Source organism: Pararhodobacter sp. SW119, from assembly GCF_017811755.1.
In the GTDB taxonomy this organism is placed as follows: Bacteria; Pseudomonadota; Alphaproteobacteria; order Rhodobacterales; family Rhodobacteraceae; genus Pararhodobacter.
In genome coordinates this window covers 1-56,534 of the sequence record NZ_JADDJF010000002.1, presented here as the reverse complement: position 1 = coordinate 56,534, position 56,534 = coordinate 1, and the positions used below count along the sequence as shown (strand labels likewise).

The following is a 56,534-nucleotide window of genomic DNA, read 5'->3' as shown; positions in this document are numbered from 1 at the left end:
CTGGCCGGTCGCGGCCAGCCAGTCCAGCAACCGGCAGAGGTGGTGGTCGAGTTCCGCGACCAGCCCCAGGTAGAGCGCCCGCAGGGTCTGGACGTCCTGCGGCGCCAGCGCGGCGCAGTCGCCGTCGAACCCCCAATGCAGATCAAAGGCCGAGGGCGCCGAGAACCAGGCTCGCCGGAACGGATGGTCCGAGGACGGCGGCGGGGCAGGGGGCGGCACATCCGCCGCGGCGACGAGGTGGTTGTAGGGCGCGGGCGCGACCAGCGGCGGATGCGGGCGCAGATAGGTCAGATGCGCGGTCCAGGGGCTGTCGCGCCGCCCCTCCAGCGCGGTCAGGGCCTGGTCGGTCAGCCAGGCCGTGTCGCTGTCCTCTGCCGCGTAGATCGGTGGCGCGCGCAACCCGTCGCCGACCGGGCGGAAAAGCTGCGGCCAGTTCTGCGGCTGGGGGCCGGGCAGGGCGTAGCCGCGCCCGCGCAGATGGCCGATCCAGTCGACCGGCGCCTCCATCGGGAAGGCGGCGAGGGTCGTGAAGCCGGCGGCGGGCAACTCGTAGGTGCGGAAATCCGGATCGGCGGGGTCGCGCCCGGTCGGATCGGCGGCGATGTCGCAATAGCCGAAGAGGAGCGGCTCGCGCCCAAGGTGGCGCAGTTCGGTGGCCAGGGTCGCGTGGTGGCGCGCCATTGGCGTGCCGTTGCGGATGGCGCGGTGGTTGAAGGCGAAAAGCCCGGTCAGCAGCGAGGCGCGCGAGGGGCCGCAGGGAACCGCCGCCGTCCAGCAGTTGACGAATTCCGCCGACCGCGCCCGCAGCCGGTCGAAATTGGGCAGGGCGACCGCGCGGCCCAGCGCGCCGAACAGCACGTCGGCGCGCAACTGGTCCATGGTGATGAAGAGCACGTTGCCGTCGGGCCGACGCTCAACCATCGACGTTGCGCGCAGGACGGCGCCCCCCGGTGTCGACATCCGCCCGCATCTCCGCCCCCGCTGCCCTGTCCTGCGCGGGCAGGTTCGGCCAGCCCGTCGCAAGATTCAAGGGCCGCGGTGGACCGGCTGCCTGCCGCCCGCGCGCCTAGTGGAGTTGCTGCGACTTCTGGGCCGGGGACTTCGACCGCGCGGGGCTGGTCGTGCAGGTGCTGCGCGCCGCGTGCCGGGCGCGGATCTCGCGCATGGCCTCGGCCTCGGCGGCGAGGTCGGCGGCGCTGGGATGCGGCAGGCGTTCGGCCATCGCGCCCCAGAAGCGCATCGAATATTCGATCTGACTTTGCCAGAGTCGAAACCAGTAGGTCATGCCCTGACCCCAGAACTCGACGGGTTGGTTGCGGCGGTCCATGGTTCCTCCTCCTCCTGATTCGTGTTGCAGTCGCTGTGGTGGCTTCGTCATGCAACCAGCGAGTGCTTAGCGATACAATGATCTGGCGCAAGTCGCAGCATGCTTGAGCCGCATAACGACAACGTGACGGCGGCAGAAAGACGCCCATTGCGGCGCGGTGCCGCCGATGCATGCAGTTTGCGGATGCCGCGGGGCGGGCGTTTGCGCGGGTTTACGCCTGCCGGCCGCCGGTTTATGCTGCGCCGCAGAAAATACGGAGCGATAAAATGAGCGAACGCGGCATGAAGCGGATCAATCTGGCCCTCCAGGGCGGGGGTTCGCACGGGGCGTTGACCTGGGGGGTCCTCGACCGGCTGCTGGAAGACCCGCGACTGGAAATCGCCGAGATCAGCGGAACCAGCGCCGGGGCGATGAACGCCGTCGTGCTGGCCGATGGCTACGAACGCGGCGGGCGCGACGGCGCGCGCCAGGCGCTTGCGGCGTTCTGGCGCGCTATCAGCCGCGCGTCGCTGTTTTCGCCGATGCAGCGCAGCCCGGTGGACCGGGCACTGGGCCGCTGGAGCCTGGACAATTCACCCGGCTATCTGCTGGCCGAAAGCATGAGTCGGCTTTTTTCGCCCTACCAGTTGAACCCTATGGGCGTGAACCCGTTGCGCCGCGTGCTGGAAGCGCAGGTCAATTTCGACAACGTGAACCGTTGCCGCCAGATCGCCGTGCATGTGACCGCCACGCATGTGCGGACCGGGCGCGCGCGGGTCTTTTCGCGCGGCGGGGTGACCCTCGATGCGGTGATCGCCTCGGCCTGCCTGCCGCAGCTGTTTCCCGCCGTCGAGATCGAGGGCGAGCATTACTGGGACGGCGGCTTCAGCGCCAATCCGGCCCTGATGCCGCTGGTCACCAGCGACGAGAGCCCGGATATCGTGATCGTGCAGATCAACCCGATCCTGCGCGAGGAATGCCCGATGTCGGCGCGCGAGATCATCAACCGCGTGAACGAGATCAGCTTCAACACCGCGCTGATCAAGGAATTGCGCACCATCGCGCTGATGCAGCAGGTCGTGGCCGAGAAGGGCGTCGATCTGGGGGCGGCCGGAAAGACCCATATCCATCTGATCCACGCCGATACCGAAGTGCAGGATCTGGCCGCCTCCAGCAAGATGAACGCGGAATGGGGCTACCTGGAGATGCTGTTCCAGCGCGGCCGCAGCTGGGCCGATACCTGGCTGGCGGCGCATTTCGACAAGATCGGGCATGAATCCTCGTTCGACCTGGAGAAATTCTTCGACGATTCGGTGCAGGCGCCGGGCGGTCGGCGATGACCGGCATCCTGGTCATCGTCGCCGCGCTGGCGGCGCTGATGTACCTGGCCTATCGCGGGCTCAGCCTGCTGCTGCTGACCCCGGCGCTGGCGGTTCTTGCGGTGCTCGTGGCCGAGGGCGGTCCGCTGCTGGCCAGCTACACGCAGGTCTTCATGCAGGCTACCGGCGGCTTCATCATCCAGTATTTCCCGCTTTTCCTGCTGGGAGCGGTCTTCGGCAAGCTGATGGAGGCGTCGGGCTCGGCGCGGGTGCTGGCCGACGGAATCATCCGCGGGCTGGGGCCGGCGCGCGCGATCCTGGCGGTGATCCTGTCCTGCGCGGTGATGACCTATGGCGGGGTGTCGCTGTTCGTCGTGGCCTTCGCTGTCTGGCCCATCGCCTCGGCGCTGTTCCGCGAGGCGGAACTGCCCAAGGTGCTGATCCCGGCGACCATCGCGCTGGGGGCGTTCACCTTCACGATGACCGCGCTGCCCGGCACGCCGGCGATCCAGAACGCGATCCCGATGCCGTATTTCGGCACCACGCCCTTCGCCGCCCCGGGGCTGGGCATCATCACCGGCGCGATGATGCTGGGCCTGGGCTGGGCCTGGCTGGAACGGCGCGCGCGCGTGTTGGGGCCGGGTTACGGCGAGGTGGGCGAGGGTGCGGCGCGCGCGCCGGCACGGGACACGCCTGGGCTGGCGGTGGCGGCGGCGCCGCTGGTGTTGGTCCTGGGCCTGAACCTGGTCTTCACCTTCGTGCTGATCCCGCGCATGGACACGTCCTATCTGGCCCTGCCGGCCTATGGCGCGACCGATGTGGGATCCTTGCGCGGCGTCTGGTCGATCATCGCGGCGCTGACCTTCGCTTCGCTGGTTCTGGTCGCCCTCAACTGGCGGCGGCTGGTCGAGGGACTGGGCGCGACGCTGGACGAGGGCGCGAAGGACTCGCTCAAGCCGATCTTCAACACCGCCAGCCTCGTCGGGTTTGGCGCGGTCATCGCCTCGCTTTCGGCCTTTGGCGTGATCCGCGACTGGGTTGTGACGGTCGGCGGCGACAACCCGTTGATCTCGCTCGCGGTGGGGACGAGCCTGCTGGCGGGGATGACCGGTTCGGCCTCGGGCGGGATGTCGATCGCGCTGTCGACACTGGGCGAGACCTATCTGGAGATGGGGCAGGCCGCGGGCATCGCGCCGGACCTGCTGCACCGGGTGACGGCGGTGGCGACCGGGGGCTTGGACGCGCTGCCGCACAACGGCGCGGTGATCACGCTCCTGACGATCTGCGGCCTGACCCACCGGGAGGCGTATCGCGACATCGCCATGGTTGCCGTCGTCATCCCGATCCTGGCGCTGGTCGTGCTGGTGACGCTGGGCACGCTTTTCGGCAGTTTCTGACGCCTTGGGGCGTGTGCGGGCGGCGGCCCAAACCTTTCATTGCGGTTAATTTTTAAGAATTATGTATACAAGACAAATGGTTGCGCGAATGCGCGCATGCGCGCAATCTACACCCTTCAGCCGGGCAGGCGCCGCTCCGCCTCGCGCCGGGCGAAGGGCTTGAGCCGCGCGCCATGGTCGGAAAGCCAGTCGCGGACCGCCTGCGGGTCGTGGCGCGAAAGGTCGCGCAGCCACCAGCCCACGGCCTTTTGCATGAACCAATCGCGGTCAGTCGCGTGGTGGGCGCACCAGCCCAGGACGCGCCGGCGCACGGCAAGCTCGGCCGGTTTGGGATGCGTCAGCCGGGTCCAGGGCAGGGTCATGACCAGCGTCGCCCGCCGGGTCAACATGTTGGGGTGGTCCAGCCAGCCCTCGACCCTGTCCAGCCGCGCCGGATCGGCCACCAGCCGCCGACCCCCCGCCGCCGCGGCGTGATCGGCCAGCGCCCAGCTGTCGAACCCCTCGGCCCAGCCCGCGATCAGTTCCCACACCGCGGCATCGTCCGGCCGGATGCGCGCCTGCGTCAGTAGCTTCGCCGCGGCGACCCGCGCCTCATGCACGTCGCTGTCCCACAGCGCCGCGGCCAGCGCGATGCGTTCTGCCAGCGAACAGGCCGCGCGCCAGTCCTTGGCCAGCGCCTCGACGGCAGGAACGGGCACGCCCAAAAAAGGGCGCGCCGTCTTGTGGTACGCAGCCATCTCGGCCGCCTTCACCGGATCGGCGAGGGCCTTCAGTTCACCCATCGCCGCCTCAGGCGGTATCCCGGCACGGACGGACAAATCATTCCACCGTCACGGACTTCGCCAGATTCCGCGGTTGGTCGACATCGGTGCCGCGGGCCAGCGCGGTGTGGTAGGCCAGAAGCTGCGCCGGCACCGCATAGACGAAGGGCGTCAGCAGTTCGGGCACGGTCGGCATGACGATCTGCGCCCAGACCTTTCCGGCCTCGTCCAGGCCCGCCTGGTCGGAGATAAGCAGCACGCGTCCCTGCCTTGCCATGACCTCCTGCATGTTCGAGACGGTCTTTTCGAACAGGCCGTCGCGGGGGGCCAGGACGACCACCGGCATATGCTCGTCGATCAGCGCGATGGGTCCGTGCTTCAGTTCGCCCGACGCGTAGCCTTCGGCGTGGATATAGCTGATTTCTTTCAGCTTGAGCGCGGCTTCCAGCGCCAGCGGATACATCGTTCCCCGGCCCAGGAACAGCACGTCGCGCGACTGTGCCAGCCGGCCGGCGATGCGCTCGATCTCGCCCTCGCGGTCCAGCGCCTGGCGCAGCATCCCGGGGGCCGTGCGCAGGATCGCCAGTTGTTCCGCCGCGTCCTCGGCAGAGAGTTTTCCCCGGTCGATTCCGGCCTTGAGCGCCAGCAGCGCCAGCACCATGAGCTGCGCGGTGAACGCCTTGGTCGAGGCGACGGCAATCTCGGGGCCCGCCATGATCGGCAGCGCCACGTCGCATTCGCGCGCGATCGAAGAGGTTTCGACATTGACCACGCCAATGGTGCGCGCGACCGTATCGACAACATGGCGCAGGGCGGCCAGCGTGTCGGCGGTTTCACCGGACTGGCTGACGAAGATGGCCACCGCCCGGTTCGACAACACCGGCTCCCGATACCGGAATTCCGAGGCGATGTCGATATCGGTGGGGATGCCGGCAAAGCGTTCGAACCAGTATTTCGCGACCTGCGCCGCGTAGAACCCCGTTCCGCAGGCAACAAGGATGACGCGATCGCATTCGGTGAAATCCACCGGCGCCGGGAAATCCAGCGCGTCGCCGCGCGCGGTCGTGTGACGGGCAAGGGCGGCTTCGATGATCGTCGGCTGTTCCACGATCTCCTTGGACATGAAGTGGCGGTGCCCGGCCTTGTCGACCCGGGTCTGATCCATCACGATCCGGCTGACCGGGCGGTTGGCGCGCCGGCCTTCGGCATCGAAGATCTCGGCGCCCTTGCGGGTCAGGACGACCCAGTCGCCCTCTTCCAGATAGGTGATGCGATCGGTCATAGGCGCCAGCGCGATCGCGTCCGAGCCGAGGAACATCTCGTCGTCGCCATGACCCACGGCCAGCGGGGAACCCTTGCGCGCGCCGATCATCAGATCGTCTTCGCCGCTGAAGAGGAAGGCCAGCGCGAAAGCGCCCTCGAGCTTCTTGAGCGTCGCTGCCGCGGCCTCGACCGGCGACATGCCCTGATCGAGGTGGAGGCGGGTCAGCAGGGCGACCGTTTCGGTGTCCGTCTGGGATTCCGGGGTCAGGCCGGCGGCTTCGATTTCGGCGCGCAGTGCCTTGAAATTCTCTATGATCCCATTGTGTACCACCGCGACGCCGCCTGCCCGGTGCGGGTGCGCGTTGACCACCGAGGGCGCGCCATGTGTCGCCCAGCGGGTATGGCCGATCCCGGCCTTTCCCGCCAGCGGATCGTGCACCAAGAGATCGCTGAGGTTGATCAGTTTGCCAACCGCGCGGCGTCGGTCGAGCGTGCCGTCCTGCACCGTCGCGATGCCCGCACTGTCATAGCCGCGATACTCCAGCCGTTTCAGCGCTTCCAGGATCAGGGGGGCAACCTCGTGCTTGCCAAGGACGCCGACAATGCCGCACATGCTCTATCCTTTCCGTGCCTTTATGGCGCGCAACCGTTCCATCAGGCGAAGCGCCAGACCGGATTTGTTGTCCTGCCGCGCGCGGGCGAGCGCGAGCGCGCCGTCGGGCACATCCGCGGTGATCACCGACCCTGACCCGGTCATCGCATCGGCGCCAACGCGCACCGGCGCCACCAGCATCGTGTCTGAGCCGATGAAGGCGCGTGCGCCGATCTCGGTGTGGTGCTTCATCACGCCATCGTAGTTGCAGGTGATCGTCCCTGCGCCGACATTGGCGCGTTCCCCGACATGCGCATCGCCGATGTAGCTGAGGTGGTTGACCTTCGCGCCTTCGTCGAGGATCGCGTTCTTGATCTCCACGAAGTTGCCGACGCGCGTGTCTTCGGCCAGTTCCGCGCCGGGACGCAGGCGGGCGTAGGGCCCGACCACCGCGCCACGACTGACATGACAGCCCTCGAGATGACAGAACGCGCGGATTCGTGCGCCGGATTCGATGGTGACGCCGGGGCCGAAGACGACATTCGGCTCGATCACCGCGTCGCGGCCGATGACGGTGTCGAGCGCGAAGAAGACGGTTTCGGGCGCGGTGAGCGTGACACCGGTTTCCAGCGCTTCGACACGCGCGCGGGCCTGAAAGGCGCCCTCGGCCGCGGCGAGTTCTGTGCGGGTATTGATGCCCAGGGTTTCGGATTCGGGGCAGGTGACGACGCCGGCTGAAAGGCCCCGTTTGCGGGCCAGCGCCACGATGTCCGTCAAGTAGTATTCACCTTTCGCATTGTCGTTTCCGACATTGTCGATCAGATCGAAGAGGGTTGTCGAATCCGCGCAGACCACGCCGGAATTACAGAGGGTTATCAACCGTTCCTCAGCCGACGCATCGTTGAATTCGACGATCCGCTCCAACTGCTCACCCGACATCATGAGCCGACCGTAGCGTCCAGGATCGGCGGCCTCGAAGCCCAGCACGACAACCGCATGGCGCGCCCGGGCCTCGCGCATGGCCTCCAGTGTCTCCACGCAAACAAACGGCGTATCGCCGTAGAGGACGACCACGTCGCCGGAGAAGCCGTCGAGCGCGGTGCGCGCCTGCGCGACGGCATGGGCGGTGCCCAGCTGTCCAGCCTGATGGGCGATGAGGACATCGGGGTTTTCACTGCGCGCAGTTGATGCGACCTGATCGGCCCCGTGCCCCGTAACCACCACGACACGTTCCGGGCCAAGCGCCGCACCGGCCCGCATCGCATGCGCAAGTAGCGGCGCCCCGGCCAGCGTATGCAGAACTTTCGGCAGATCGGAATTCATCCGGCTGCCCAGCCCGGCGGCCAGGATAACGAGCGATACGGGCATCAATACTTCCCTGATTGCGATGCGACCGTTTTATCCGACGCCTGTCCCGTTGCAAGCGCGCAGCCGATCACTGTCGATGACAGGCTGAAACAGGGGCTAACGCGCGCGTCGCCGCCGCCCGGCCCCCTCGCCGCCGCCGGTGTTGTGGCTGACCTGCGGCAGGGTCACGATCTTTGCCAGTTCGGGAAAGGGGTCGATCGCATGCGGCATCGCGGAAGCGTTGACGAAATGCTCCTGAAACCGCGGCTCGATGGCGGTTTCGACTTTATGGATGCGCTTTACCTCACGTTCGATCCCGGCGCGGGCGGCGATGTTGCAAAGCGCGAGGCGCGCGCCGGTTCCCGCGGCGTTTCCGGCGCTGCTGACTTTGTCCAGATGGCAGTCGGGAATCATGCCCAGGACCATCGCGTGTTTGGAGCTGATATGCGCGCCGAACGCCCCCGCCAGCACCACGCGATCCACGCGGTCGACGCCAAGCTCATCCATCAGCAGGCGCGCACCGGCGTAGAGTGCCGATTTCGCCAACTGGATCGCGCGGATGTCGCCCTGCGTCACGGTGATGCGCGGGCCGCCCTGCGCGGTGGCGTCGTGGATCAGATAGGCATGCGTGCGTCCTTCGGGGATGCAGCGCGCGGTGCCGGTCTGTTCCGCCCCGCCGATCAGCCCGGCGCCGTCGACGATACCGGCCATGCGCATTTCGGCCACGGCTTCGATGATGCCCGAGCCGCATATGCCGGTAACGCCCAGCTTTTCCGTGGCTTCCGCGAAGCCCGGATCGTCTGACCAGAGATCGCAACCGATGACCTTGAAGCGCGGCTCTTTCGTTTCGGGGTCGATTTCCAGCCGCTCGATAGCGCCGGGCGCGGCGCGCTGGCCGCTGGATATCTGCGCCCCTTCAAAGGCGGGGCCGGTTGGCGATGAGCAGGCGAGGACGCGATCGCAGTTGCCCAGCAGGATCTCGGCATTGGTGCCGACATCGACCACAAGAACAAGGTCGTCGCTCAGGTGCGGCGCTTCTGAAAGCGCGACGGCCGCGGCATCCGCGCCGACATGCCCGGCGATGCAGGGCAGCGTGTAAAGACGTGCTTCGGGGTTGATCGTGGTAAGCCCCAGATCGCGGGCAGGCAGGGCAAGCGACGAGGAGGTCGCGAGTGCGAACGGCGCCTGCCCCAACTCAACCGGATCGATGCCCAGAAAGAGGTGGTGCATCACTGGATTGCAGACGACCACGACTTCAAGGATCAGGGATGGGTCGATCCCCGCCTCGACTGAAACCGAGTGGGTCAGCGCATCTAGGGCCTGGCGCACGGTGGCGGTCATCTCGGTATCGCCGCCCGGATTCATCATCGCGTAGCTGACGCGGCTCATCAGGTCTTCGCCAAAGCGGATCTGTGGGTTCATGATGCCGCCGGCGGCAATGACCCGGCCATCGGTCAGGTCGGTCAGATGAGCGGCGATGGTGGTCGAACCAAGATCGATTGCCAGACCGTAGAGCCCGCCTTCGTACAGGCCGGGCCAGATGTCGAGCAGACGCCACGGCCCTCCGGTGTGGTCGCGGTAGACGGCTACGGAAACGCCCCAGTTGCCCTTGCGAAGAGCCGGTTGCAGTTTCCGCAAGGCATGCGGGCCGGCGATGAGCGGGTCGACTTGCCACTGATCGCGCAAGGCGTCGGCGAGGCGCTCCAAGTCGCCCGACGGTTCATGCATGTCGGGTTGTGCGACCTCGACGAAGAAAAGCCGCGTCGCCGGGTCCATCGCGATCCGCCGGGCGGATGCGGCCTTGCGCACGACCTGTCGGTGCAACTGGCTTTCAGGCGGCACGTCAATGACCACATCGCCCATGATGCGCGCCTGGCAGCCGAGGCGCCGGCCGTCGAGCATGCCGCGCTTGTCCTTGTAGCGTTGCTCGACCGCGTTCCACGCGCTCAGCGCATCAGGTGCGACCGTCACGCCGTGCTTGGCAAACTCGCCCAGCCCCGGCGAGACCTGACATTTCGAGCAGATGCCGCGTCCGCCGCAGACCGAATCGAGATCGACGCCCAGCTGACGCGCTGCGGTCAGGACCGGCGTGCCGAGGGGCACACGTCCGCGCTTGCCCGATGGCGTAAAGATAACCAGTGCCTCGGACATGTTGCGCCCGCCTACCATGAACGACAGGCGCAACATAAGCGTCGCCGCTCAAGTTGAAAGCGGCTTTGCGACCCAAGCCCGAGAGAAAGCGACGTGGCATCATGCGCAGACGGATCGGGCTTAGGGATGCAGGGGTCAGACCGCCTCGGGCACGGGCAGCAACTGGGCGCGGACCTCGACGGCTTCGGCCATCAGACGGGCCTCGGCCATGAGGGCGATCATCACGTCCACATGGCGCGCCGGCCGCCATGTCTCGCCGGTTTCGTTGCATGGCCTCATGCGCAGCATCTCCTGCTCGGCCTCCAGTGCGATCAGTCGGCGGACGATGGCCGGACCCGGCGCGGGTGTTGAAGGTTGCGACAAGATGCGCCGCAGATCGATTTCGCGGCGATACTCCATCGTGCCCATGCGCGCGGCGCGTAGCAGCAGCTTCGGTCGGTGCGCCCGCGCAAGAGCATCTAGTGTGGAAACAATAGAGTCACGGAAGTGGCAGCTCATCCGGTCATCTCCCTTCGGTTTCATTGTAAATTGTGCACCATTCGATGGCAAAGCCATGAAATCAGAGACTGCGTTTCCGAATGGCGCGCCTTGAGAGCGCTCGATTCAACATCCGTTTAACGAATTGCAGGAATCTTGTGGGCGGGAGCGGTTAACCTGAGTGAAACCAAATGCGACAAAGGGTGTATTGTTTTCGAATCGAGAACAATAGAGTTCTGGCCGCCGAGCGCGCGGTATCCAACCCATAAAGGTCGCCATGTCAGCCAACGCGAAACTCAAGTCACCGCTGCCCGACTGGGTGCCGTCTTCCGCGAGGACTTACCTGACACATACTGAAGACGGGCAATCATTGCGGGCGATTGCACGCGAAAAGGGCGTGCATGCCTCAACCGTCATGCGTCAGGTCCGTCGGTTCGAAAATCGTCGCGACGATCCTTTGATCGACTGCGCCCTGGGGCGACTGCAACAAATCGTCCGAACGCCCGACCTTCGCGAAATCAAGGAAAATCGAGACATGACCCTTCACATCCGCTCTGCCCCGCGCGAACCCGGCGGCCTGCTGGACGAGGACCGACTGAACGCCGAGGCGCTGCGCGTCCTACGCCGCTTGGTAGAGCCGGGGGTGATCATGGCCGTCGCCGCCGACATGGATCGTGCGGTAGTGCTGCGTGACGGCGTGGATGGGGCGATCCGTCTTTGCGTTCTCGACCGTCCGGTGGCCGAGGCCTTCGCGCTGCGCGAATGGATTTCGTGCAGTAAACCCGGCAGGGTCGCCCGCTACACCATCACCGCGCAGGGGCGCGCAGCCTATCGACGCCTCGTTGATGGGATCGAACGCGACGATGATGACGATGAAGATCGCGCGCGGGGGCGCTACTGCCAGATCGAATCGCCGGTCGCCGTGCTGGCGCGGCGCCGCGACAAGGACGGCAAGCCGTTCCTGGGTGCCGATCTGCTGATCGCGGCCGAAAGGCTGCGTGAGGATTTCGAGGTTTCACAGACTGGTCCGCAGGTCACGCAGGACTGGGGCCGCTTTCTTACCGCGGGAACCAGCAATGGAATGGTTGGGAGCGGCGCCGGTCGTGGCCCCGCCGCTGCACGGGAAAGACTGGCTGCCGCACTGTCCGAACTCGGCCCCGGTCTCGGCGAGGTCGCGCTACGCTGTTGTTGCCATCTTGAAGGGTTGGAAACCGCCGAGCAGGCAATGGGCTGGTCGGCGAGATCAGGCAAGATCGTCTTGCGGATCGCGCTGCAGCGCCTGAAGCGACATTACGAGTCTCAGGGCGATGCAGCCAATATGATCGGCTGAGTCGAACTGCAGGCCAATCAATTACCAACGCCGCGCACTTTTGGTGCGCGGCGTTCTGCATCCGTCTCCGCTGCAGTGCTTTCCCGGCGCCAACTCTCAAAGAGTTATTGAACTAAAGAATAACATATGCATATAAGAATTAGAATTTTTCTGTGGAGGCACGCATGCTCGAAACAAATATGGGAAGCATTGATCGGATCTTACGCGCTGCGGTCGGCGTCGCGCTGATACTGGCGTTTTTCCTGTTGCCTGACCTGTCCTGGCGCTGGGTTCTATGGATCGGTGTGATTCCGCTGGTCACCTCGGTCATCGGCTGGTGCCCGGCCTACACACTGGTCGGCATTTCGACATGTCCGCGCAGTGGTGGATCACGTTGACGGCAAAGGCCTCTTGCGCGGGCCGGTCAGGCGCGGACCTGCAAGGGCACAGCGGCCGCTAAGGCCTCGACTTTGGCCATCGCCGCGCCTGTCCCAATCACTTCGCGGGCAAGCGCCACGCCTTCTATGAGGTTTGCGACTCGCTCGGCGACAACCAGCGCCGCCGCGGCATTCAGCAGTACTGCGTCGCGGTAGGCGGGCCGTCCGCCACCCGTCAGGACGGCGCGAAGTTCCGCGGCGTTGTCCGCGGCTTCTCCGCCCAGCAATTCCTCGAAAGGGTGAATCGGCAGTCCTGCGGCCTCGGGGTGCAGTGTGAATTCGCGGATGACGCCGTCCTCAAGTGCGACGACCTTGCTGCCGCCTGCGATCGACAGTTCATCCGTTCCGTCGTCGCCATGCACCAGCCAGGCCCGTTCGGACCCCAATGCCTGCAAGACCTCGGCCATCGGGCGCAGCAGATCGGGTAAAAAGGCACCGGTCAATTGCCGCTTCACGCCCGCCGGGTTGGTCAGCGGCCCCAGAATGTTGAACACCGTGCGCGTGCCAAGTTCTGCGCGCACGGGTCCGACATGGCGCATCGCCGGGTGGTGCATTGGCGCCATCATGAAGCCGATACCGGTGGTCGCCAGTGCCCTTTCCACTTCGGCGGGACCGACCATGACGTTGATCCCCAGCGCGGCCAGCGCATCCGCCGCCCCCGATTTCGAACTCAGATTGCGGTTTCCGTGCTTCGCGACAGGCACGCCCGCACCCGCCACCACGAACGCCGTGGCGGTCGAGATGTTGAGCGTCCCTTTGCCGTCACCACCCGTGCCGACAATGTCCATCGCCCCGTCCGGCGCAAGCACTTTCAGGCATTTCTGGCGCATCACGCTCGCGGCGGCGGCATATTCATCGACCGTTTCACCGCGCGTGCGCAGCACCATCAACAGCCCGCCCATCTGCGCGGGGGTTGCTTCGCCCTCGAACAGGATGTCGAAGGCACGTTCCGCCTCTGCACGGGTCAGGGGGCGTTCGATCGCCATTGCGATCAGCGGCTTCAGGTCGGTGCTCATGCGGCGACCGGCAGTCGGGAAAGGAAATTGCGAAGCAGCGCGTGCCCGTGCTGCGAGGCAATGCTTTCGGGATGGAACTGGACGCCCTCGATCAGCAATTCGCGGTGGCGAAGACCCATGATCGTGCCATCTTCCAGCCAGGCATTGATCGTCAGCGCCGCGGGCAAGGTTTCCGGATCAACGACCAGACTGTGATAGCGCGTGGCGGCGAAAGGCGACGGCAAGGCGTTGAAAACCCCGCTACCGTCGTGATGCACTTGGCCCAGCTTGCCATGGACGATGTCCCGCGCGCGGACCACATTTCCTCCGAACGCCTGCCCAATGGCCTGATGTCCAAGGCAGACGCCCAGGAGCGGGATGCGCGCCTCGGCCGCGGCGGCGATAAGCGGCAGACAGATGCCTGCGCGGTCCGGATCGCACGGACCAGGGCTCAGCACGATGCCGGCGGGATGTAGCGCCATCGCTGCCTGCACATCCAGCGCGTTGTTTCGCCGAACCGTCACCTCGGCGCCCAGTTCGCCCAGATAATGAACGAGGTTGTAGGTAAAACTGTCGAAATTATCGATGAGCAGCAGCATTCCGCGACCTTTCGCCGGGCGAGCCCTTTCATGCCCTTCTGCACGCGGCAGGGTCAAGTGCGGCTTGGCGCTCATCGGGGTGCTGCCTTGGTAGAAAAGGGTCGAATCCATGGCCATCGACCGGTAAACGAAGCACGAAACATGGAGAGGCACGCAATGAGCGGAGTTTTCGGAGGTATCGTGACGGGATTGGCTGTCGTTACGGCAGGTTTCGTGGCGCTTTCGTTGACGCTGCCGCCGGTTCCCGAGACGCCGCCGCTCTTGTCCGGCGAGACCACGCCAATCGAAGATGCTTCTTCGCAGACGCTGGTCGAAGAAACCGATGTTCTACGCGCCCCAGAGCTATCCGGCGTCGAGGAGTCCGCTCAAGATCCTTCGGAAATGCGCGCCACTATTGAAGATGTTGAAGATACGACTGCTCTGGAAGCCCATGATCTGAGTGCGTCGGTGCCCGGTTCAGATGCTGGTGACGCAGCTGACAGACCGAAGGGTAGGACGGAAGCCAACGGAGCCGCCGATCCCCCTGCGACCGCGCTTGCGTCACCCGGGACGGAATTGGGCGCAACCCGGTCACCACCTGATCCAGCGGCGCCTGACACTCCAACGGTTGAATCGGTGCCTCCACCAGCCACGTCATCGACAGGCGAAGCACCCGAGCCGACGCCCGATTCGGCAACGGCACATCCGCGGGAGCAAGAGCCAGACGCGACGCAATCTGCACTGAACAGCGGTGAGCAGGAGCCTGAAGTCGAATCGTCAGGCGAGGTGCGGGCGCTGGCGACTGAAGCGGCGCGACTGGCTCCGGCAGGGTCGCCTGAAGCGGCAATCGAATTTACGAAAGAGGGGGAGATGCCCCTGGCCGGTCCCGAGACATCTGTCGATCGCTCCGCCGAACCCTTGCCCGCGTGGCGCCAGTTCGCGGCGGCGTTCGACGCGCCCGAGGGACGTCCGATCTATGCGGTCATCGTGATCGACGCGCCGGCAGATCCGCAGGCCGAAGCCGACCTTCTGACGCTGGCAGCGCCAGTTACGGTTGCGCTGGATCCGTCGGATCCGGATGCACCACGCCGCGCCGGCGGCTACCGTTCTGCCGGGCATGAGGTGGCAATTCTGGCGACGGCGCCGATCACCACCGGCGCAATTTCGAACCAACGCCGGGCGTTGCCCTACGCGGTGGGATGGATCGCCCCGCCGGCCGCTTCGTGGCCCGCCGATCCAGCTACGCGAGAGAGGCTCTTGGGAACACTCGAGGCGTCGGGCTTGGCGATCGTGGTGCGAGACGGGAATACAAGCTTCCCCGAGTCTGAAACGACAGTGCGCGTGTTCGAGCAGATCGATGCGGCGTCGGCGGACCGCGCCGCTGTCCTTTCGCGCTTCGATCTGACGGCGAAGGCAGCCAGCGGCGGCGCGTCGGTCGCGCTGCTGGGACGTGCGGCACATTCGTTGATGCTGGAGGCGTTGATGCAGCGCGCCGGCCGTACTGCCGGGACATCCGCCACGCCTGCGCCCCTCAGCGCGGTCGTTGCGGCGGCCCGAAGATGATTACATCGAGAAACTGATACCGCAGCCGCAGCTCGACGCGGCGTTCGGGTTCTCGATCACGAACCGGGCGCCGATCAACTCGTCGGAGAAATCGATCACCGCGTTCGACAGAAAGGGCAGTGAGACCGGATCGACCAGCACACGCTGGCCGTCCTTTTCCAGCACCAGGTCATCCTCGGCAGGCTCGTCCAAGGTGATCTCGTACTGAAAGCCCGAACAGCCGCCACCGGCGACGGCGACTCGCAGGGGCCGCGCTTCGCCGGCATCCTCTGCAATCTCGGCAAGCCGGGCAAAGGCGCGATCAGTCACTTTCGGGGGAAGGTTCATGCGTTGGCTGCTGCTTTCGACATTTATCCGATAGGCTCGCTCGGATATAAGCGGACGGGCGGCGTCGGACAAGCCCGCCCCCGACAGGAGCCTTGATGACCGTCAGCCAGACGACCGCCGCCTTCGCCGCCGATCCGGCTCTCAGTCGTGGCCGGCTACATCCTGAGCGGATCTCGACCTTTCGCTCGGAGTTCCAGCGAGACCGCGACCGGATCATCCACTCCTCGGCCTTTCGGCGGCTCAAGCACAAGACGCAGGTCTTCATCGAGCACGAGGGGGACTATTACCGCACGCGGCTTACCCATTCGATCGAGGTGGCGCAGGTGGCGCGGACGCTGGCCGCTGCGCTGGGATTGAACACCGATCTGGCCGAGGCAATCGCGCTGGCCCATGATCTGGGCCATACCCCCTTCGGCCATACCGGAGAGGAGGCGATGGCCGAGCTGATGGCACCCTATGGCGGGTTCGACCACAACGCCCAGGCGCTGCGCATCGTGACACGGCTTGAGCGGCACTATGCCGAGTTCGACGGGTTGAACCTGACCTGGGAGACGCTGGAAGGCATCGCCAAGCACAACGGTCCGCTGGTCGACGCCGAGGGCACGCCGCGCAAGGGGCCGTTGCCGGCGGCGCTGGTCGATTACAACGCCCTGCACGATCTGGACCTGCACACCCATGCCTCGGCCGAAGCGCAGGTCGCGGCGATTGCCGACGATGTGGCCTACAATCACCATGACCTGCATGATGGGCTGCGTTCCGGTCTTTTCACCGAGGACGACCTGATCGACCTGCCGATCACCGGGCCTGCCTTTGCCGAGGTCGACTCGCTCTATCCCGGGATCGAGCCCATGCGACGCCGACACGAGGCGCTGCGCCGCGTCTTCGGCACGATGGTCGAGGATGTGATTGCCGTCGCGCGCCACCGGCTGCAGGCGGCGGAGCCGACGGACGCGGATGCGGTGCGCGCCCTGGGCGTCACCATCATTCGCTTCTCCGACCGTCTGTTCCGCGAATTGAAGGTGATCCGGCGCTTCCTTTTTGAACGGATGTACCGCGCCCCCAAGGTCGTGGCGATGCGGGCCGAGGTGACCGAGGTCGTGCGCGATCTCTTCCTGCTCTATCTGCGCGACGCGGACCTGCTGCCCGCGGAATGGCGCGCCGATGTGGCGGGGGCAGGGGACGAGGCGGCGCTGGCCCGCGTCGTCGCGGACTACGTCGCCGGAATGACCGACCGCTTCGCGCTGCAGGAACACGCGCGCCTGCTGGGCTCGGACGCGGCGCGCTTCACGCGCTACATCGTTTCGGGGCAGGGCTGACCGGCGCGTCGCTTCCTCGGTAATTCTTGCCTACAAGCGTTCCAGCGGGCACCGTGGCGCAGGTGTCCAAATTTGGACGCTTCGACAAAGCATTGATATAAATATGAAAAGTCGCAAAATTAACCGCAATGAAACTTTTGACCGAAGCCCTGTCGACGTGGTGCGACACCGGCCCCCGGTAGCACGGAAACGCCAAGAATCAGGCCCCGACTTCAGGCCGCGCCTATCACGCGGTGCTGCTCGGCGCCTCCTGCCGCAGCAGCAGGCAGGCTTGCCAGGGGCCGAGTTCCATCGGCCCCCCGGCGTGCACCTGTCCAACGGCTGGTTCCGCGTCGATCGCGAGCCATGACCCGCCTGGCAGATCAACGCTGGTCGGCCGGTCCGAAAGGTTGAAGGCGCAGCGGATCTCCTCGCCCGCGTGCCGGCGATCGAAGGTCAGGACCGAACCCTCCGCCCGCGCCCGCGCGATACTGCCGATGGCCAGCGCCGGGTGCGCGTGGCGCAGGGCGATGGCCCGCCGATAATGATGCAGCAACGCGCCGGGATCGGCTTCCTGCGTCGCCGTTGCCAGCGGCAGATGCGCGGGCGACACCGGCAACCACGGGAGCCCGGTGCTGAACCCGCCAGCGGGCGCGTGTTCGTCCCATACCATCGGGGTGCGGCAACCGTCGCGTCCGCGATATTCGGGCCAGAATTCGATCCCGTAGGGGTCGCGCAGGGCTTCGAAGGGCAGTTCGGCCTCGGCCAGACCCAGTTCCTCGCCCTGGTAGAGGCAGACCGTACCGCGCAGGCAGATCATCAGCTTCGCATAGGCCCGCAACGCCGCGGGGCTCAGGTGCCAGCGGCTGACGTGGCGCGCGACATCGTGGTTGGAGAACGCCCAGCAGGCCCAGCCGTCGGCGGCCACCTGGTCCATGCGGTTGATCACCGCGGCCACGCTTGCCGCGTCGGGGGCCTCGGGCGCCAGGAATTCGAACGCGTAGCACATCTGCACGCGGTCAGACCCGGCCGTGTATTCGCCCAGAAGCTCGATGCCGTGTTGCGCGTCGCCGACCTCGCCCAGAGCAATCGCGTCGTATTCGTCCAGCAGCACACGCAGGCGCCCCAGGAACAGCGGCGTCTCGGGCCGGTTCTTGCTGTAGAGATGTTCCTGGTGATTGTAGGGGTTCACTGCCGGGGCGATCGTGTCGTTGCGCCGCTCCGGCGGCAGCGCCGGATTGTCGCGCAACTCGGCGTCGTGGGCATAGAAATTGATCGTGTCCAGCCGGAAACCCGCGACCCCGCGATCCAGCCAGAAGCGTGCGACATCCAGAAGCGCGTCCTGCACCGCCGGCTCGTGAAAGTTCAGGTCGGGCTGCGAGGTCAGGAAGTTATGCAGGTAGTACTGGCAGCGCCGCGAGTCCCACTGCCAGGCCGTCCCGCCGAAGATGGACAGCCAGTTGTTGGGCGGCGTGCCGTCCGGGCGCGGATCGGACCAGACATACCAGTTCGACCGCGGATTGTCGCGGCTGGCGCGGCTTTCGCGGAACCATGGATGCTGGTCCGAGGTATGGTTGAAAACGAGGTCGATCAGCACCTTCAGGCCCAGTTCGCCCGCCTGCGCGATGACGCGGTCGAAATCGGCGAGCGTGCCGAACATCGGATCGACCTCGCAGTAATCCGAAACGTCATAACCGAAATCTCGCATCGGCGAGGGGAAGAAGGGCGAGATCCAGATCGCGTCGGCGCCCAGCTTCGACACATGCTCCAACCGGTCGAGGATGCCGCCAAGATCGCCGATTCCATCCCCGTTGGAATCCTGAAAGCTGCGCGGATAGATCTGATAGATGACCGCGCCGCGCCACCATTCCGTACCTGTCCGCGGGGCTGCGATCCGGCTGCTCAGGTTCATGGCGTCCTCTGCGTTGGTTCGGTCAGGCCGTTCATCGGGGATTCTGCTTTGCCTGCAAGCGCCGGGCGCTGTCAATCGCGGGAACCACGCGCCTTCACCATCGCTTGAGAAGACGCGAGGCGATTTGCGTCTGCCGATTTTGTGCCTATCTTGCAGGCAGAATCGCGTTTTCCCGGCGTGCGCACAGGCCGGCCGCGACGAAATGAGAGAGGTTCGCATGACGACAGATCGTGATCAATCCGCGGCCGGCAAACCCGCCGTCGCGCTGGCCGCCGCGCGGCCGCAACGACAGGGCTGGCCGCTTTTCGCGCATCTTCTGGTGATGCTCATGGTTCTGGCGCTGGCCTTGCCGGCCTTCGCACAGGAGCCGCAGGATCGCCCGATCAGCTTTGCCGACCTGGCCGAGGAGGTCAGCCCGGCGGTGGTGAACATCACCACCTCGACGCGGGTCGCGACCGAACTGGCGCCGGGTGCCCCCCGCCTGCCCGAAGGGTCGCCCTTTCAGGAATTCTTCGAGGAGTTCTTCAACCGCGAGGGGCAGCCGCAGCAGCCGCGCCCGCGGCAAAGCCAGTCGCTGGGATCGGGCTTCGTGATCTCGGGCGACGGCTACATCGTGACCAACAACCACGTGATCGAAGGCGCGGACGAGATTTCGGTCGAGTTCTTTTCGGGCCGCACCTTGATCGCCGAACTGGTCGGCACCGACCCGGCCACCGATATCGCGCTTCTCAAGGTCGAACCGGATGACGAGCTGCCGCATGTGATGTGGGGCGACAGCGAAGCCGCGCGCGTCGGTGAATGGGTCATCGCGGTCGGCAACCCGTTGGGGCAGGGCTTTTCGGTCTCGGCCGGGATCATCTCGGCCAAGGGGCGGGCGCTGCAGGGCAATTTCGATGACTTCCTGCAGACCGACGCGGCGATCAACCGCGGCAACTCGGGCGGGCCACTGTTCAACATGGATGGCGAGGTGATCGGCGTGAACACCGCGATCCTGTCACCCACCGGCGGCTCGATCGGCATCGGCTTTGCCATGTCCTCGGCGGTGGCGACGCGCGTCGTCGACCAGTTACGCGAATTCGGCGCGACGCGGCGCGGCTGGCTGGGTGTGCGCATTCAGGACGTGACCGATGACGTGGCCGACGCGCTGGGTCTGGACCGGCCGAACGGCGCGCTGGTGACCGAAGTGATGGACGGCCCCGCGCGCGATGCGGGCATGCAGGCCAGCGACGTGATCCTGCGCTTCGATGGCGGGGACGTGGCCGACACGCGCGATCTGGTGCGGCGCGTTGCCGACGCCGGCGTCGGCCGTGCGGTCGAGGTGGTGGTCTTCCGCGACGGCTCGGAGGCGACGATCGAGGTCGTGCTCGGCCTGCGCGAGGATGGCACTGCCGTTGCGCCGCGCCCCTCGGCCCCGGTAGCCCCGGCGCAGGTCATGGGCATGGAGCTTGCCCCGCTGACCCCGGAAGCGCGCCAGGAACTGGGCTTGCCCGCCGGCATGGAGGGCCTCCTGGTCCGGTCTGTCGAGGCCGGCACCGATGCCGAATCGAAGGGCCTGCGCCCCGGGGATCTGATCACCGAGGCCGGTCAGCAGCCGGTCGCATCGGTCGCCGATTTCCAGGACCGTGTGCAGGAAGCGCGCGATGCCGGGCGGCGCACGATCCTGCTGATGGTGCGCCGGGGCGAGGATCCGCGCTTCGTTGCGCTGTCGCTGGAGGACTGAAGCGCTGCTTTGAGCCTGCGCAAGTCGACGCCGGGAAGCGAGACACGAAACGCCCGCGCCGGTCCGGCGCGGGCGTTTTCACGTCTTGGCTGGGCGGATGGGCGCGCTTTCCGTAGCGTCGACGGGCGACGTCCGTCCCGCCAGCCGGGCAGGGCGTCGGGTCAGTAGCCGTAGCCGTAGCCGTAGGATTCGGACCGTTCCAGATAGCGGCACTTGTTCAGAACGACGCCCAGGAAATTGCAGCGCGCGGCCAGTTCCGCGCTGCATTTCTCGATCTCTTCCATGTTGGTCCGTTCGGCGGCGGCGACCAGCAGCACGCAATCGATCTGGTCGATGAAGGCCATCGTGTCATCGGTCAGCAGCAGGGGAGGCATATCGCAGATCACCACGTCGGGCGCGAACTTCGCCTCGATCGCGTCCATCGCCAGGCCCGCCTTCACCCCCTGCAGCAGTTCCGCCGCATCGGGCACCGGCCGCCGGTTCGTAGCCAGCGCCAGGTTGCTGCCGATCCGGATCAGATGTTCCTCGGCGCTCGCGTCGCCCGCCAGCACGTTCGAGAATTGCCGCCCGCCCCCCAGTCCGATGAGATCGGCCATCGCGGGGCGGCGCAGATCGAACTCGGCCAGCAACGTGTAGAGATCGGGCTGCCGTCCCAGGCTCAGGGCCAGGTTCAGCGCAAGCGTCGTCTTGCCGCAGGCGCTGCCGGGCGAGGTGATCGCCACTCGCCGCCAGTTGTTCGCCCGCAACTGGTGCAGCAGGCGCGTGCGGATCATGTCGAAATGCTTGGCTTGCGGACCGGCGCGCTGCGACACGATCAAGTTGCGCTCCAGCCGCTTGTCGCGCGGTTGAAACTCGGTCAGTTCGGCCCAGAGCGCGTCCCGGTCCGGTGGCGTCTCGACGTTCGCGACGGTGGCCTTGTGCGGTGACCGGGGGCGCGCGGGTGCTTCGCGCGCGTTCTCGGTTCGGCGTCGCCGCTCCTCGCGGGCGCGCTCGATCGCCGCCTGGATGAAGTCCATCGCCACGCCTCCGTTACTGCGCCGCGCCGCGGAAAAGCGCGATAAGGCCCTCGATGCCGGTGCGGCTCAGCACGCGGTCGAAAGCCATGTCAAGCGGCATCACTTGTTGATCGAACACATAAAGTCCCGCCGCCGCACCCACGGAGACGAGTATCAGGAGCCCCCAGATCGTCACGCGCCGAACCAGGATCTGCCGGCGGCTGCGCAGATAGGGAATGCTGGCGAAGGGCGGCACGCCCATGCGCGCGGTGATCTCAGCGGGGCGGCGCACGGCGGTTTTCAGAAGCTCCAGCAGCGTGACGAAACCGAATCCCATGGCCAACCCGCCGCCAACTCCGGCGGCCGCCAGGGCGCGCCGGTTCGGCCGACTCGGCTCGTCGGGAACCGAGGCGTATTCCAGAACGATGATGCGCTGCCCGCGCGATTGCGCTTCGATCCGCTCGCCCGTGCGCGCCTGGGCCCGGCGGGCGATGGCCTGGTTGTACTGCGCCTGGATATTGGCCAGGTCGCGTTCCAGCGCATTCAGCGCAATCGCGTTCGAGGGTGTCGCCTCGATGGTGACGCGCAAACCCTCCACCTCGGCCTGGATAGAGTCGATCTGGGCCCGAATGAATTGGATTTGTCCGTCGATGTCGGAAAGCTGCATGTCGTAAAGCGTCATGCCCTCGGATTCGCCGGGCATGTCCGCCGCCTGAGTGGCGACCGTTTCCTCCAGCGCCTCGATCTGGCGGCGCAGCACGCGGATGCGCGGGTTGTCGGGCGCAAAGATCGCCTGCGCATTCGACAGCTGGTTCTGTAACTCGCGCAGCTGGCGCTGCTCGGCCGTCAACGTGGCGGGGTCCACGTCGATGCGTCCTGTCCGCTCGAACAACGACACCAGCCGCTCCCGCCGGTCGCGCAAGGAGGCCAGGTCACGTTCAAGCTGCAACAGCCGTTCCTGCTGCGTGGTCTGCCGCGCCCGCCGGAACGCGAGGCTGTCGGGCAGGGCGTCGCGGTTGGCTTCCTGGAACTCGATGATCCGCCCGGTCTGGCGGGTCAGATCGTCTTCCAGCCGGCTCACTTCCTCGTCGAAGAATTGCAGGGTCTGGGTTGTGGTAGCGGTGCGCAGCGCGACGTTCTCGCGCAGGATCCGCGTGACCAGTTCGTTTGTCACCTCGGTCACGACGCGCGGATTGCTGCCCGTAAACGAGACATTGACGAAACTCGCCGCCGCGCCGCGACCGGGCAGGCTGATCCGTGCGCGCCGGCGCATGTCGGCCACGATCGCGTCGGCGTTCATGTCGGCCTGGTCGGCATGCAGGCGGAACTCGCGCGACAGGTCCAGCATGTTCGCCCGCGTCAGGATCCGCTGCGAGATCACCTGAAGCACCTCGGCGGTTTCGGCGCGCATTGTCGAGGCGGCAAGATCCGACGGCACCTGCGGCGATTCCACCAGCAGCCGCGCCTCGGCGCTGTAGCTGGGCGGCAGGTTGTAGGCCAGCCAGACGCCCGCCACCGCGACGGGCAGCGCCACCAGCAGCAGATAATGGAGCCGCCGCAGGAAGAGCTTGAACAGAAAACGCAGGTCAATCGTCATCGTATCTCCCTCCGGGCGGCGCGAAGCTCACGCCCTGCCGGAGCCCTTGTCCACGCCCGATCCCGCCGGGGCCGGGCACGACCTCGAAAATCAAGCCGTTATCAGCCAGAAGTTCGAGGTCAAGGCGAATCACGGATTGATGAACCGCCTTGCGGGCTGCGCTTGCCACGGCAACCCGAGCCGCCCCGCACCGCCCGGGGGCCGCGCGCGCCTGCCGCCGGGCTACCGCCCGACCGGCAAGGTCGCTTCCGGCTAGGGGGTACACCCCCCTGTCCTGGTAATGCTGCATGACAACGCGACTCACTCCAGACACACGCTAATATCCCTCGGCACGCCCAAAGCAGGCGCGGCTCCGTTCTAGAATGAGAATATTTCACAACCGTTCAGAACGCACCACAATTCCGACAGATCCTGTCCGTGCCCCCTCGACGCAGGGCCGCCGGTCGGGCCTTGCCATGAAATCGGTCAGTCAGCGATCATCGCTCGCGGCTTCGGTCCGCCGGTGGCCCAGTCCATCAACTCCACCGTATGCACCACCGGAACGCTGGTGCCGCCGCCGATCTGCATCATGCAGCCGATATTGCCTGCGGCGATCACCTGCGGCGCCTTCGCCTCCAGCGTCGCGATCTTGCGCCGCTTCAACTCGGCCGAGATCTCTGGCTGGAGCAGGTTGTAGGTCCCGGCCGAGCCGCAGCAGAGATGCGGATCCTTCGGCTCCACCACCTCGAACCCCGCCGCCCGCAGCAGATCCTTCGGTGCGGTCTTGATCTGCTGGCCGTGCTGGAGCGAGCAGGCGGCGTGGTAGGCCACGCGCAGCGGCTCGGGCGCGCGGGCCTCGGGGCTCAAGCGCACCAGCACCTCGCTCACATCCTTCGCCAGCCCCGCCACCGTCGCCGCATCCTCGGCCAGTCGCGCATCGGTGCGGAACATGTGGCCGTAGTCCTTGACCGTGGTCCCGCAACCGCTGGTGTTGATCACCACCGCATCCAGCCCCGCGCCGTGCTTTTCCTTCATCCAGGCGCGAATATTCGCCGCCGCCGCCCGGTGCGCCGCGCCCTCCATCCCCATGTGATGCGTCAGCGCCCCGCAGCAGCCGGCGCCCTCGGCCACCACGACCTCGCAGCCCAGCCGCGTCAGCAGGCGGATCGTCGCGTCGTTGATGTCGGTGTTCAGCGCCTTCTGCGCGCAGCCGGTCATCAGCGCCACCCGCATCCGCCGTTCGCCCTGCGCCGGGAACACCTGCGGGTCGTCGTTGCGGCTGACCGGCGGCACTTGGCGCGGCGCCATCGCCAGCATCGCGCGCAGCCGCGCATCCGGCATCAGCCGCGCGAACGGCCGCCCGATCTTTGCGCCCAGCAGCGCCAGCCGGAACCGCGTGGGGTAGGGGATCACCTGCGCCAGCACCCAGCGCAGCGCCCGGTCGCGCCAGGGCCGCCGGTAGGTCCGCTCGATATGCACCCGCGCATGGTCAACCAGATGCATGTAATGCACGCCCGACGGGCAGGTGGTCATGCAGGCGAGGCAACTGAGGCAGCGGTCGATGTGCTTGACGGTTTTCTCGTCCGCCGGCCGCCCGCTCTCCAGCATGTCCTTGATCAGGTAGATGCGCCCGCGCGGGCTGTCCAACTCATCCCCCAGCACCGCATAGGTCGGGCAGGTCGCCGTGCAGAAACCGCAATGCACGCAGGCGCGCAGCACCTCGTTCGACCGCGCGATCGCCGGGTCCTGCAACTGCCTGGCCGAGAAATTCGTCTGCATGTCTACTCCATCAGCCCGGGATTGAGGATGCCGCGTGGATCGAACCGCGCCCGCAGCCCTGCCGACAGCGCCGCCACCGGCGCGGGTTCGGGCGGGAAGGGCGCAATCGTGGCGCGCGTCGCGTGGGACGCGCGCACCAGCGTCGCATGGCCGGCAAACGGCCCCAGCTTCGCGCGTAAGTCCGTGCCCTCAGGCAGCAGCAGCCACAGAAGGCCCCCGCCCCAGTCGTACAGCGCCTGCCCGCCGGCCTTGGCCGCGAGCCCCGGCGCGTCCGAGGGGCGCGTGGCCAGCCGCCAGACATTGCCCGCCGCGCCGTGAAACGCAGCCACATCGCGCACCGCGACCCACAGCGCCGCGCTCTCCGCGCCCTCGACCCGCCCGGCCGCGCCGAACCGGCCCAGATGCGCCGCCAGCGCGCCGGCCCGGTAGGCGACCGACGCCGCGAACCCATCCAGCCGCAGCAGCGTCCGCCCGTCGGGCAAGTGCGCCGCGCCATTGACCTCGAAAGGTGACCCCAGGGCCGCTGCCATCGCCGCCACCGCCGCTTCGGGCGCCAGCCCCTCCAGCACCAGCGTCGTCGCGGCCTCGGGCGCGGGCAGGACCTTGAAGGCGACCTCGGTCAGCACCCCCAGCGTGCCCCAGGACCCCGCCATCAGCTTCACCAGGTCATAGCCGGTGACGTTCTTCATCACCCGCCCGCCGTTGCGTGTGACCTGGCCCGAACCGTCGACAAAGCGCGCCCCGATCAGGCTGTCCCGGCACGCCCCCGCCTGCACCCGCCGCGGCCCCGAGGCATTGGCCGCCACGACGCCCCCGATGGTCGGCTCGCCTTCGGTGCCCAGCAGACCGCGATGATCCATCGGCTCGAAGGGCAGCCGCTGCCCCTCGGCCGCCAGCGCCGCCTCGACCTCGGCCAAGGGCGTGCCCGCCCCGGCGACCAGCGTCAGCGCGCCGGGCTCGTAAAGCCGGATGCCCGCCAGCCCCGCCGTGGACAGCGCCGCGCCCGAGACCGGCCGCCCCACCGGCCGCGTGCCGCCGCCGACGATCCGCAGCGCCCCGCCGGCCCCCCGGACCGCCTCGGCCAGTTCCGCCTCATCGCTCGGACGCATCGCCTCCACCCTCATCTCGCCCCTTCATCTGTCCCTAAATATCCATTGCGGAAACTGTCGGTTTGCGAACCGATCGGCCGGGGGCAGGGCGCCTGCGTCACCGCCCGCGTTGCGCATGGATGAGCGGTGCGCGCAGCTCTGTGCGAAAATCGCGTATAGACGTGATGCCGAAGCTGCGGCAGGTCCGGCGGAATGGTCCGGCTTTCGGGCCGCGCACCCGGGCAGAACCGCCGCAACGTTCACGCCGCCGCCCGGCGCGTATCGCTCGCCGCCAGCGGAAAGACCTTGGCGGGGTTAAGGAGCCAGCGCGGATCGAAGACATCCTTGATGCGCATCTGCGCCTCCAGATCGGCCGGATCGTATTGCACCGTCATCAGGTCGCGCTTCTCGATCCCCACGCCGTGCTCGCCGGTCAGGCAGCCGCCTACCTCGACGCAGAGCTTCAGGATCTCGGCCCCGAACGCCTCGCATTTCTCCAGATCGCCGGGCTTGTTGGCGTCGAACAGGATCAGCGGGTGCATGTTGCCGTCGCCGGCGTGGAAAACATTGGCGACATCCAGCCCGACCTCGCCGCTCATCTCCTTGATGCGCTTGAGCACGAAGGGCAGGGCGGAAACCGGGATCGTCCCGTCGAGGCACATGTAGTCGTTGATGTTGCCCATCGCGCCGAAGGCCGACTTGCGCCCCAGCCAGATGCGCGCCGACTCGGCCTCGGACCCGCTTTCGCGGAACTCGACCGGGGCGTGCTTCGCCGCGATCTGGCGGATCAGGCCTAGCTGCTCGTCGATCTCGGGACCGCTGCCCTCCACCTCGACGATCAGCAGCGCCTCGCAGTCCGGGTAGCCGGCCTTAGCGAAATCCTCGGTGGCGCGGATGCAGGGCCGGTCCATGAACTCGATCGCCACCGGCAGGACGCCTGCCTTGATGATGTCCGACACGCAGGCGCCCGCCACCTCGTTGGAATCAAAGCCGATCAGCACGGGGCGCGCGCCCTCGGGCTTGGGCAGGATGCGCAACCAGGCTTCGGTCACCACGCCCAGCTGCCCTTCGGAGCCGCAGACGACGCCCAGCAGGTCCAGCCCGCCGGCATCCATGTATGGCCCGCCCAGTTCGACCACCGTGCCGTCCATCAGGACCATCGTCACGCCCAGCAGGTTGTTGGTGGTGACCCCGTATTTCAGACAATGCGCCCCGCCCGAATTCATCGCGATGTTGCCGGCGATGGCGCAGGCCAGTTGGCTCGACGGGTCGGGGGCGTAGAAAAAGCCCGCCTCCTCGACCGCGCCCGAGACGGCGAGGTTGGTGATCCCCGCCTGCACCCGGATCGCGCGGTTCAGTGTGTCGACCTCCAGCACCTCGCGCAGGCGCGCGACGCCCAGGATCACGCTGTCGGCGGTCGGCATCGCGCCCCCGGCCAGCGAGGTGCCCGAGCCGCGCGGCACCACCGGCACGCCGGCGTCGTGACAGACCTTCAGCGCCGCGGCGACCTGCTCGGTCGTATAGGGCAGCACGACGGCCAGCGGCGGGCAGCGATAGGCGGTCAGCGCATCGCATTCATAGGCGCGCGTCTCGGCCGGGTCGTGGATCACGGCGTCGGCCGGCAGGACCTCCTGCAAGCGCGCGACGAGCCAGTCGCGCCGGTCCAGCACGGCCGGATTCGGTACCGGCATCTGCATGGCGTCTCCCCCTCCATTGGTAAAAACATATTACCAATCGGTGCGTGCGTCCAGCCCTCCCGTCCTTATCCCCGCCGGCGCGCCGCCCACTCCCCCACGGCCTCGCCGAACTTCTGGAACAACGGGCGCGACACCGGGTCGTGGGCCGCATTCCATTCCGGATGCCACTGAACGGACAGGGAAAAGCCGGGAGCGTCGTTCACGTAGATCGCCTCGGGCGTCCCGTCCGGGGCGTGGCCGTCGATTACGATCCGCTTGCCGGGCGTCTTGATGCCCTGTCCATGAAGGGAATTCGTCATCACCTCCTCCGCGCCGAGGATCCGGTGAAACACGCCCCCGTCGGTGAAGCGGACCGAATGGCGCAGCGCGAACTTCTCCTCGATCGTGCCGTCGGGGGGCATGCGGTGGTTCATGCGGCCGGGCAGATCGCGGATCTCCGGATGCAGGGTGCCGCCCAGTGCCACGTTGACCTCCTGAAAGCCGCGGCAGACGCCAAGGAAGGGCTGCCCGCGCTCGACGCAGGCGCGGACCAGGGGCAGGGCAATGGCATCGCGGCCGCGGTCGAAATCGCCGTGCGCGGGGGTCGGGTCCTCGCCGTATTCCTCGGGGTGGACGTTCGGCCGGCCGCCGGTCAGCAGGAAACCGTCGCAGACCTCCAGCAACTCGTTGACCGAAACGAAGCGCGGGTCCGAGGGGATAAGCAGGGGCAGCGCGTTCGCGACCTCGGCGATGGCCTGGCTGTTCATCGTACCGCCGGCATGGGCGGGGTACTGGTCGTTGATCATGTGGCTGTTGCCGATGATGCCGACAACGGGGCGCGGGCGCGGCATGGCGATCCTTCTTGCAAGCGGTACGACACGTTCTAGGGCGTTGCGCGAGCGAGGAAAAGGGGCGCGGCCCTTCCCCCGACCACCGACAGGGGCCGGATCAGGCATATCCCTCCACAAGTGGATGGCCCGCCTGTCCGCGGGGCCGGGCAGCGGCACGGCCGCGACCGCAGGTGCGCGCCGCGCCGGAGGGTTGCCGCGGTCGCCGCAGAGGGTCGCGGGGCGTCGGAAGCCTGGTGGCGGGGGGTTGTGCAAGTTGCACACCCTTTTCAACGCACTGAAAAAGATAGACAAAATTTCCGGCGTTAACCGGGCGTACACCTGTTCACGCGGGGGGCATGCAGGTCCGACGCCTGCGCCGCGATCCGCTGGTGCCCCCTTAGCTTCCCTCGCGCGCCAGCGGATGATGGGCCATCACCAGCGCGCGCAGGCGGGCGTCCAGCACATGGGTGTAGATCTCGGTCGAGGAGAGATCCGCGTGGCCCAGCAGCAACTGGATCACCCGCAGGTCGGCGCCGCCGGCCAGCAGATGCGTGGCGAAGGCGTGACGCAGCACATGCGGACTGGCACGGTCGGGGTCGATCCCGGCGCGGACAGCGACTTCCTTGACCAGCGTATGAAAGCGCACGCGGCTCAGATGTCCCGCCGCCCCGCGCGCCGGAAACAGGAAGCGCGAGGGCGGGCGTCCCTGCTTCTGCGCCGCGGCTTCGGTACGGTCGCGATGCGCCAGCCAGATGGCGACCGCCGCGCGCGCGGCATCCGAAAGCGGCACCATCCGGTCCTTGCCCCCCTTGCCGCGCACCAGCATCATCTCGGGCGCGCCGCGCAGCGCGGTATGGGGCAGGCTGACCAGTTCGGACACGCGCAGCCCGGTCGCATACAGCAATTCGAACAGGCAGGTGTTCCGTGCCCGGCTAGCCGCATCGGAGCCATGCGTGCGCGCCGCCTCCAGCAGGGCGGCGACCTCGTCCTCGGTCAGCGTACCGGGCAGTCGCTGGGCGCGGCCGGGGCCGTCGATGCGCAGCGCCGGATGATCCGCGCGCCAGCCCTCTTCCACGGCGAAGCGGAAATACCGCTTCAGCGCGGAAAGCCGGCGCGCCCGTGTCGCCCGCGACATGCCCGCGGTGTCGAGGGCGATGAGATAGCCTTCGATGTCGGCCCGCCCGGCGCGGTCCAGATCGCTGCCGCGGGACTGAAGCCAGCCGGCCGCATCGCGCAGGTCGCGCCCATAGGCCAGCAGCGTGTTGCGCGCCGCGCCGCTTTCCGCGGCCATCGCCTCGAGGAACGTGCTGATGTGGCGGGCATCCAGCGCGGACAGGAGCATGGCTAGCCCCGTCGTTCCAGCAGCAGCGCCTGCAGGGCGGTCCGGCGGGCGATATCCTCGAACCCCAGATAGCGCAGCAACGCGAGACCCTCGCCCAGCATGCGCGGGTCGCTGCCGCTGCCGATCCGGCCTAGGACGCGCAGCGCCTCCTCGCCGTTGCGCCCCTCGGTCAGGCGCTCGTGCGAGGTCGCGGGAATTTCCGGCGTTTCGGCAAAGGCCTCGACCACCGCGGCCTGCGTGGGATCGCCGGCGGTTTCGGGGTCGGGCGGCAGTCCACGCGCCACGGCGGCGAGCAAGCGGGAGCGCGCATCCTCGCCGGTTTCGGCCAGCGCGATCTCCTCGTAGTCGTCGGACAGGTAGTTCATCGCGCGCGCGACCGCGGCCGCGTCGCCGTCCAGCGGGATGTCGCGCAGGGCCCCGGTAAAGAGCGACACCAGAACCATTTCGAGTTCCGCCGCGGCCATCTGCGTCCAGGCATGGATCAGCGCCGCGCCGATCTCGTCCGGATCATCGCGCGACAATGCGGCCTCCAGCCGCTGGACGGTGCGCACGCGGTCCCAGATCCCGCCTGACGCCGCTGCCGCACGCTCGGTATAAAGGCCCAGCAGCCGGTTCGGCGTCAGCGCGCCCGAGCGCACCAGCCGCTCGGCGGCCTCGATCTGCGCGCGCCAGCCAACGGTGCCGCGCAGGTCGGCATGCGCGAAGGCGACCGGCAGACCATGCGTCGCTACCGATTCGCCGATCGCTTCGCGCATGCGCCAGGCAAGCGGGCTCAACTGCGCGGGCAGTCCGGCGAGGGGGGGCAAGGGTTCGTGGTCGACATGCCCCTCGACTTCGAGGAAGCGGGCCAGCAGTTGGTCATAGGGGGCGGGCAGGCTGTCCTCGGCCGCCATGTAGGCGCTTTCGGCGCCGGCCCAGTCGCCGCTGCGCGCCTGGCAATAGATGCGCGCGGCTTCGAAGGGAAACGGCGCCTCGGATTGCAGGACGCGCGTGCAGACCGGGGTTTCGTCCCCCAGCAGCAGGGCGATTTCCAGCCAGCGCAGTTTCAGCGCCGCATCGCGCGAATCGAGCGTATCGAGCAGCGCCACCGCCTGGTCGAGCGCGCCGAATTCGTAAAGCTTGTCGATGCGCGCGGACAAAAGGGGCGAGGTCTGCGCGTCGGTCGCGTCGCCCGCCGGGGCCTCGAATTCGGCCAGCAGCAGCCGATAGGCCAAGGTCCTGAGCGCGGGCAGCGTATCCTCGGGCAGATCAAGAACCAAGGGCGCCAGTTGCGCGGCCGTGCTGGGTTGCCAGAAGTCGCGCGGCAGCCCGACCCGCGCCGCCGGGAAAAGGCCGACCGCATCCGGCTGCACCCGGTCCAGCGGGCGCATGGTAATCACGCCGTCCATCCAGGCATCGCCGGTCGGCGGTGTCACCGGCTGCAGCCCGTCCGGATCGGGCACGAGGACCGAGTCCTGCAGCCATTCGATGGCCGAAAGCGGACCCTGCGCCGCCAGCGGCAGGGGGCAAAGCCCTGCAGCAAGCGCCACCGCGACGACCACGCGGATCGGCTTCGGATGTGCCGCGCCGTGCCACATGCCGCCTATCCCGTTCCCAGCTCGACCGGGACGCTGCGCGGCTCGGTCGGCCTGTCGAGGTTGCCGAGATAGGCGAACGCGAGAAACCCGAGGCCGGCGATCACCACCAGCAGCAATAACGCACGGAAGAGGTAACCAAGAAAGCCGGGGCGGTCGACGTGTCGGGGCATATAGCTGCTTGCGCCTTCTTTTCTGAGGGGCCGGGCGCGCGCCCTGCCGGCGGCGCCCCTGCCATTTCCGGACGATTTATATATGGTACTCGCGTCAAGATCACGCCATTGAATGCACGCACAAGAGAAAACATGCCCGGCGGCATCGTCGGGCCGAAGGTTGGAACCGGCAGCGCGGCATGGCAGCGGCAAGAAGCGGCAGGCTGAGGAAGACGGTGGTCATGGTCGGCATGATGGGTGTGGGCAAGACCGCGGTGGGGGGGGAGCTGGCCCGGATCCTCGGCGTCCCCTTCCTCGATTCGGATGCCGAGATCGAGATGGCCGCGAATGCCAGCATCGCCGAAATCTTCGCCCGCGACGGTGAGCCCTTCTTCCGCGAGAAGGAGGCGCAGGTGATCGGTCGGCTGCTGAGCGGGGCGCCGGGCGTGCTGTCGGTCGGCGGCGGGGCGTTCCTGAACGCCGGGACGCGCCAGCTGGTGCACGACCGCGGCGTTGCGGTCTGGCTGAAGGCCAGCCTGGAGCTGCTGTGGAGCCGGGTGAGGCGCAAGGACACGCGTCCGCTGCTGCGCACCCCCGATCCGCAGCGCACCCTGGCCGAGTTGATGGCGGCGCGCGAACCCGCCTATGCGAAAGCCGACCTGATCGTCGAGGTGCGCCCCGACGCCTCGATCGAGGAGACCGCGCTGCAGGTGCGCGCCGCGCTTGCCGCGCGCCCTGATGTCCTGCCCCCCGCCTGAGGTGCTGCCCATGATCGACAACGCCATCGACACCGTCACCGTCGCGCTGGGGCCGCGCAGCTATGACGTGCGCATCGGATCGGGCCTGATCGCGCGGGCCGGGACCGAAATTGCGCCGCTTCTGCGGCGCCCGCGCGTCGCCGTGCTGACCGAGGAACGGGTGGCCGCACTGCATCTGCCGGCGCTCGAGGTGGGACTGCGCGCGCAGGGGATTTCCCTGCAGGCGCTGGCGCTGGCGCCGGGCGAGGCGACGAAGGGCTGGCCGCAATTGCAGCGCGCGGTCGAATGGCTGCTGGAGGCCGAGGTCGAGCGCGGTGATGTCGTCGTGGCGCTGGGGGGCGGCGTGATCGGCGATCTGGCGGGGTTCGCCGCCGCGATCCTGCGGCGCGGCGTGCGCTTCGTGCAGATCCCGACGACGCTGCTGGCGCAGGTGGACAGCTCGGTCGGCGGCAAGACCGGCATCAACACCGCGCAGGGCAAGAACCTCGTCGGCGCCTTCCACCAGCCCAGCCTCGTGCTGGCCGATATCGCGCTTCTGGACACGCTGCCGGCGCGCGACCTGCTTGCCGGATATGGCGAGGTGGTGAAATACGGCCTTCTGGGCGATGCCGAATTCTTCGCCTGGCTCGAAGCGCATGGCCCGGCCCTGGCCGCCGGCGACCGCGCGCTGCGCCAGGAGGCCGTGCGCCGCTCGGTCGCGATGAAGGCCGGTATCGTCGCGCGGGACGAGACCGAGACCGGCGAGCGCGCGCTGCTCAACCTCGGTCACACCTTCGGCCACGCGCTGGAGGCCGCGACAGGCTATTCCGACCGCCTTCTGCATGGCGAGGGGGTGTCAATCGGCTGCCAATTGGCCTTCGATCTGTCCGCGCGGCTTGGCCTTTGCCCGCAGGAAGCCCCCAGCCGGGTGGCAGCGCATCTGCAGGCGATGGGGATGCGCCGCCAACTGGCCGACATTCCGGGCGATCTGCCCGACAGCGCCGCGCTAATCGCCCTGATGGCGCAGGACAAGAAGGTAGTCGAAGGGCGGATGCGCTTCATCCTTGCCCATGACATCGGCCAGGCCTTCGTCACCGCCGAGGTCTCGCCCGCCGAGCTGCGCGCCCTGCTCGACGCCGCGCGATAGCGCCCCCCCGGCACCCGCCGGAAAATTTCATGAATTCTTGACCCGTCTGTCACCGGGCCGTGATCTTGGCGGGCAAGGACGGGACAATGCGCGGCCGGGCTTCGGCGCGCGTCGCCCTGCATCTTGTCATCAGGAAGGAAGCGAATGATGCCCGTTCCCACCCCGCGCCGGCTTGCGCTCTCCACCACCGCCCTGGCCCTTCTCCTCGTCGCGGCGCCTGCGGCAACCGTCCAGGCGCAGACCTGCACCGACGGGGTCGCGGGCGGGCTTCCGACCCTGACCTGCCCCGATGCCGGCACCCCGCCGGTAGCCAGCGATACCGACGATCTGCAGGTCACGGTAGAGGCCGGGGCCTCGATCCTCTCTGACACGCGCGATGCGCCGCCCCTGGCGCTGGGTGGGACCAACCAGACGGTGTTCAACGACGGGCTGATCCGCAACAGCGATCCGCGCAACAACACCAACGCCATCGCCGGGACCGGCAACGCGCTGACGGTCGACAATGCCGGCATGATCGAAAGCGGCGACCGGGCGGTGCATGTGCTGGGCGGGGCGCGCGATTTCACCCTGCTGAATCGCGCCGGGGGCCAGATCCGCGCCCGCCGCCAGGCGGTCCGCACCGAGGACGAGACGGCGTCGATGAACGGCCGGGTCGAAAACCACGGCCTGATCGACAGCAGCAACGGCCGCGCGGTCCAGATGCGCGGCACCGGATCCACGGTCATCAACCACGGCACCCTTCTGGGCGGTGAAGAGGTGATCGAGGGGCGGCTGGACTTCACGGTCGAGAACCACGGCCTGATCGCGCTGCATGGTCTGAGCTTCGACCGCGCGACGATGACCTGGACCGACACCGGCGCAGTTGCCGATGAGGACGGCGTGCAGTTCGCCAGCGGCCGGATCGACAACCACGGCATCATCATGTCGACCGATGACGGCGTCGATATCGACGAGGGCGTCGTGCACAACCACGCCAGCGGCGTCATCATCTCGGCCGGGCCCGACACGGTGCGCAGCAGCGGCGGGATCGACATCGACCCGGTCCTGCAGATCCCCGGCCTTCCCGGCGCCGAACATCCGCCGGCGGGCCGGGTGAGCGTCATCAACGAAGGTTTCATCGAAGGGCCGCGCGCCATCGTCTCCGCGCTGGACAGCATCGCGCCCATCGACATCGCCAATACCGGCACGCTTTCCGGCCGCAGCGGGATCGCCATCGACCTCGCGCCGGGGCAGGGCGACACGACCATCGCGCTTTCCGGCGGCAGCCGGGTTCTGGGGGATATCCTGTTCGGTGACGGTGGCCGGAACACGCTGGAACTCGGCCTCTTCGACGAGGGCGCGGAAATGGCGGGCCGGATCGGCGCGCGGACAGCCGGGGATCTGACCGCCGGGCTTTCGGACTTCGCCGGGCTCTCGGGCGGGTTCGAGCTGCAGTTCGACGCGGCCGTGTCGCTGGCGGATTTCGGGCGGTTCGGCCTGGGCGACAACCGCCTCTCGCTGGAAATGAGTGCGGGCGCGGGGATGCTGCGGTTCGACCTCTTCGGGGTGCGCGGCGTCGATTTCGGCGGCGCGCGGTACAACGCACGGCAGTTCGCGGCCATGCTGTCCGAGAACGGCGTCGCCCCGATCCCGCTGCCGGCCGGCGTATGGCTGGTGCTGGGTGGCCTCGGCGCGCTGGTCGCACTGCGCCGGCGTCGCGCTGCGTGAAGGCGGGCCGGGGCGACGCACGCGCCGCCTCGCCAGCGGTCGCCGACCGACCCGCGAAGCCGACGCCATCCCCCCGGCGTCGGCTTTTCGCTGCGCGCGCGGGGACGGGCAACGGCGCGGGCCGGGCTGGGGGCGGAAGCGACTTGTCAGAGCGCTCGATGCAATCCGATCACGAATTTTATCGTTCTGCATCAATATATTGATTGCGTGTCCGCATGCGGACGCGCCCCCGTAACGTCCGACCTACAGCCAAACAGGTCGAAAAGCCCGCTCGCGGCTGGAAGGGCCGAGTGTTCCGCGAAGCCGGCGCACGCATCGGCCGCGGCTCATTGGGAGTGGAGCGGGTAGCGGGAATCGAACCCGCGCGTTCAGCTTGGGAAGCTGACAGGCTACCATTACATCATACCCGCGCTGAGGCGTGCTCTAGCGCCGCCCCCCGATTCCGTCAAGGGCGCGTGGCCTCAGAACGGGATCTCGTCGTCCATGTCGGCGGAACCGCGGTCGAAGCCGCCGCTGGAGCCGCCGCCATAACCGCTGTCCCGGCCGCCCTGATCAGGATAGCCGCCACCGCCGCCGCCCTCGCCGCCGCGGCCGTCGAGCATGGTCATCGTGCCGCCGATGCCGCTGACCACGACCTCGGTCGAATAGCGGTCGGCCCCGGACTGGTCCTGCCATTTCCGGGTCTGCAGCTGGCCCTCGATATAGACCTTGGAGCCCTTCTTCAGATACTGCTCGGCCACCCGCACCAGCCCCTCGCCGCGTAGCACGACCGAGTGCCACTCGGTCCGCTCGCGCCGCTCTCCGGTTGCCTTGTCGCGCCAGTTTTCCGACGTCGCGATGCGCAGGTTGCACAGCTTGCCGCCATCGGGAAAGGTCCGCACCTCGGGGTCGCGGCCCAGATTGCCGATGAGGATGACCTTGTTGACCGAACCCGCCATGCCGCTTTCTCCGTCGAATCTGAACTCGCCCCGCGGTAGCACGACTGTCGGCGCGACGACAGAGGAAACCGCGCGTCGGGCGCGGCCAGCCGCGCCAAATCCTGCGGGTCCGCACCCGTCCCGCGCCCCTCGCTGGCATCTCCGGCTTGCCTTGAGCGGTGATTCCGGGCACTAATCGGTGCGGCGCGCAACTTTTCGCAGCGGCGCGCAGGCTGGGGAAAGGAAAGCGGCTTTGCGGACAACCATCGCCATCGTGGTCCTGTCGCTGGGGATCGTTCCGCTGGCCGGGCCGGGAGTGGCCAACGGGTTGCGGCTGGGTGGCAACGCCGGCGCGGAGGTCGTCGCGCGCCAGCAGACCCGGTTGATGGAAACGCGACTCGCCCGCCAGTACTCGGCGTCAGAGCGCCATCTGCCCAACCTGCCGCAGCCGGTCGACGCGCGCGCGCCGCGCTACACCGGTCCCAATGCCGGACCGTTCCTGGACATGGCGCGCACCGCCGCGCGCCGGCACAACATCCCCGAAGACATGTTCCTGCGCCTCGTACACCAGGAAAGCCGCTGGAACGCCGGCGCCATCTCGCCCAAGGGTGCGCGCGGACTGGCGCAGTTGATGCCTGACACGGCGCGCCTTTTGCGTGTCGATCCCGACGATCCGCGCCAGAACCTGGACGGCGGCGCGCGCTACCTGCGCATGATGTACGATCGTTTCGGCAACTGGCGGCTGGCGCTGGCGGCCTACAACGCCGGCCCCGAGGCGGTGCAGCGCCACGGCGGCGTGCCGCCCTATGCCGAAACCACGCAATACGTTCGGATCATCCTCGGCTCTGGCTGAGCGGTGGGTCGCGATCAGGCGTTCGGCACCACTGGCGGGCGTGCCGGCCCCTTGCGAAAGGCCGACGGTGTCAGCCCCGCCGATTTCTGGAACGCACGCGTGAAGTAGCCGGCCGAGTTGTAGCCCAGATGCTCGGCCACCGCCTTGACCGGCAACCGGGTCTCGGTCAGCAGCCGCCGGGCTTCGAACAGGATCCGATCCTCCAGCAGCATATGCGCGCTGCGCCCGCTGGTCATCCGGCACGCGCGGCTGAGATGCGTGGGCGTTACCCCAAGCGCCGCGGCGTAATCCGCGACCGACACGTTCGACCGGAAATCGCGTTCCAGAAGCGTCGCAAACCGCGCGACCAGCCGTTGCGCCGCCACCGAGCGGCCGGGCAGCGGGTCCGGCGCGCCGGCGCGCAGGATCTGCCGTTCCAGCCAGACGCTGAGAAGGCCCAGATGGTGCTGGGCGGCGCGCGCGGCGCCCGGGCGATTGCCTTCGATTTCGCGCTGGATGTTCTCAAGGATGCCGACCAGTTCCTTCTGGGACACCGGATCGGGTAGCCGCAGGATCTGCACCGCACCGGGAAGATCGAGCCCGTGATCGCGCCCGAAGAAGATCGCCGTGCCCTGAACGCGCGGCGTGACCTCGAACCCGTGCATCGTGCCCGGCGGAATGAAGATCGCGTTGTGCGGTCCGTAGCCGCGGGTCGTTCCCGCGATGGTGATGCGGCCCTGACCCTGGGTGAACCACAGCAACACCGCCTCTCTCAGGGCGCGCATCGCCTCGACCCGCCAGCGCCCGCCCGAGGCCAGACGCGAGATCGGCGTGATCCGCAGCGCGGAGGGTGTGCCAGGAACAATGGTCATGGTGATCCGATCAGATTTCGGGACAGACTAGGCAGTCACGCCCAGAACGCCAACGGAAATGTGAAAGAAAGGGGCCAGTATTCCAACGCAGGCAACCGAAATGGTTGCAGAAATGCGACCGGGCTTTCACGCGGGATCGAGCGGACGCCATGCCCTCATCCGGTTCCGGAACCAGGTGCGCTGCCGCTTGGCGTACTGCCGCGTGGCCAATGTTGCGGCGGCTTCGACTTCCGGCAACGACATCTGGTCCCTCAGATGCGCGATCAGTTCCGTCGCCCCGATCGCACGGGTCCAGGGCGGCATAGGTTCGCTGGCCGGCCAGTGAGGCAGGGCGGTGCGCGCCTCCTCGATTGCGCCCTCGCGCAGCATCGCGGCGAATCGCCGGGCGATTCGCCGTGCCAGCCATTCGCGGTCGGGCGTGATGAGATAGGCCGACGTCCGTGACAGCGGCAGGATCGGCGGATCGGTGTCCTCCTGCCACTGTGCGAGGCCCCGTTCGGTTGCCGCCAGCACTTCCCAGGCGCGCTGGATGCGCGCGGGGTTCTGCCGGTCGATCCGAAGCGCGGTCGGCGGGTCGAGTTCGGCCAGCAGCGCGCCGGCGCCTTCCGCGCGCAGACGCGCCTCGGCCGTCGCGCGCACTTCGGCAGGGACGGGCGGTATCGTCGCGAGGCCCTCGGTGAGGGCGGCGAAATAAAGGCCCGTGCCGCCGACCACCACCGCGTTCGGATGGGTGTCGAGGATGGCGCCGACCTCTCGCAACCAATGGCCCACCGAATAGTCGGCATCGCGCGCGACATGGCCGTAGAGGAGGTGCGGCACTCGCGCCGCCTCGTCCGGTGTCGGACGGGCGGTGAGGACGCGCCATGCGTCGTAGACCTGCAGCGCATCGGCGTTGACGACGACGCGGCCTTGCGCCGCGGCGATGTTCAGGGCGAGCGCGGACTTGCCGCTGGCCGTCGGCCCGGCGATAAGCACCGGAAGGTCAGGGTCGGGCAGAAGCTGGGCAAGAGGTGGCATGGCCTGCGCGTCATTGAGCGAAAACGGGCCGGTATGCGGATTGACCGTTGAACCCGCGCACCTTTTCCGACATTTTCCGCGCGATTGAAACACCTCATGGTTGATGATCCGGTGTGGCGGCCCGTCCGGGCGCGACCGGGCAGGAAAGGCGCGGATGCTGGACGAGACCCCCGTTACCTATCGGCGCGTCATGTTGAAGATCTCGGGCGAGGCCTTGATGGGTGATCAGGGGTACGGGCTGCATCCGCCAACCGTCAGGCGGATCGCCGAAGAGGTGAAATCGGTCCACGACATGGGCGTCGAGATCTGCATGGTTATCGGCGGCGGAAACATCTTCCGCGGGCTGCAGGGTTCGGCCCAGGGGATGGAGCGGACGACGGCCGATTACATGGGCATGCTGGCGACGGTGATGAACGCGCTGGCCATGCAGGCGGCGCTGGAGTCGCTGGGCGTCTTTACCCGGGTGATCAGTGCGATCCCGATGGACCAGGTCTGCGAGCCCTACATCCGGCGCCGCGCGGTCCGGCACCTGGAAAAGAAGCGCGTCTGCATCTTTGCCGCCGGGACGGGCAATCCCTATTTCACCACGGATACCGCAGCGACCCTGCGCGCGAACGAGATGTCCTGCGAGGCGATCTTCAAGGGCACCAAGGTCGACGGGGTCTACGACAAGGACCCCCACAAGCATTCGGGCGCCAAGCGCTACGACAGGATCACCTATGACGAGGTGCTGGCGAAGCATCTCAATGTCATGGACGCCTCGGCCATCGCGCTGGCCCGCGACAACAATCTGCCGATCATCGTGTTTTCGCTGGACGAACCCGGCGGTTTTCGCGGAATTCTGCGCGGCGAGGGGACTTACACGCGTGTGCAGGATTGATGGGTGTGGCTTTCGGGCGGGCCTGCGTGTAGATCGATAAACAGAGTTTTCAACCCGTCGCCAGGACGGCAGACAGTGCCGGACGGCGAAGTGAAGATGCAGGTACCTCCATGTCCGACGATCTAGATATCGACATAAATGACCTGAAGCGGCGCATGGACGGCGCTCTGGTTGCCTTGCGCACCGAATTCGGATCGCTCCGCACGGGCCGCGCCTCGGCGTCGATGCTCGAGCCCATCCAGGTCGAATCCTACGGCCAGATGAGTCCGATCAACCAACTGGGCACAGTCAACGTGCCCGAACCGCGCATGGTCACGATCAACGTCTGGGACAAGTCGATGGTCAGCAAGGTCGAGAAGGCCATCCGTGAATCGGGGCTGGGCATAAATCCTCAACTAAATGGCACGATCATCATGCTGCCGATTCCCGAACTGAACGAGGAGCGTCGCCGCGAATTGACCAAGGTCGCCTCGCAATACGCCGAGCACGCGCGCGTCGCCATCCGCAACGTCCGGCGCGACGGCATGGACCAACTGAAGAAGGCCAAGTCCGCGGGCATGGGCGAGGACGAGCAGAAACTCTGGTCCGACGAGATCCAGGAACTGACCGACAAGTATATCGCCCGCATCGACGAGGCGCTGGAGGTCAAGCAGGAAGAAATCATGCAGGTCTGATCCCAGGCCGGCCTCGCGCAGCTGCACGGGAGTAAGGTGTTGAACACGGCGGACAGGAAGGCTCTTCGTGGGCTCCATGTGGCGATCATCATGGACGGCAATGGCCGCTGGGCGCAGAGCCGTGGCCTTCCGCGTCTGATGGGGCATCGCGAAGGGGTGCGCCGCCTGAAGGAGGTCGTGCGCGCCTGCCCTGACCTGGGCGTGCAGTACCTGACGGTCTATGCCTTCTCGACCGAGAACTGGCGCCGGTCGCGTCGCGAGGTGACCGGATTGATGAGCATGTTCGCCCGTTCGATCCGCCGCGAGGCGCGCGAACTGCTGAAGCAGGGCGTGCGGATGCGCTTTGTCGGCGACCGGACCGGCCTCAGCCCCGTGCTGCAGGACCTTTTCGCCTGGATCGAGGATCTGACTGCCGGCAACACCCGACTGCACATGACGGTGGCGATCAACTACGGGGGGCGGGACGAACTGGTGCGCGCCACGCGGGCGATCTGCGCCGCTGTCGCTGCCGGCACCCTGAGGCCCGAGGCGGTGAACGAGGAGCTTATCGCGGCGCAACTGGACACACGCGACCTGCCCGATCCCGATCTGGTCATCCGCACGTCGGGCGAGGTGCGCTCCTCGAACTTCCTGCCCTGGCAGTCCGCGTACTCGGAGTTCGAGTTCACACCGGTCCTCTGGCCCGAATTCACGCGCGCCGAGTTCGAGACGATACTCGACGCCTACGGCCTGCGGGAGCGGCGCTTCGGGGGGGTGACTGCATGAGTGACGCGCGCTTCGCGGATCTGCGCGTGCGTGTCCTTTCGGCTCTGGCGATGGTGGCGGTGGGGCTGGGCGCGCTCTGGCTGGGCGGTCATGTCTTCGCGGCGCTGGCGATCGCGCTGGCCGGTCTCATGGCCTGGGAACTTTACCGGATGATGGTGCCGGACGCGCCGCCCGCGCGCGCCGAGGCGCATGGCGTGGTCGCTGCGATCCTGGTCGCTGTCTTCAGCTACACCTGGGGCGGCTGGGTCTCGGTTCTGGGACTGCTGGCGGCTGCAGCACTCATCGCCGGGCGGGTGTCGGGCGACCGGCGCATCTTCGGCGCCTATCTCGCGCTGATCCTGCTGGCGGGGCACGCGCTGATCGTGTTTCGGTGGGATTACGGCGCGGACTGGGTGCTGTGGCTGATCCTGATCGTCGTCGGCTCGGACGTGGCGGGCTATTTCGCCGGCCGCGTCATGGGCGGGCCGAAATTCTGGCCGAAGGTGAGCCCGAAGAAGACCTGGTCGGGGACGATTGCGGGCTGGTTCGTCGGCGCAGCGGTGGGGGCCGCCTTCATGCCGGTGCTCGGCGTCGGGGCAGGGCTGATCGTCCTGTCGGTTCTGCTGGCGTTCGCCGGGCAGATGGGCGACATCGCCGAAAGCGCGATCAAGCGGCGGATGGGCGTCAAGGACAGCTCCGCCCTGATCCCCGGTCACGGCGGCGCGCTGGACCGGTTCGACGCGATGATCGCCGTGGCGCTGGTCGCGCTGGTCATGGCGAACCTGGGGCTTCTGCGCGCGGTCGCCGGGGCCGCGGGCTGAGATGCGCCGGATCACGGTCTTCGGCGCGACGGGCTCGGTTGGGGAAAGCACGCTCGACCTGATCTCGCGGCGCGAGGACGTCGCGGTCGTGGCGCTGACCGGCGGGCGGCAGGTCGACCGGCTTGCCGAACTTGCGCGCGCCCATCGAGCCGAGCTTGTCGTCACCGCCTATGAGGAATGCTACCGCCCGCTCAACGCAGCGCTGGCGGGGTCCGGCATCGAGGTCGCCGCCGGCCCTGGCGCGGTGGTCGAGGCCGCCTATCGTCCGGCCGACTGGGTCATGTCCGCCATCGTCGGCGCGGCGGGGTTGGCGCCAGGGTTCGCCGCGCTGTCGCAAGGCCTCATCCTGGCGTTGGCCAACAAGGAAAGCCTGGTCACCGCCGGCCCGTTGCTGCTGGCCGAGGCCCGCGCGCATGGCGCGACGCTGCTTCCGGTGGACAGCGAGCATTCCGCCGTTTTCCAGGCGCTGGTCGGCGAGACGATCGAGACGGTCGAAGAGGTGACGCTAACCGCTTCCGGCGGGGGTTTGCGCGACTGGCCGCTGGAGAAACTTGCCGAGGCGACGGTCACGGATGCCGGCAACCATCCCAACTGGGCGATGGGCCAGCGGATCACCATCGATTCCGCGACGATGTTCAACAAGGCGATGGAGGTTATCGAGGCGCGCGAATTCTTCGGCCTCTCGCCCGAGCAGATCCGCGTGCTGATCCATCCGCAATCGCTGGTGCATGCGCTGGTCGCCTTCCGCGACGGAGGCGTGCTGGCGCATCTCGGCAGTCCCGATATGCGCCATCCCATCGGTTATGCGCTCAACTGGCCCGCCCGCGCCGCGCTTCCTGTGGCGCGGCTGGACCTTGCTGCTGCCGGCCGCCTCGACTTCTTCGAGGTCGATCCGCGCCGCTATCCCGCCCTGGGGCTGGCCAGGGTTGTCATGCAACGCGGCGGTGCGGCGGGAGCGGTCTTCAATGCGGCGAAGGAGGTCGCTCTCGACCATTTCATCGACGGACGCATCGGTTTTCTGGACATGGCCCATGCGGTCGAGGATACGCTGGAGCGATACGAGTCACACGGTGGCCTTGGAATCGCCCCGAATTCATTGCAGGACGTGCTGGATATCGATACCGCGGCGCGGCGCCATGCGGTCGAGGTGATCGGCGCCGGCTATCCCGCCGCTTAAGGAGACTTCATGGACCTGTTCGGGTTGCTGCCGGAGTTCGGCAACGTGTTCTTCACGCTCGGCGCCTTCGTCGTGGCGCTGTCGGTGATCGTCGCGGTGCACGAGTATGGCCACTACATCGTCGGCCGCTGGTCCGGCATCCATGCCGAGGTCTTCTCGATCGGCTTCGGACCGGTCCTGTTCAGCCGCGTTGACCAGCACGGAACGCGCTGGCAGGTCGCGGCCTTGCCGTTCGGCGGCTATGTCAAGTTCCTGGGTGACAGCAACGCCGCCTCGGCCACGGATGCGGACGCCGTCGCCCGCATGGACCGGGCGCAGCGACGCCGCAGCATGCCCGGTGCGCCGCTCTGGGCGCGCTCGGCAACGGTGGCGGCGGGTCCGGTCTTCAACTTCATCTTTTCGATCCTCGTCTTCGCGCTGTTCATCGGCGTGCGCGGCATCGCCGAAGACACCCCGGTGATCGGCGAGATCCATCCGCTTCCGGCGACGGTGCAGGAACTGCGCGAGGGTGATCGCATCCTTGCCATCGAAGGCAGGCCGACGGAGACGCTGGCTGATTTCTTCGCCGTCTCGGGCGAGATCGAACCGGCGCCCATTGTCGACTACACGGTCGAGCGTGCGGGCCAGCGGACCGAGGTGGCCGGGCCCTTCCCGGTGCCACCGCGCGCCGCCGGGATCTCGCTCAACTCGGCCGCGCGCGATGCCGGCATGCAACCGGGCGACGTGATCCTGAGCGTCGCCGACACACCGATCCATGCGTTCAGCGAACTGCCGCCGATCGTCGGTGCCGCCGAAGGCGATCCGGTCGCGTTGCGGATCTGGCGCGACGGAGAGGAACTGGACCTCGCCCTGACGCCGCGCCGCACCGATCTGCCCGTGCCCGGCGGCGGGTTCGAGACGCGTTGGCTGATCGGACTGGAAAGCGGCGCCTTCTTCGACCATCCGGTGCGGCGTCCCGGCCCCGTCGAGGTGCTGCCGATGGCCGCCGCGCAAACCTGGTCCGTGGTGGCGCGCAGTTTCGACGGACTATATCATATGGTGGTCGGGGCGATCAGCACCTGCAACCTTTCCGGTCCCATCGGCATCGCCCGTGTCTCGGGGGCGATGGCGGCGGACGGGATCTGGAACTTCATCTGGTTCATCGCGGTGTTGTCGACGGCCGTGGGGTTGCTGAACCTGTTCCCGATCCCCGTCCTAGATGGCGGGCATCTTGTCTTTCATGCCTATGAGGCGATTACCGGGCGTCCGCCAAACGAACGCGTGGTCGGTGCCATGATGACCGTCGGGCTCATGCTGCTTCTGTCATTGATGGCCTTCGCCGTCTTCAACGACCTCATGTGCTAGAAACGGCGTTCATCATCCGTCAACCATGCCATTCTTTCGCCCCCGCGGCGCCCTGACCGGGTCATCGGCGCCTGCCATCTTGCAGGCGCGTCGATGCAGGGAGCGCCCATATGACACCGCTTGGCCCAGATCAAAACGGTCTGCGAACCGTCTACCAGCTTGGCGGCGACTGGCTCTGGTTCTTCCTCGCCGTGCTTGTCGGTCTGTTGCTGGCCGGATGGCTTGGCGGGCTTGCGATTGAGGCGATCGATCTGCCCCCCGGCGCGCGCGGCTGATCCCGGCCGTTCCACGCGCGCCACAGCCCCACAGGAACTGCCGACTGCTCTTTGACATTGCGCTGCTCAGCGGCTACTCACGATCAAAAGAACGAGGGTATGCGGGGCTTCGGAATGCGCGTGATCAACCTGACCGGAATGGCGCGGGAAATTGTCCGGGCATTGCGCCCCGGATCTGCCTGCATGGCGGTTCTCGCCGCGATTGCAGCGCTTTCGCTGCTGGCCGCGGCACCGAGTGCGGCTCAGACCTACAACTTCTCGACCATCGCGGTCGAGGGTAACCGGCAGATCGACGCGCAAAGCGTCGCGGGCTTTGCCAGAATCGCGCGCAACCGCAGCCTTTCGGCGGCCGAACTGAACGCCGCCTATCAGCGTGTCGCGTCGAGCGGTTTTTTCCGGTCGGTCGATTTCATTCCCTCGGGCAACCGCCTTGTCATTCGGGTCGAAGAGTATCCTATCCTCAACCAGGTGAATTTCGAGGGCAATCGCCGCGTCAACGACGATGTGCTGCGCGAGGTGGTCGTCCTGCGTGCGGGTCGCGTCTTTTCGCCCGCGCAGGCCGAAGCGGACGCCACCGCGGTTGCCGAAGTCTATGCCGCGCAAGGTCGGCTTGCCGCGCGCGTCAATCCGCGCCTGATCGAGCGCGGCGACGGCCGTGTCGATCTCGCCTTCGAGATCGTCGAGGGCCGGGTGGTCGAGGTGCAGCGGGTCAGCTTCGTCGGCAACCGCTCGTTCTCGGACCGCAGGTTGCGCAACGCACTGCAGACCAGCCAGGCCGGCGTGCTGAGCTTTCTGTTCCAGTCCGACAACTTCAACGAGGCGCGCGTCGCCAACGACCGGCAACTATTGCAGGACTTCTACCTGTCGCGTGGCTTCGTCGACGCGCAGGTGACCGCCGCCGTGACCGAGGTTGCCCGTGAACGCGACGCGGCCTTCGTCACCTTCACCGTCCGCGAAGGGCAGCAGTACCGCCTGGGCCAGACTTCGGTCGTGTCCGAGATCGCCGGGATCGACCCGGCGCCCTACCGGGCCGAGATGGGGCTGCGCGCCGGCGCAATCTTTTCGCCCGTGGTTCTGGATTCGGCGGTCGACCGGATGGAACGCGTAGGCGAACGGTCCGGAGAACGCTTCCTGCGCGTTGAACCGCGCCTGTCCCGCAACGAGCGCGCGCGGACCATCGATGTCGAATTCGCGATCGTCCGTGGCGAACGCATCTTCGTCGAACGGATCGACATCCAGGGCAACGCCACCACGCAGGACCGTGTGATCCGGCGCCAGTTCGACCTTGCCGAGGGCGACCCGCTGAACCCGCGGAAGATCCGCGAGGCGGCCACGCGCATCCGCGAGTTGAACTATTTCGCCGACGCCAATGTCGACGTTCAGGGTGGCAGCGCCCCGGACCAGGCGATTGTCGACGTCCAGGTCGAGGAAACGACGACCGGCTCGCTCGGCCTTGGCGTCAGCTACGGCGCGCGCGAAGGGATCGGCGCCAACATCCAGTTCTCCGAATCCAACTTCCTCGGGCGCGGCCAGCGCGTTTCGCTGAATCTGTCGACCGAGCGGCGCGCGCGCAGTTTCAACCTGTCCTTCGTCGAGCCTGCGCTTCTCGGCCGCGATCTGGAATTCGGCATCCGCGCAGGGCTCAGCGCCACGACCGGCAGCCGCTATTCGCAGTTCGATACCCGGATGCTGCAGTTCTCGCCCTCGCTCACCGTCCCGGTTTCCGAGTTCGGGCGGCTGGGCGTGCGCTATTCGATTGCACGGGACGAGATTCGCAATGTCGACCCCGCCGCGTCGCCCCGGATCCAGCAGGATGCGCTACTGGGCAGCGTGGTGACGTCGTCGGTCGGGTTTTCTTACATTTACGACACGCGCCGTATTGGTCCCGATCCGGATCGCGGCTTCGTCCTGCGATTCGATTCGGATATCGCCGGACTCGGCGGCGACCGGAAATGGGCACGTTCGACCGCACTGGTGGGATACGAACATCGTATCCTTGGCGGCGACGTGACGCTGCGCGCCGAGGCCGAGGCCGGCGGGATCTGGCACCGGTCCGGTGCGAGCCGCATCACCGAGCGTTTCGAACTGGGTCCCGACCAAATCCGCGGCTTCCGACCGTACGGCATCGGGCCGCGGGACGCGAACACCCTCGACGGGTTGGGCGGCAACTACTACGCCGTCGCACGGCTCGAGGCCGAATTTCCACTGGGCTTACCGCAGGAATACAACATCTCCGGCGGGGCGTTCTTCGATGTCGGCTCGCTCTGGGGGGTCGACAGTCCGGGCGTAACCCTTCTGGGCGGCAACCGGTCGCTGCGCGCCACGGCGGGGCTCTCGCTTTTCTGGGACACGCCCATCGGGCCGCTGCGGTTCAACTTCTCGACCCCGGTTCGCCGCGAAGACTTTGACCGGATCCAGCGGTTCGACCTGACCATCTCTTCGCGTTTCTGATGCCGGGCAGGCTCCGCGGCGCGCTGCTTGCCGCGGCCGTCGTCTGCCTCGGCGGTGCGGCATCCGCCCAGGATGCCGATTTCCGCATCCTGAATGAGGAACGCCTGCTGCGCGAATCGCGATACGGGCAAGCCGTGCTGGCCGGTGTGCGCGACGCCGAGCGCCGGCTCGAGGCCGAGAACGAACGCATAGCCGGCGAATTGGCCGCCGCGGAACGCGCCCTGACCGAAGCGCGCGCCGAACTTTCCCCCGAGGAATTCCGCCTTCGCGCCGACGAGTTCGACCGCAGGGTCGAGGCGATCCGCGCCGAGCGCAACGAACTCAGCCTCGAGCTTGCCCGACAGTCCGACGCCGCGGCCTCGCGTTTCTTCGACGAGGCGCTGCCAGTGCTTCTGGAACTGATGTCCGAGGATGGTCTTGTTGCGATCCTTCGCCCGGATGCGCTGATCCTCGGTGCCGACTGGCTGGACATGACGGATCGCGTGATCGAACGGCTGGATTCGGCCTTTGGCGACCGCGAGCCGCCGCCGCTCGCCGACTGACCACCGCCGGCTGCCTTGCCGTGCTGGGGCGAAATTGCTAACGCTGGCGTCGAGCGAAGCCCAGCGCAACGGAGAGAGCCCAGATGCCCGATACCGCCAAGGAGACGGCGCAGGACTGGTCAGGCACGACCGAGGCCGACCTTGCCCTGATCCAGCGAATCATCCCGCATCGCTATCCCTTCCTCTTGATCGACAAGCTGCGGGACATCCGACTGGGCAAGGGGGCGACCGGCATCAAGAACGTCACCTTCAACGAACCGCATTTCCAGGGTCATTTTCCCGGTGTGCCGATCATGCCCGGCGTCACCATCATCGAAGCGATGGCGCAGACCTCGGCGGTCCTTGTCGGGCTGACACTGGGCCTCGTCGACCGCAATCCGCTGGTCTACTTCATGTCGATCGAAAAGGCGCGTTTTCGCCGCAAGGTCGTGCCCGGCGACGTGCTGGAACTGGACGTGACGGTCAAGCGCGGCTCGTCGAAGATCTGGAAGTTCGACGGCGTCGCCCGCGTCGGGGACGAAGTCGCCGCCGAGGCGGAATTCATGGCGATGATTGACCTGAACGGCCGGGACTGAGGTCATGGCGGTTCATCCATCGGCGCAGGTTCATCCCGCCGCTATTGTCGAGGACGGCGCCGAGATCGGCGCCGGCTGCCGCGTCGGCCCCTTCGCCCTGATCGGCCCCGAGGTAACGCTGGCGGCAGGCGTCGAGGTAAAAAGCCACGCCGTCATCACCGGCTGGACCGAGATCGGCGCGGAAACCACGATCTTTCCCTTCGCCGTCGTCGGCGAGGTGCCGCAGGACCTGAAATTCGCCGGCGAGCGTACGCGCCTGACCGTCGGGGCGCGCTGCCGCATCCGCGAGGGCGCAACGCTGAACACCGGCACCGCCGGCGGTGGCGGGATAACGCGGGTCGGCGATGATTGCCTGTTCATGACCGGCGCACATGTCGGGCACGACGCGCAGGTGGGCAACCGGGTGATCATGGCCAACCAGGCCGCCGTTGCCGGTCACTGCGTGATCGGCGATGACGTGATCATTGGCGGCCTTGCCGGCGTTCACCAGTGGGTGCGCGTCGGCCGCGGCGCGATCATCGGCGCGGTCACGATGGTGACGAACGACGTCGTTCCCCACGGTCTGGTGCAGTCGCAGCGGGGTGAGCTGGACGGGCTGAACCTTGTCGGGCTGAAGCGTCGCGGCGTCGAACGCGCCGAGATCACGGCACTGCGGGCGGCCTACCAGATGCTGGCGCAGGGCGAGGGGACTTTCCTGGACCGCGCGCGGCGGCTCGGTGACGAGACCGAAAGCCGCCATGTGCGCGAGATGACGGATTTCATCCTGTCCGCCTCCGACCGGTCCTTCCTGATCCCGAAATGACCCGGCTCGCCCTCATCGCCGGGGCGGGCGACCTGCCGGCCGAACTGCTGACGCATCTGCCCCAACGCCCCCTCGTGTGCGCGGTCGAGGGCTATCCGCCGGCGGGCCTTACCCCCGATCTGACCTTCCGCATCGAACGGCTTGTCCCCCTTCTGCGCCGCTTGCAGGACGAGGGTGTGGCGCAGGTTCTCTTCGCCGGGGTCGTGCACCGCCCGCGTCTCGACCCCGGGCTTTTCGACCCCGAAACCGCTGCGCTGATGCCGCATCTCCTGCCCGCGCTGGGGAAGGGGGACGACGCCCTGCTGCGGGCCGTCATCGCGGTGTTCGAGGATTACGGCCTGACCGTCGTCGGGATGGCGGACTGCGCCCCCTCTCTCCTCGCCGGCGCGGGCGTGCTTGGTTCCACCGCGCCCGATGCCGCGCAAACGGCCGACGCCGCGCGCGGGACCGAGATCCTGCGAACGCTCGCGCCGCTCGACATGGGGCAGGGCTGTGTCGTCGCGGGCGGCCTCTACCTCGCGGTCGAGGCGCTCTATGGCACGGACGCCATGCTCGCCCATGTTGCCGCCAGCCGCGATCTGCGAGAGCCGCGCGCGGGGGGTGTGCTGGTCAAGCGCGCCAAGGTCGGGCAGGACTTGCGGATGGATCTGCCCGCCATCGGGCCGGCGACCATCGGCGCGGCGCGGGCGGCGCGGTTGTCCGGCATCTGCCTGCAGGCGGGTCATGTGGTCATCCTTGATCGCGCGCGGACCGTTGCCGCCGCCGATGCAGCGGGCATCGCCCTCTGGGCGGCGCCGTGAAGGTCTTCCTGATCGCAGGCGAGCCTTCGGGCGACCGGCTGGGCGGGGCGCTGATGGCCGGGTTGCGGCAGTTTCAGCCTGACGTCCGCTCTGACGGCATCGGCGGGGCCGAGATGGCGGGGCAGGGGTTGCGCAGCCTCTTTCCGATGGAGGAGCTGTCGGTCATGGGCCTGGCCGAGGTGCTGCCGCGCTACTTCGCGCTCAAGCGCCGGATCGCGCAGGCGGCAGAGGCGATCTTGGCCGCCGCGCCGGATGTCGTCGTCACCATCGACAGCCCCGATTTCTGCCTGCGCGTCCTGAAGATCGCCCGCGCCGCCCGGCCGGACCTGCCGACAGTCCACTACGTCGCGCCCTCGGTCTGGGCCTGGCGGCCGGGGCGGGCGGCGCGGATGGCGCCGCTGGTCGATCATGTCTTGGCCCTTCTGCCGTTCGAGCCGCCCTTCATGCAGGCCGCCGGGATGAGTTGCGATTTCGTCGGCCACCCGGTCGTCGCCGAACCGCTGGCGACGCCCGAGGAGGTGCGTGCCTTTCGCGTCGCGCACGGGATCGGGGAGGCGCCGCTGATCCTGACCCTGCCCGGTTCGCGCCGGGGCGAGGTCGAGCGGCTGGCGCCGCGCTTCGGTCCGGCGCTGGCGCGGGTGATCGCCCGGCATCCGCAGGCCCGCGTGGTCGTTCCCGCGGTTGCCGCGCAGGCGGCGCAGCTGCGCGGGCTGATCGCGGATTGGCCGGGCGCGCCGGTCCTGCTGGATGCGGCGACCACCCCGCCCGAGGCCAAGCGCGCGGCGTTCCGCGCCGCGGACGTGGCGCTGGCGGCGTCGGGCACCGTGTCGCTGGAACTGGCGGCGAATGGGGTGCCGATGGTGATCGCCTATGACTTTCACCTGCTGACTCGCGCACTGATCCGCCGGATGGCGCGGATCGAGAGCGCGACGCTGGTCAACCTCGTGTCCGAGACGCGGGCAATCCCGGAGTTCCTGTTCGGGGACTGCCGGCCCGACCTGATCGCGCCCGCGCTGCTGCGCCTGCTGGACGAGTCCGGCGCGCGCGATGCGCAGCGGGCCGCGATGGATCTGACGATGGCGCGCCTGGGCCGGGATGGCCCGCCGCCGGGGCTGCGGGCGGCACGCTCGGTCCTGGATTTTCTGGCGCGGGGGCGGCGCGGCGCGGCCGGTCCAAATTTGGACCGCGAAGCAAGTCGCTGATTTAAAACAGAAAGTGTTTCTTCGTTAACCGGATTTTTACCGCGCGGGCCGCCCCGGCGCGGCCGTTCGGCCCCTCTCGGGCTCGCTCAGACCACAAAGATCACCGCCAGCCCCAGCGGCAGGGCAGGCAGCCGGAGCCATTCCCAGAGCGGGGTCTTCTGCGCGCCGATCACCGCATAGCTGATCAGCCACAGGCCCGCCGCGATCTTGGCCATCACCGCCAGCGCCGCGATGGGCGTGGCGGCCAGTTCCAGAAGCGCCGGGTTGGCGATGAACCCGAGCGGCACGATGAACAGCCCCACCCCCAGCCGCATCGCATTTCCCGCGACCGGCAGCCAGGGCGTCTGCGCGATGCCGGCGGCGATGAAGACATTGCCGCAGACCGGCGGCGTGATGGTGCACAGAAGCGCGTACCAGAAGACAAATAGATGCGCGTAAAGCTCGGGCACGCCCATGCCGACCAGCGCCGGCGCGGCGACGGCGGCGCAGATCACGTAGGCGGCGGTCGTCGGCAGTTCCATCCCCAGCACTAGCCCGGCCAGCGCCGTCAACAGGAGTGCTATCCACAGCGTATCGCCCGAGGCCGACAGGATCAGTGAGGTCAGCTTCACCCCCAGCCCCGTCATGTTGAAGACGCCGACCACGATCCCGGCGCAGATGATCACCGCGGCGATGATCGCGACCTGCTGCGCCGCGGTGACCAGCGCCACCAGCGTGCGCCGCCACCAGCCGATCAGGGACATCCGCCCGTTCGGCTCGAAAATCAACGTGACCCAGGTGACGAGCGCGGCGAAAACCGCCGCATAGGCCAGCGTGTAGCTGGTAAAGGCCAGCGTGCCGATCAGGATGCTGAAGGGCAAAAGGAAAAACGGCACCGATTTCGCCACCGCGGCCCAGCCGGGCAGCGCCGATTTCGGCAGCGCCGCCAGGTCGTAGCGCAGCGCATAGACATGCACGCCGAACCAGGCCGCGACGAAGAACAGGATCGCCGGCAGCAGCGCCGCCACCATGATCTCGGTGTAGGGCACGCGCACCAGTTCGGCCATGACGAAGATGCCCGCGCCCATTACCGGCGGCAGAATCTGCCCCCCGGTGGAGGCTACCGCCTCGGTCGCGGCGGCCAGTTGCGGGGGGTATCCCAGCCGCTTCATCGCCGGGATCGTGATCATGCCGGTGGTCGCCGTGTTCGCCGCCGCCACGCCCGAGATCGAGCCATAGAAGGCCGAACTGAGGATCGCGACCTTGGCCGCCCCGGCGCGCAGCCGCCCGGCGATCTGCGTCGCAAAGGCCATGAACCCAGCGCCCGCCTGCCCGGCCGAGATGAACCCGCCGAGGATCACGAACATCGCGATCGTGTCGACCGAGGTGCCGGTCAGCGTGCCCCAGAGCCCGCCTTCGGTGATCATCATCGTGCCCAGCAGGTAGTCGACCGGCATGCCGGAATGGCCGAAGCGGCCGGGGATCAGGTCGCCCAGGAACGCATAGGCCAGCACCAGCGCCGCCACCGCCGGCAGCACGATGCGGATCGCCCGGCGCGCCATTTCCAGCACCACCAGGATCAGCACCACCGCGATCAGGATCTGCGTCCAGCCGTCCAGCGCGCCGTACTGAAAGACCAGCTGGCGCCGGTAGATCATGACATAGGCGCAGGCCAGCGCCCCCGCCGCGGCCAGCACCCAGCCCGACCAGCGGTAGAGTGCTGAGGCATCCGGGCGCAGGCCGAAGACGAAGATCCAGGGCAGCGCCAGCGCCAGATGCGCGGGGCGCGTGATCAGGTTGGGGATCAGCCCGGCAAAGGCGTTCCACAGGTGAAAGCCGACCAGGGCCACCGCGGCCAGGATCGCCACCGCGCCGAAGCGCACGCCGTCGACCTCGGCGGAAAAGAGCGCGCGGGGGGATGCGGTCATCGAGGCCTCGGCTATCGGGAGGGATCGGAAAAGGAAAAGGGGCGGCCGCGGCCGCCCCCGTACCGCTGGGGCGGCTCAGTCCATGCTGATGCCGCGTTCTTCGTAGAACGCGACCACGCCTTCGTGCAGCGGCGCGCCCAGTTGCGGCACCAGGTCCGGCGAGACGCCCGCCCACCAGGGGTTGGTTTCCGCCATCGCGTCGCGCTGTTCCCAGAAGGCGCTGACGATCGCCAGCGCGGTATCCTCGTCCATGTTGGTGGCATAGGCGCCGACCGGCACCGCCATCGTTTCGATCGCGCCCTCGATCCCGGTATAGGTGCCCGCGGCGATGGAGACCTTGCCCGCGCCCGGATTGGCCTCGATGATCGCGTCGCGCTCTTCTTCGGTGAACGACAGGACGCGGATGGGCAGCGTGGCCGACAGTTCCTGCAGTTGCGGCGTCGGATGGGCCGAACAGGTGGCGAAGCCGTCGACCTGGTTGTTGCGCAAGGCGCCCGAGGCGCCCGAAAGCTCCATCTCGGCATAGGTGACTTCATCGGCGACGCCCAGCGTCTCGAAGATCGCGGCGACCTGGCCTTGGCAGAAGGTGCCGGTGCCGCCGGCGATGAAGCTGCGCCCGGCCAGATCGGCGACGCTTTCGATGTCGCTGTCGCCGCGCACCACCAGATGAACGGTGACGAAGGGCATCGGGAAAAGCGTGCGGATTTCCTCGTAGTTGCCGCGCTCGAACGGCGCCTCGCCGGCCAGCGCGTTGCTGATCAGGTTCGGCGGCGTGGTGAACAGGAAGGCGCCGGGGCGGCGGCCCGCCTCGGCCACGTTCTGCACCGATCCCTGGCTTTCCTCGACCGTCGGCAGGATCTGGCCGTCCGACTGGTTCAGGATCACCTCGCCCAGCTGCACCATCATCACGTAGTACGAACTGGTCGAGGACGCCGATTTCAGCGTCACCCGCGTTTCGGCCGCGGCCGCGCCCCCCAGGGCGACCGCCGCCCCCACGATCCCGGCCATGACCGGCGCCTTCATCTCGAACATCGCATTCCCTCCCTTGTCGCTGCGGCGCGCGGTGTCGCACGTCCTGCCGGCACTCTATGCCGCGGCCCGGCGCGATGACAAGCAGCCGCCGCCGGCTTGACACCGGCGCCGGCCGCGCGCAGAAAGCCCGCCGACATACCCGCAGCCGGGCGTTCCGTGGGCGCCGAAACGACGAGGAGTGGCCGATGGCCCAGATTTCCCTGACCTTCCCCGATGGCAATGTGCGCAACTTCCCCGCCGGGGTGACCGCGGCCGAGGTGGCGAGCGCGATCTCGACCTCGCTGGGCAAGAAGGCGATTTCGGCCACGGTGGACGGCGCGCACTGGGACCTGCAGTGGCCGATCGACCGCGACGCCGCGATCACCCTGCACACGCTCGCCGATGACGGCCCGGCGCTGGAGCTGATCCGCCACGACCTTGCGCACATCATGGCCCGCGCGGTGCAGGAGATCTGGCCGGACGTGAAGGTCACCATCGGCCCGGTGATCCAGCATGGCTGGTACTACGATTTCGACCGCGCAGAGCCCTTCACGCCCGAGGATCTGGGCGCCATCGAGAAGAAGATGAAGGAGATCATCAACGCCCGCGACCCGGTCCGCACCGAGGTGTGGGAGCGTGAGCGCGCGCTGGCGCATTACCGCGCGAACGGCGAGAACTTCAAGGTCGAGCTGGTCGAGGCGATCCCCGCGGACCAGAAGATCCGCATGTACTGGCACGGGCATTGGCAGGACCTCTGCCGCGGCCCGCACCTGCAGCACACCGGCCAGGTGCCGGCCGACGCCTTCAAGCTGATGAACGTCGCCGGCGCCTACTGGCGCGGCGATTCCGATCGCCCGATGCTGCAGCGCATCTATGGCGTCGCGTTCAAGAACCGCGAGGCGCTCAAGGCGCATCTGACCATGCTGGAGGAGGCCGCGAAGCGCGACCACCGCCGTCTGGGCCGCGAAATGGCGCTCTTTCACCTGCAGGACGAAGCGCCGGGCATGGTCTTCTGGCATCCCAACGGCTGGACCGTCTACCGCGCGCTGGAGGACTACATGCGCCGCCGCCTGACCGCGGCGGGCTACCGCGAAATCCGCACCCCGCAGGTCGTCGACCGCGTGCTTTGGGAGAAGTCCGGCCACTGGGAGGCCTATCGCGAACACATGTTCCTGGTCGAGGTCGACGAGGAGGGGGCGAAGGAAAAGCGCACCAATGCGCTCAAGCCGATGAACTGCCCCTGCCATGTGCAGATCTACAACCACGGACTGAAAAGCTACCGCGACCTGCCGCTACGGCTGGCCGAGTTCGGCTCGTGCCACCGCTATGAGCCTTCGGGGTCGATGCACGGGCTGATGCGCGTGCGCGGATTCACCCAGGACGACGCGCATATCTTCTGCACCGAGGACCAGATCGAAAGCGAATGCGCCGGGTTCCTGGAACTGCTGTCGTCGGTCTATGCCGACCTCGGCTTCCAGAAGTTCGACATCAAGCTGTCGACCCGGCCCGAATTGCGGGTGGGATCCGACGAGGTCTGGGACAAGGCCGAGGCCGCGCTGGAGCGCGCGATCCTGAACGTGCGCAACGATTTCGAACTCGACCCGGGCGAGGGCGCCTTCTACGGCCCGAAGCTGGATTTCAAGCTGACTGACGCCATCGGGCGGGAATGGCAATGCGGCACCTTCCAGGCCGATTTCATGCTACCCGAGCGTCTGGACGCGGAGTATGTCGGCGTCGACGGCAAGAAGCACCGCCCGGTCATGCTGCACCGTGCGATCCTGGGCTCGTTCGAGCGCTTCATCGGCATCCTGATCGAGAACTACGCCGGCAAGCTGCCGTTCTGGCTGGCGCCGCGGCAGGTGGTCGTGGCCTCCATCGTGTCCGAGGCTGACGACTACGTGGCGGAGGTCGTGTCCGCATTGCGTGCCAAGGGCTTGCGGGCCGAAGCTGACACGCGGAATGAAAAGATCAACTACAAGGTGCGCGAGCATTCGATGGGCAAGGTGCCCGCGATCCTGGCCATCGGCGCGCGCGAGGTGTCCGAGCGCAGCGTCAGCCTGCGCCGCCTGGGCGAGAACCGGACCGAGACCCTGTCGCTCGATGCGGTGATCGCGCAACTGGCGGACGACGCGCTGCCGCCGGACCTGCGCAGCGGCGCGTAACGGAACACTGGCCGCGTCGCATAGCCCTGCGTTGCGGCCGGTGCAGAACAGCGGCGCACCCGGTTGCGGCGCTTAAAATTCGGTTAAGATCACGGATAATATATATACGGATCAATCATTTAGACAAATTTTCGCACACCTGCGTGCAGCCCGCCCACACCCGCGTCATGCGCCCGC

Annotated in this window: 50 protein-coding genes and 1 tRNA gene (1 of these 51 running past the window's edge); 25 read left to right on the top strand and 26 right to left on the bottom strand. The window is 67.6% G+C overall.

All coding sequences use genetic code 11. The features are described 5' to 3' along the window. Both IM708_RS02100 and IM708_RS02095 read right to left on the bottom strand, forming a co-directional pair. Positions 1-960: the 5' portion of a sulfatase-like hydrolase/transferase gene (locus IM708_RS02100; protein WP_209424658.1), read on the bottom strand. Its footprint begins 579 nt before the window's first position; 960 of the gene's 1,539 nt are visible here — the first part of the coding sequence; the start codon lies at positions 958-960; its stop codon lies beyond the left edge, outside the window. A 106-nt stretch (positions 961-1,066) separates the two neighbouring features. Further along, on the bottom strand, positions 1,067-1,327 hold the full coding sequence (locus IM708_RS02095; protein WP_209424657.1) for a hypothetical protein: 261 nt from the start codon (positions 1,325-1,327) through the stop codon (positions 1,067-1,069). A 266-nt stretch (positions 1,328-1,593) separates the two neighbouring features. Between IM708_RS02095 and IM708_RS02090 the strand changes: the two genes are divergently transcribed. Further along, positions 1,594-2,646 (top strand): patatin-like phospholipase family protein, encoded by a 1,053-nt coding sequence (locus IM708_RS02090; protein WP_209424656.1) that lies wholly within the window; start codon positions 1,594-1,596, stop codon positions 2,644-2,646. Then, on the top strand, positions 2,643-4,022 hold the full coding sequence (locus IM708_RS02085; RefSeq protein WP_209424655.1) for a GntP family permease: 1,380 nt from the start codon (positions 2,643-2,645) through the stop codon (positions 4,020-4,022). The genes IM708_RS02090 and IM708_RS02085 overlap by 4 nt, the downstream gene beginning before the upstream one ends. 116 nt (positions 4,023-4,138) lie before the next feature. Here the strand turns inward: IM708_RS02085 and IM708_RS02080 are convergent, their stop codons facing one another. From IM708_RS02080 to IM708_RS02060, 5 genes are all read right to left on the bottom strand, one after another. After that, a complete protein-coding gene (locus tag IM708_RS02080; RefSeq protein ID WP_209424654.1) occupies positions 4,139-4,804 on the bottom strand; it encodes a DNA alkylation repair protein in 666 nt (221 codons plus the stop codon). A gap of 37 nt (positions 4,805-4,841) precedes the next feature. After that, positions 4,842-6,659: a glutamine--fructose-6-phosphate transaminase (isomerizing) gene (gene glmS, locus IM708_RS02075; protein WP_209424653.1), complete on the bottom strand. Its 1,818-nt coding sequence runs from the start codon at positions 6,657-6,659 to the stop codon at positions 4,842-4,844. Between the two features lie 3 nt (positions 6,660-6,662). Beyond that, positions 6,663-8,006, bottom strand: a complete 1,344-nt coding sequence (gene glmU, locus IM708_RS02070) for a bifunctional UDP-N-acetylglucosamine diphosphorylase/glucosamine-1-phosphate N-acetyltransferase GlmU (RefSeq protein WP_209424652.1) — start codon at positions 8,004-8,006, stop codon at positions 6,663-6,665. A 96-nt stretch (positions 8,007-8,102) separates the two neighbouring features. After that, positions 8,103-10,136 (bottom strand): ASKHA domain-containing protein, encoded by a 2,034-nt coding sequence (locus IM708_RS02065; RefSeq protein WP_209424651.1) that lies wholly within the window; start codon positions 10,134-10,136, stop codon positions 8,103-8,105. 135 nt (positions 10,137-10,271) lie between these two features. Then, positions 10,272-10,634, bottom strand: a complete 363-nt coding sequence (locus IM708_RS02060) for a DUF6477 family protein (RefSeq protein ID WP_209424650.1) — start codon at positions 10,632-10,634, stop codon at positions 10,272-10,274. 514 nt (positions 10,635-11,148) lie between these two features. On the opposite strand from IM708_RS02060, the gene IM708_RS02055 reads away from it, so the two are divergent. Continuing rightward, entirely contained in the window at positions 11,149-11,943 is a 795-nt protein-coding gene (locus tag IM708_RS02055) for a DUF6456 domain-containing protein (protein ID WP_348524928.1), read from the top strand. Positions 11,944-12,107: 164 nt separating this feature from the next. Then, the gene (locus tag IM708_RS02050; RefSeq protein ID WP_209424648.1) at positions 12,108-12,320 is read left to right on the top strand and encodes a DUF2892 domain-containing protein; all 213 of its coding nucleotides are present in this window, start codon (positions 12,108-12,110) and stop codon (positions 12,318-12,320) included. A 26-nt stretch (positions 12,321-12,346) separates the two neighbouring features. Here IM708_RS02050 and trpD read toward each other — a convergent pair whose 3' ends face one another. Together trpD and IM708_RS02040 are read right to left on the bottom strand one after the other, a co-directional pair. Beyond that, a complete protein-coding gene (gene trpD, locus IM708_RS02045) occupies positions 12,347-13,375 on the bottom strand; it encodes an anthranilate phosphoribosyltransferase (protein ID WP_209424647.1) in 1,029 nt (342 codons plus the stop codon). Further along, positions 13,372-13,953 carry an aminodeoxychorismate/anthranilate synthase component II gene (locus IM708_RS02040; RefSeq protein ID WP_209424821.1) on the bottom strand — a complete coding sequence of 194 codons (582 nt, stop codon included), beginning with the start codon at positions 13,951-13,953 and terminating at the stop codon, positions 13,372-13,374. Before IM708_RS02040 ends, trpD begins: the two co-directional genes overlap by 4 nt. 156 nt (positions 13,954-14,109) lie before the next feature. Between IM708_RS02040 and IM708_RS02035 the strand changes: the two genes are divergently transcribed. Next, on the top strand, positions 14,110-15,495 hold the full coding sequence (locus IM708_RS02035; protein ID WP_209424646.1) for a hypothetical protein: 1,386 nt from the start codon (positions 14,110-14,112) through the stop codon (positions 15,493-15,495). Here the strand turns inward: IM708_RS02035 and IM708_RS02030 are convergent, their stop codons facing one another. Continuing rightward, entirely contained in the window at positions 15,496-15,822 is a 327-nt protein-coding gene (locus tag IM708_RS02030) for an iron-sulfur cluster assembly accessory protein (protein WP_209424645.1), read from the bottom strand. It lies immediately after the preceding gene. Positions 15,823-15,917: 95 nt separating this feature from the next. On the opposite strand from IM708_RS02030, the gene IM708_RS02025 reads away from it, so the two are divergent. Beyond that, complete coding sequence (locus IM708_RS02025) at positions 15,918-17,138, top strand: deoxyguanosinetriphosphate triphosphohydrolase (RefSeq protein ID WP_209424644.1); 1,221 nt, start codon at positions 15,918-15,920, stop codon at positions 17,136-17,138. Positions 17,139-17,364: 226 nt separating this feature from the next. On the opposite strand, the gene IM708_RS02020 is transcribed toward IM708_RS02025, so the two are convergent. Then, on the bottom strand, positions 17,365-19,029 hold the full coding sequence (locus IM708_RS02020; RefSeq protein ID WP_209424643.1) for an alpha-amylase family glycosyl hydrolase: 1,665 nt from the start codon (positions 19,027-19,029) through the stop codon (positions 17,365-17,367). 328 nt (positions 19,030-19,357) lie between these two features. Here IM708_RS02020 and IM708_RS02015 point away from each other — a divergent pair, with 328 nt between their 5' ends. Then, on the top strand, positions 19,358-20,749 hold the full coding sequence (locus IM708_RS02015; protein ID WP_245242954.1) for a Do family serine endopeptidase: 1,392 nt from the start codon (positions 19,358-19,360) through the stop codon (positions 20,747-20,749). Between the two features lie 161 nt (positions 20,750-20,910). Here IM708_RS02015 and IM708_RS02010 read toward each other — a convergent pair whose 3' ends face one another. The 9 genes from IM708_RS02010 to IM708_RS01970 form a co-directional block, all read right to left on the bottom strand. Next, positions 20,911-21,765 (bottom strand): CpsD/CapB family tyrosine-protein kinase, encoded by an 855-nt coding sequence (locus tag IM708_RS02010; protein ID WP_209424642.1) that lies wholly within the window; start codon positions 21,763-21,765, stop codon positions 20,911-20,913. A gap of 13 nt (positions 21,766-21,778) precedes the next feature. After that, positions 21,779-23,341 (bottom strand): Wzz/FepE/Etk N-terminal domain-containing protein, encoded by a 1,563-nt coding sequence (locus tag IM708_RS02005; RefSeq protein WP_209424641.1) that lies wholly within the window; start codon positions 23,339-23,341, stop codon positions 21,779-21,781. A gap of 465 nt (positions 23,342-23,806) precedes the next feature. Continuing rightward, a complete protein-coding gene (glcF, locus tag IM708_RS02000; protein ID WP_209424640.1) occupies positions 23,807-25,099 on the bottom strand; it encodes a glycolate oxidase subunit GlcF in 1,293 nt (430 codons plus the stop codon). A gap of 2 nt (positions 25,100-25,101) precedes the next feature. Next, positions 25,102-26,208: an FAD-binding protein gene (locus tag IM708_RS01995; protein WP_209424639.1), complete on the bottom strand. Its 1,107-nt coding sequence runs from the start codon at positions 26,206-26,208 to the stop codon at positions 25,102-25,104. A 239-nt stretch (positions 26,209-26,447) separates the two neighbouring features. Next, complete coding sequence (locus tag IM708_RS01990) at positions 26,448-27,884, bottom strand: FAD-linked oxidase C-terminal domain-containing protein (protein WP_209424638.1); 1,437 nt, start codon at positions 27,882-27,884, stop codon at positions 26,448-26,450. Between the two features lie 65 nt (positions 27,885-27,949). Beyond that, the gene (locus IM708_RS01985; protein WP_209424637.1) at positions 27,950-28,714 is read right to left on the bottom strand and encodes a gamma-glutamyl-gamma-aminobutyrate hydrolase family protein; all 765 of its coding nucleotides are present in this window, start codon (positions 28,712-28,714) and stop codon (positions 27,950-27,952) included. 376 nt (positions 28,715-29,090) lie between these two features. Then, positions 29,091-30,035, bottom strand: coding sequence for a tyrosine recombinase (locus IM708_RS01980; RefSeq protein WP_209424636.1), 945 nt, complete (start codon positions 30,033-30,035; stop codon positions 29,091-29,093). A 2-nt stretch (positions 30,036-30,037) separates the two neighbouring features. Then, the gene (locus IM708_RS01975; RefSeq protein ID WP_209424635.1) at positions 30,038-31,612 is read right to left on the bottom strand and encodes a hypothetical protein; all 1,575 of its coding nucleotides are present in this window, start codon (positions 31,610-31,612) and stop codon (positions 30,038-30,040) included. A gap of 5 nt (positions 31,613-31,617) precedes the next feature. Further along, positions 31,618-31,782 carry a hypothetical protein gene (locus IM708_RS01970; RefSeq protein ID WP_209424634.1) on the bottom strand — a complete coding sequence of 55 codons (165 nt, stop codon included), beginning with the start codon at positions 31,780-31,782 and terminating at the stop codon, positions 31,618-31,620. A 179-nt stretch (positions 31,783-31,961) separates the two neighbouring features. Between IM708_RS01970 and IM708_RS01965 the strand changes: the two genes are divergently transcribed. The 3 genes from IM708_RS01965 (at position 31,962) to IM708_RS01955 (ending at position 35,352) form a co-directional block, all read left to right on the top strand. Continuing rightward, entirely contained in the window at positions 31,962-32,519 is a 558-nt protein-coding gene (locus IM708_RS01965) for a shikimate kinase (protein WP_209424633.1), read from the top strand. Between the two features lie 10 nt (positions 32,520-32,529). Beyond that, positions 32,530-33,645, top strand: a complete 1,116-nt coding sequence (aroB, locus tag IM708_RS01960; RefSeq protein ID WP_209424632.1) for a 3-dehydroquinate synthase — start codon at positions 32,530-32,532, stop codon at positions 33,643-33,645. Between the two features lie 147 nt (positions 33,646-33,792). Further along, entirely contained in the window at positions 33,793-35,352 is a 1,560-nt protein-coding gene (locus IM708_RS01955) for a VPLPA-CTERM sorting domain-containing protein (RefSeq protein WP_209424631.1), read from the top strand. Positions 35,353-35,688: 336 nt separating this feature from the next. Here IM708_RS01955 and IM708_RS01950 read toward each other — a convergent pair. Beyond that, a tRNA-Gly gene (locus IM708_RS01950) sits at positions 35,689-35,762 on the bottom strand. 51 nt (positions 35,763-35,813) lie between these two features. Continuing rightward, positions 35,814-36,290, bottom strand: a complete 477-nt coding sequence (gene ssb / locus IM708_RS01945) for a single-stranded DNA-binding protein (protein ID WP_209424630.1) — start codon at positions 36,288-36,290, stop codon at positions 35,814-35,816. 232 nt (positions 36,291-36,522) lie between these two features. Here ssb and IM708_RS01940 point away from each other — a divergent pair, with 232 nt between their 5' ends. Continuing rightward, positions 36,523-37,122 (top strand): lytic transglycosylase domain-containing protein, encoded by a 600-nt coding sequence (locus tag IM708_RS01940; RefSeq protein WP_245242950.1) that lies wholly within the window; start codon positions 36,523-36,525, stop codon positions 37,120-37,122. Positions 37,123-37,136: 14 nt separating this feature from the next. Here IM708_RS01940 and IM708_RS01935 read toward each other — a convergent pair whose 3' ends face one another. After that, positions 37,137-37,973, bottom strand: a complete 837-nt coding sequence (locus IM708_RS01935; protein WP_209424629.1) for an AraC family transcriptional regulator — start codon at positions 37,971-37,973, stop codon at positions 37,137-37,139. 126 nt (positions 37,974-38,099) lie between these two features. Beyond that, on the bottom strand, positions 38,100-38,990 hold the full coding sequence (gene miaA / locus IM708_RS01930) for a tRNA (adenosine(37)-N6)-dimethylallyltransferase MiaA (protein ID WP_209424628.1): 891 nt from the start codon (positions 38,988-38,990) through the stop codon (positions 38,100-38,102). Positions 38,991-39,144: 154 nt separating this feature from the next. On the opposite strand from miaA, the gene pyrH reads away from it, so the two are divergent. The 13 genes from pyrH (at position 39,145) to lpxB (ending at position 51,277) form a co-directional block, all read left to right on the top strand. After that, a complete protein-coding gene (gene pyrH / locus IM708_RS01925; protein ID WP_209424627.1) occupies positions 39,145-39,870 on the top strand; it encodes a UMP kinase in 726 nt (241 codons plus the stop codon). Positions 39,871-39,980: 110 nt separating this feature from the next. Continuing rightward, positions 39,981-40,544, top strand: coding sequence for a ribosome recycling factor (gene frr / locus IM708_RS01920; protein WP_209424626.1), 564 nt, complete (start codon positions 39,981-39,983; stop codon positions 40,542-40,544). A 39-nt stretch (positions 40,545-40,583) separates the two neighbouring features. Next, entirely contained in the window at positions 40,584-41,309 is a 726-nt protein-coding gene (uppS, locus tag IM708_RS01915) for a polyprenyl diphosphate synthase (protein ID WP_280859346.1), read from the top strand. Continuing rightward, positions 41,306-42,109 (top strand): phosphatidate cytidylyltransferase, encoded by an 804-nt coding sequence (locus tag IM708_RS01910; RefSeq protein WP_209424625.1) that lies wholly within the window; start codon positions 41,306-41,308, stop codon positions 42,107-42,109. The genes uppS and IM708_RS01910 overlap by 4 nt, the downstream gene beginning before the upstream one ends. A gap of 1 nt (position 42,110) precedes the next feature. Beyond that, positions 42,111-43,286: a 1-deoxy-D-xylulose-5-phosphate reductoisomerase gene (dxr, locus tag IM708_RS01905; protein WP_209424624.1), complete on the top strand. Its 1,176-nt coding sequence runs from the start codon at positions 42,111-42,113 to the stop codon at positions 43,284-43,286. A gap of 9 nt (positions 43,287-43,295) precedes the next feature. Continuing rightward, entirely contained in the window at positions 43,296-44,630 is a 1,335-nt protein-coding gene (gene rseP / locus IM708_RS01900; RefSeq protein ID WP_209424623.1) for an RIP metalloprotease RseP, read from the top strand. A 110-nt stretch (positions 44,631-44,740) separates the two neighbouring features. Beyond that, positions 44,741-44,905 carry a hypothetical protein gene (locus tag IM708_RS01895; protein ID WP_209424622.1) on the top strand — a complete coding sequence of 55 codons (165 nt, stop codon included), beginning with the start codon at positions 44,741-44,743 and terminating at the stop codon, positions 44,903-44,905. A 183-nt stretch (positions 44,906-45,088) separates the two neighbouring features. Beyond that, a complete protein-coding gene (gene bamA, locus IM708_RS01890; protein ID WP_209424621.1) occupies positions 45,089-47,356 on the top strand; it encodes an outer membrane protein assembly factor BamA in 2,268 nt (755 codons plus the stop codon). Continuing rightward, positions 47,356-47,898 carry an OmpH family outer membrane protein gene (locus IM708_RS01885; RefSeq protein WP_209424620.1) on the top strand — a complete coding sequence of 181 codons (543 nt, stop codon included), beginning with the start codon at positions 47,356-47,358 and terminating at the stop codon, positions 47,896-47,898. Before bamA ends, IM708_RS01885 begins: the two co-directional genes overlap by 1 nt. An 83-nt stretch (positions 47,899-47,981) precedes the next feature. Beyond that, complete coding sequence (fabZ, locus tag IM708_RS01880) at positions 47,982-48,473, top strand: 3-hydroxyacyl-ACP dehydratase FabZ (RefSeq protein ID WP_209424619.1); 492 nt, start codon at positions 47,982-47,984, stop codon at positions 48,471-48,473. A 4-nt stretch (positions 48,474-48,477) separates the two neighbouring features. Continuing rightward, the gene (lpxA, locus tag IM708_RS01875) at positions 48,478-49,275 is read left to right on the top strand and encodes an acyl-ACP--UDP-N-acetylglucosamine O-acyltransferase (protein WP_209424618.1); all 798 of its coding nucleotides are present in this window, start codon (positions 48,478-48,480) and stop codon (positions 49,273-49,275) included. Continuing rightward, positions 49,272-50,075 carry a UDP-2,3-diacylglucosamine diphosphatase LpxI gene (gene lpxI, locus IM708_RS01870; RefSeq protein WP_209424617.1) on the top strand — a complete coding sequence of 268 codons (804 nt, stop codon included), beginning with the start codon at positions 49,272-49,274 and terminating at the stop codon, positions 50,073-50,075. Before lpxA ends, lpxI begins: the two co-directional genes overlap by 4 nt. Beyond that, positions 50,072-51,277 carry a lipid-A-disaccharide synthase gene (gene lpxB, locus IM708_RS01865; protein ID WP_209424616.1) on the top strand — a complete coding sequence of 402 codons (1,206 nt, stop codon included), beginning with the start codon at positions 50,072-50,074 and terminating at the stop codon, positions 51,275-51,277. The genes lpxI and lpxB overlap by 4 nt, the downstream gene beginning before the upstream one ends. A gap of 86 nt (positions 51,278-51,363) precedes the next feature. Here lpxB and IM708_RS01860 read toward each other — a convergent pair whose 3' ends face one another. Then, on the bottom strand, positions 51,364-53,184 hold the full coding sequence (locus IM708_RS01860; RefSeq protein ID WP_209424615.1) for a TRAP transporter fused permease subunit: 1,821 nt from the start codon (positions 53,182-53,184) through the stop codon (positions 51,364-51,366). Between the two features lie 75 nt (positions 53,185-53,259). Further along, a complete protein-coding gene (locus IM708_RS01855) occupies positions 53,260-54,216 on the bottom strand; it encodes a TAXI family TRAP transporter solute-binding subunit (protein WP_209424614.1) in 957 nt (318 codons plus the stop codon). A gap of 185 nt (positions 54,217-54,401) precedes the next feature. On the opposite strand from IM708_RS01855, the gene thrS reads away from it, so the two are divergent. Then, a complete protein-coding gene (thrS, locus tag IM708_RS01850) occupies positions 54,402-56,357 on the top strand; it encodes a threonine--tRNA ligase (RefSeq protein WP_209424613.1) in 1,956 nt (651 codons plus the stop codon). Positions 56,358-56,534 lie beyond the last annotated feature (177 nt).

What these genes read in the sequence shown, in the direction of transcription:
- IM708_RS02065 (WP_209424651.1), bottom strand. Translation starts at nt 10,136, where the DNA reads ATGTCCGAGGCACTGGTTATCTTTACGCCATCGGGCAAGCGCGGACGT.
- IM708_RS02025 (WP_209424644.1), top strand. Translation starts at nt 15,918, where the DNA reads ATGACCGTCAGCCAGACGACCGCCGCCTTCGCCGCCGATCCGGCTCTC.
- glmS (WP_209424653.1), bottom strand. Translation starts at nt 6,659, where the DNA reads ATGTGCGGCATTGTCGGCGTCCTTGGCAAGCACGAGGTTGCCCCCCTG.
- IM708_RS01980 (WP_209424636.1), bottom strand. Translation starts at nt 30,035, where the DNA reads ATGCTCCTGTCCGCGCTGGATGCCCGCCACATCAGCACGTTCCTCGAG.
- IM708_RS01895 (WP_209424622.1), top strand. Translation starts at nt 44,741, where the DNA reads ATGACACCGCTTGGCCCAGATCAAAACGGTCTGCGAACCGTCTACCAG.
- IM708_RS01990 (WP_209424638.1), bottom strand. Translation starts at nt 27,884, where the DNA reads ATGCAGATGCCGGTACCGAATCCGGCCGTGCTGGACCGGCGCGACTGG.
- lpxA (WP_209424618.1), top strand. Translation starts at nt 48,478, where the DNA reads ATGGCGGTTCATCCATCGGCGCAGGTTCATCCCGCCGCTATTGTCGAG.
- IM708_RS02010 (WP_209424642.1), bottom strand. Translation starts at nt 21,765, where the DNA reads ATGGACTTCATCCAGGCGGCGATCGAGCGCGCCCGCGAGGAGCGGCGA.
- IM708_RS01975 (WP_209424635.1), bottom strand. Translation starts at nt 31,612, where the DNA reads ATGTGGCACGGCGCGGCACATCCGAAGCCGATCCGCGTGGTCGTCGCG.
- bamA (WP_209424621.1), top strand. Translation starts at nt 45,089, where the DNA reads ATGGCGGTTCTCGCCGCGATTGCAGCGCTTTCGCTGCTGGCCGCGGCA.
- IM708_RS01965 (WP_209424633.1), top strand. Translation starts at nt 31,962, where the DNA reads ATGGCAGCGGCAAGAAGCGGCAGGCTGAGGAAGACGGTGGTCATGGTC.
- IM708_RS02085 (WP_209424655.1), top strand. Translation starts at nt 2,643, where the DNA reads ATGACCGGCATCCTGGTCATCGTCGCCGCGCTGGCGGCGCTGATGTAC.
- IM708_RS01855 (WP_209424614.1), bottom strand. Translation starts at nt 54,216, where the DNA reads ATGTTCGAGATGAAGGCGCCGGTCATGGCCGGGATCGTGGGGGCGGCG.
- IM708_RS01955 (WP_209424631.1), top strand. Translation starts at nt 33,793, where the DNA reads ATGCCCGTTCCCACCCCGCGCCGGCTTGCGCTCTCCACCACCGCCCTG.
- IM708_RS01885 (WP_209424620.1), top strand. Translation starts at nt 47,356, where the DNA reads ATGCCGGGCAGGCTCCGCGGCGCGCTGCTTGCCGCGGCCGTCGTCTGC.
- trpD (WP_209424647.1), bottom strand. Translation starts at nt 13,375, where the DNA reads ATGAGCACCGACCTGAAGCCGCTGATCGCAATGGCGATCGAACGCCCC.
- glcF (WP_209424640.1), bottom strand. Translation starts at nt 25,099, where the DNA reads ATGCAGACGAATTTCTCGGCCAGGCAGTTGCAGGACCCGGCGATCGCG.
- lpxI (WP_209424617.1), top strand. Translation starts at nt 49,272, where the DNA reads ATGACCCGGCTCGCCCTCATCGCCGGGGCGGGCGACCTGCCGGCCGAA.
- IM708_RS02090 (WP_209424656.1), top strand. Translation starts at nt 1,594, where the DNA reads ATGAGCGAACGCGGCATGAAGCGGATCAATCTGGCCCTCCAGGGCGGG.
- frr (WP_209424626.1), top strand. Translation starts at nt 39,981, where the DNA reads ATGTCCGACGATCTAGATATCGACATAAATGACCTGAAGCGGCGCATG.
- IM708_RS02020 (WP_209424643.1), bottom strand. Translation starts at nt 19,029, where the DNA reads ATGAACCTGAGCAGCCGGATCGCAGCCCCGCGGACAGGTACGGAATGG.
- aroB (WP_209424632.1), top strand. Translation starts at nt 32,530, where the DNA reads ATGATCGACAACGCCATCGACACCGTCACCGTCGCGCTGGGGCCGCGC.
- IM708_RS02030 (WP_209424645.1), bottom strand. Translation starts at nt 15,822, where the DNA reads ATGAACCTTCCCCCGAAAGTGACTGATCGCGCCTTTGCCCGGCTTGCC.
- IM708_RS02095 (WP_209424657.1), bottom strand. Translation starts at nt 1,327, where the DNA reads ATGGACCGCCGCAACCAACCCGTCGAGTTCTGGGGTCAGGGCATGACC.
- rseP (WP_209424623.1), top strand. Translation starts at nt 43,296, where the DNA reads ATGGACCTGTTCGGGTTGCTGCCGGAGTTCGGCAACGTGTTCTTCACG.
- IM708_RS02035 (WP_209424646.1), top strand. Translation starts at nt 14,110, where the DNA reads ATGAGCGGAGTTTTCGGAGGTATCGTGACGGGATTGGCTGTCGTTACG.
- IM708_RS02060 (WP_209424650.1), bottom strand. Translation starts at nt 10,634, where the DNA reads ATGAGCTGCCACTTCCGTGACTCTATTGTTTCCACACTAGATGCTCTT.
- IM708_RS02055 (WP_348524928.1), top strand. Translation starts at nt 11,149, where the DNA reads ATGACCCTTCACATCCGCTCTGCCCCGCGCGAACCCGGCGGCCTGCTG.
- IM708_RS02050 (WP_209424648.1), top strand. Translation starts at nt 12,108, where the DNA reads ATGCTCGAAACAAATATGGGAAGCATTGATCGGATCTTACGCGCTGCG.
- IM708_RS02005 (WP_209424641.1), bottom strand. Translation starts at nt 23,341, where the DNA reads ATGACGATTGACCTGCGTTTTCTGTTCAAGCTCTTCCTGCGGCGGCTC.
- IM708_RS02080 (WP_209424654.1), bottom strand. Translation starts at nt 4,804, where the DNA reads ATGGGTGAACTGAAGGCCCTCGCCGATCCGGTGAAGGCGGCCGAGATG.
- dxr (WP_209424624.1), top strand. Translation starts at nt 42,111, where the DNA reads ATGCGCCGGATCACGGTCTTCGGCGCGACGGGCTCGGTTGGGGAAAGC.
- IM708_RS02015 (WP_245242954.1), top strand. Translation starts at nt 19,358, where the DNA reads ATGGTTCTGGCGCTGGCCTTGCCGGCCTTCGCACAGGAGCCGCAGGAT.
- ssb (WP_209424630.1), bottom strand. Translation starts at nt 36,290, where the DNA reads ATGGCGGGTTCGGTCAACAAGGTCATCCTCATCGGCAATCTGGGCCGC.
- fabZ (WP_209424619.1), top strand. Translation starts at nt 47,982, where the DNA reads ATGCCCGATACCGCCAAGGAGACGGCGCAGGACTGGTCAGGCACGACC.
- thrS (WP_209424613.1), top strand. Translation starts at nt 54,402, where the DNA reads ATGGCCCAGATTTCCCTGACCTTCCCCGATGGCAATGTGCGCAACTTC.
- glmU (WP_209424652.1), bottom strand. Translation starts at nt 8,006, where the DNA reads ATGCCCGTATCGCTCGTTATCCTGGCCGCCGGGCTGGGCAGCCGGATG.
- IM708_RS01935 (WP_209424629.1), bottom strand. Translation starts at nt 37,973, where the DNA reads ATGACCATTGTTCCTGGCACACCCTCCGCGCTGCGGATCACGCCGATC.
- IM708_RS01995 (WP_209424639.1), bottom strand. Translation starts at nt 26,208, where the DNA reads ATGCGTCCGAGCGATGAGGCGGAACTGGCCGAGGCGGTCCGGGGGGCC.
- pyrH (WP_209424627.1), top strand. Translation starts at nt 39,145, where the DNA reads ATGCTGGACGAGACCCCCGTTACCTATCGGCGCGTCATGTTGAAGATC.
- IM708_RS01970 (WP_209424634.1), bottom strand. Translation starts at nt 31,782, where the DNA reads ATGCCCCGACACGTCGACCGCCCCGGCTTTCTTGGTTACCTCTTCCGT.
- IM708_RS01910 (WP_209424625.1), top strand. Translation starts at nt 41,306, where the DNA reads ATGAGTGACGCGCGCTTCGCGGATCTGCGCGTGCGTGTCCTTTCGGCT.
- IM708_RS01860 (WP_209424615.1), bottom strand. Translation starts at nt 53,184, where the DNA reads ATGACCGCATCCCCCCGCGCGCTCTTTTCCGCCGAGGTCGACGGCGTG.
- miaA (WP_209424628.1), bottom strand. Translation starts at nt 38,990, where the DNA reads ATGCCACCTCTTGCCCAGCTTCTGCCCGACCCTGACCTTCCGGTGCTT.
- IM708_RS01985 (WP_209424637.1), bottom strand. Translation starts at nt 28,714, where the DNA reads ATGCCGCGCCCGCGCCCCGTTGTCGGCATCATCGGCAACAGCCACATG.
- IM708_RS02040 (WP_209424821.1), bottom strand. Translation starts at nt 13,953, where the DNA reads ATGCTGCTGCTCATCGATAATTTCGACAGTTTTACCTACAACCTCGTT.